Annotated in this window: 58 protein-coding genes, 20 tRNA genes, 2 rRNA genes, 1 riboswitch and 2 other annotated features (2 of these 83 running past the window's edge); of the genes, 64 read left to right on the top strand and 16 right to left on the bottom strand. The window is 37.3% G+C overall.

All coding sequences use genetic code 11. The annotated features are described in order from the left end of the window. From KD050_RS04140 to KD050_RS04035, 22 genes are all read left to right on the top strand, one after another. A 23S ribosomal RNA gene (locus KD050_RS04140) occupies positions 1 to 37 on the top strand; it begins 2,892 nt to the left of the window's first position. Positions 38 to 159: 122 nt separating this feature from the next. Beyond that, positions 160 to 275 (top strand): 5S ribosomal RNA (gene rrf / locus KD050_RS04135). A 25-nt stretch (positions 276 to 300) separates the two neighbouring features. Continuing rightward, positions 301 to 376, top strand: a tRNA-Val gene (locus KD050_RS04130). A gap of 15 nt (positions 377 to 391) precedes the next feature. Then, a tRNA-Thr gene (locus tag KD050_RS04125) sits at positions 392 to 467 on the top strand. Between the two features lie 6 nt (positions 468 to 473). Beyond that, positions 474 to 546, top strand: a tRNA-Lys gene (locus tag KD050_RS04120). 23 nt (positions 547 to 569) lie between these two features. Continuing rightward, positions 570 to 654 (top strand) — tRNA-Leu (locus tag KD050_RS04115). Positions 655 to 671: 17 nt separating this feature from the next. Beyond that, positions 672 to 746: transfer RNA gene (locus KD050_RS04110), tRNA-Gly, on the top strand. A gap of 15 nt (positions 747 to 761) precedes the next feature. Next, a tRNA-Leu gene (locus KD050_RS04105) sits at positions 762 to 850 on the top strand. Between the two features lie 16 nt (positions 851 to 866). Further along, positions 867 to 943 (top strand) — tRNA-Arg (locus KD050_RS04100). A 5-nt stretch (positions 944 to 948) separates the two neighbouring features. Beyond that, positions 949 to 1,025, top strand: a tRNA-Pro gene (locus KD050_RS04095). Positions 1,026 to 1,037: 12 nt separating this feature from the next. After that, a tRNA-Ala gene (locus KD050_RS04090) sits at positions 1,038 to 1,113 on the top strand. Positions 1,114 to 1,138: 25 nt separating this feature from the next. Next, positions 1,139 to 1,212, top strand: a tRNA-Met gene (locus KD050_RS04085). 6 nt (positions 1,213 to 1,218) lie between these two features. Continuing rightward, positions 1,219 to 1,295, top strand: a tRNA-Ile gene (locus tag KD050_RS04080). Between the two features lie 10 nt (positions 1,296 to 1,305). Next, positions 1,306 to 1,398, top strand: a tRNA-Ser gene (locus tag KD050_RS04075). Positions 1,399 to 1,466: 68 nt separating this feature from the next. Then, positions 1,467 to 1,541, top strand: a tRNA-Met gene (locus KD050_RS04070). Positions 1,542 to 1,544: 3 nt separating this feature from the next. Then, positions 1,545 to 1,620 (top strand) — tRNA-Asp (locus tag KD050_RS04065). A 79-nt stretch (positions 1,621 to 1,699) separates the two neighbouring features. Then, positions 1,700 to 1,775, top strand: a tRNA-Phe gene (locus KD050_RS04060). A gap of 7 nt (positions 1,776 to 1,782) precedes the next feature. Continuing rightward, a tRNA-Gly gene (locus tag KD050_RS04055) sits at positions 1,783 to 1,856 on the top strand. Positions 1,857 to 1,861: 5 nt separating this feature from the next. Next, positions 1,862 to 1,938, top strand: a tRNA-Ile gene (locus KD050_RS04050). A gap of 4 nt (positions 1,939 to 1,942) precedes the next feature. Continuing rightward, positions 1,943 to 2,017: transfer RNA gene (locus tag KD050_RS04045), tRNA-Asn, on the top strand. A gap of 7 nt (positions 2,018 to 2,024) precedes the next feature. Further along, positions 2,025 to 2,115 (top strand) — tRNA-Ser (locus KD050_RS04040). Between the two features lie 6 nt (positions 2,116 to 2,121). After that, a tRNA-Glu gene (locus KD050_RS04035) sits at positions 2,122 to 2,193 on the top strand. Positions 2,194 to 2,809: 616 nt separating this feature from the next. Here KD050_RS04035 and KD050_RS04030 read toward each other — a convergent pair. Beyond that, on the bottom strand, positions 2,810 to 3,721 hold the full coding sequence (locus KD050_RS04030; RefSeq protein WP_211894975.1) for a 1,4-dihydroxy-2-naphthoate polyprenyltransferase: 912 nt from the start codon (positions 3,719 to 3,721) through the stop codon (positions 2,810 to 2,812). Positions 3,722 to 3,873: 152 nt separating this feature from the next. On the opposite strand from KD050_RS04030, the gene KD050_RS04025 reads away from it, so the two are divergent. From KD050_RS04025 to KD050_RS03995, 7 genes are all read left to right on the top strand, one after another. Next, complete coding sequence (locus KD050_RS04025) at positions 3,874 to 5,235, top strand: isochorismate synthase (protein ID WP_211894974.1); 1,362 nt, start codon at positions 3,874 to 3,876, stop codon at positions 5,233 to 5,235. Further along, complete coding sequence (menD, locus tag KD050_RS04020) at positions 5,228 to 6,940, top strand: 2-succinyl-5-enolpyruvyl-6-hydroxy-3-cyclohexene-1-carboxylic-acid synthase (RefSeq protein ID WP_211894973.1); 1,713 nt, start codon at positions 5,228 to 5,230, stop codon at positions 6,938 to 6,940. Before KD050_RS04025 ends, menD begins: the two co-directional genes overlap by 8 nt. Further along, positions 6,928 to 7,752 carry a 2-succinyl-6-hydroxy-2,4-cyclohexadiene-1-carboxylate synthase gene (gene menH, locus KD050_RS04015; protein ID WP_235753913.1) on the top strand — a complete coding sequence of 275 codons (825 nt, stop codon included), beginning with the start codon at positions 6,928 to 6,930 and terminating at the stop codon, positions 7,750 to 7,752. Before menD ends, menH begins: the two co-directional genes overlap by 13 nt. Beyond that, positions 7,752 to 8,570 (top strand): 1,4-dihydroxy-2-naphthoyl-CoA synthase, encoded by an 819-nt coding sequence (menB, locus tag KD050_RS04010; protein ID WP_211894971.1) that lies wholly within the window; start codon positions 7,752 to 7,754, stop codon positions 8,568 to 8,570. The genes menH and menB overlap by 1 nt, the downstream gene beginning before the upstream one ends. A gap of 111 nt (positions 8,571 to 8,681) precedes the next feature. Then, a complete protein-coding gene (locus KD050_RS04005) occupies positions 8,682 to 10,103 on the top strand; it encodes an o-succinylbenzoate--CoA ligase (RefSeq protein WP_211894970.1) in 1,422 nt (473 codons plus the stop codon). A gap of 386 nt (positions 10,104 to 10,489) precedes the next feature. After that, positions 10,490 to 10,795, top strand: coding sequence for a PadR family transcriptional regulator (locus KD050_RS04000; protein WP_211894969.1), 306 nt, complete (start codon positions 10,490 to 10,492; stop codon positions 10,793 to 10,795). 13 nt (positions 10,796 to 10,808) lie between these two features. Then, complete coding sequence (locus tag KD050_RS03995) at positions 10,809 to 11,348, top strand: DUF2812 domain-containing protein (protein WP_211894968.1); 540 nt, start codon at positions 10,809 to 10,811, stop codon at positions 11,346 to 11,348. Positions 11,349 to 11,432: 84 nt separating this feature from the next. Here KD050_RS03995 and KD050_RS03990 read toward each other — a convergent pair whose 3' ends face one another. From KD050_RS03990 to KD050_RS21370, 3 genes are all read right to left on the bottom strand, one after another. Continuing rightward, entirely contained in the window at positions 11,433 to 12,470 is a 1,038-nt protein-coding gene (locus tag KD050_RS03990; protein WP_211894967.1) for a metal ABC transporter solute-binding protein, Zn/Mn family, read from the bottom strand. Between the two features lie 103 nt (positions 12,471 to 12,573). Further along, the gene (gene yidD, locus KD050_RS03985; RefSeq protein WP_211894966.1) at positions 12,574 to 12,807 is read right to left on the bottom strand and encodes a membrane protein insertion efficiency factor YidD; all 234 of its coding nucleotides are present in this window, start codon (positions 12,805 to 12,807) and stop codon (positions 12,574 to 12,576) included. A 3-nt stretch (positions 12,808 to 12,810) separates the two neighbouring features. Then, the gene (locus tag KD050_RS21370; protein WP_255553408.1) at positions 12,811 to 12,933 is read right to left on the bottom strand and encodes a hypothetical protein; all 123 of its coding nucleotides are present in this window, start codon (positions 12,931 to 12,933) and stop codon (positions 12,811 to 12,813) included. Between the two features lie 102 nt (positions 12,934 to 13,035). Between KD050_RS21370 and KD050_RS03980 the strand changes: the two genes are divergently transcribed. From KD050_RS03980 to KD050_RS03930, 11 genes are all read left to right on the top strand, one after another. Next, positions 13,036 to 13,500, top strand: a complete 465-nt coding sequence (locus KD050_RS03980) for a Dps family protein (protein ID WP_211894965.1) — start codon at positions 13,036 to 13,038, stop codon at positions 13,498 to 13,500. 61 nt (positions 13,501 to 13,561) lie between these two features. Next, positions 13,562 to 13,741 carry a putative motility protein gene (locus KD050_RS03975; protein WP_211894964.1) on the top strand — a complete coding sequence of 60 codons (180 nt, stop codon included), beginning with the start codon at positions 13,562 to 13,564 and terminating at the stop codon, positions 13,739 to 13,741. 67 nt (positions 13,742 to 13,808) lie between these two features. Beyond that, positions 13,809 to 14,144, top strand: a complete 336-nt coding sequence (locus tag KD050_RS03970) for a transposase (RefSeq protein WP_211894963.1) — start codon at positions 13,809 to 13,811, stop codon at positions 14,142 to 14,144. Further along, on the top strand, positions 14,141 to 14,302 hold the full coding sequence (locus KD050_RS03965) for a hypothetical protein (RefSeq protein WP_211894962.1): 162 nt from the start codon (positions 14,141 to 14,143) through the stop codon (positions 14,300 to 14,302). Before KD050_RS03970 ends, KD050_RS03965 begins: the two co-directional genes overlap by 4 nt. Before the next feature lie 260 nt (positions 14,303 to 14,562). After that, on the top strand, positions 14,563 to 15,036 hold the full coding sequence (locus tag KD050_RS03960; RefSeq protein ID WP_211894961.1) for an NUDIX domain-containing protein: 474 nt from the start codon (positions 14,563 to 14,565) through the stop codon (positions 15,034 to 15,036). Next, positions 15,014 to 15,802, top strand: a complete 789-nt coding sequence (locus KD050_RS03955) for an alpha/beta hydrolase family protein (protein ID WP_211894960.1) — start codon at positions 15,014 to 15,016, stop codon at positions 15,800 to 15,802. Before KD050_RS03960 ends, KD050_RS03955 begins: the two co-directional genes overlap by 23 nt. 2 nt (positions 15,803 to 15,804) lie before the next feature. Beyond that, positions 15,805 to 16,254 (top strand): hypothetical protein, encoded by a 450-nt coding sequence (locus tag KD050_RS03950; RefSeq protein ID WP_211894959.1) that lies wholly within the window; start codon positions 15,805 to 15,807, stop codon positions 16,252 to 16,254. A gap of 248 nt (positions 16,255 to 16,502) precedes the next feature. Continuing rightward, on the top strand, positions 16,503 to 17,486 hold the full coding sequence (locus KD050_RS03945) for an MBL fold metallo-hydrolase (protein ID WP_211894958.1): 984 nt from the start codon (positions 16,503 to 16,505) through the stop codon (positions 17,484 to 17,486). Between the two features lie 115 nt (positions 17,487 to 17,601). Further along, positions 17,602 to 18,177, top strand: a complete 576-nt coding sequence (locus KD050_RS03940; protein WP_211894957.1) for a LysE family translocator — start codon at positions 17,602 to 17,604, stop codon at positions 18,175 to 18,177. 25 nt (positions 18,178 to 18,202) lie between these two features. Next, complete coding sequence (locus tag KD050_RS03935; RefSeq protein WP_211894956.1) at positions 18,203 to 18,979, top strand: AraC family transcriptional regulator; 777 nt, start codon at positions 18,203 to 18,205, stop codon at positions 18,977 to 18,979. Between the two features lie 403 nt (positions 18,980 to 19,382). Then, positions 19,383 to 19,757: a MaoC family dehydratase gene (locus tag KD050_RS03930; RefSeq protein WP_211894955.1), complete on the top strand. Its 375-nt coding sequence runs from the start codon at positions 19,383 to 19,385 to the stop codon at positions 19,755 to 19,757. A 106-nt stretch (positions 19,758 to 19,863) separates the two neighbouring features. Here KD050_RS03930 and pckA read toward each other — a convergent pair whose 3' ends face one another. Further along, positions 19,864 to 21,450 carry a phosphoenolpyruvate carboxykinase (ATP) gene (pckA, locus tag KD050_RS03925; RefSeq protein WP_211894954.1) on the bottom strand — a complete coding sequence of 529 codons (1,587 nt, stop codon included), beginning with the start codon at positions 21,448 to 21,450 and terminating at the stop codon, positions 19,864 to 19,866. A 192-nt stretch (positions 21,451 to 21,642) separates the two neighbouring features. Next, positions 21,643 to 21,759, top strand: a riboswitch (SAM riboswitch). A 249-nt stretch (positions 21,760 to 22,008) separates the two neighbouring features. Between pckA and metK the strand changes: the two genes are divergently transcribed. Then, entirely contained in the window at positions 22,009 to 23,205 is a 1,197-nt protein-coding gene (gene metK, locus KD050_RS03920) for a methionine adenosyltransferase (protein WP_211894953.1), read from the top strand. A 129-nt stretch (positions 23,206 to 23,334) separates the two neighbouring features. Here the strand turns inward: metK and KD050_RS03915 are convergent, their stop codons facing one another. Next, positions 23,335 to 23,847 (bottom strand): gamma carbonic anhydrase, encoded by a 513-nt coding sequence (locus KD050_RS03915; protein WP_211894952.1) that lies wholly within the window; start codon positions 23,845 to 23,847, stop codon positions 23,335 to 23,337. Positions 23,848 to 23,956: 109 nt separating this feature from the next. Here KD050_RS03915 and KD050_RS03910 point away from each other — a divergent pair, with 109 nt between their 5' ends. The 9 genes from KD050_RS03910 (at position 23,957) to KD050_RS03870 (ending at position 30,872) form a co-directional block, all read left to right on the top strand. Beyond that, on the top strand, positions 23,957 to 24,748 hold the full coding sequence (locus tag KD050_RS03910; protein WP_211894951.1) for an alpha/beta hydrolase: 792 nt from the start codon (positions 23,957 to 23,959) through the stop codon (positions 24,746 to 24,748). A 149-nt stretch (positions 24,749 to 24,897) separates the two neighbouring features. Continuing rightward, complete coding sequence (locus KD050_RS03905) at positions 24,898 to 25,320, top strand: SRPBCC family protein (RefSeq protein ID WP_211894950.1); 423 nt, start codon at positions 24,898 to 24,900, stop codon at positions 25,318 to 25,320. Continuing rightward, on the top strand, positions 25,320 to 25,652 hold the full coding sequence (locus tag KD050_RS03900; RefSeq protein ID WP_211894949.1) for an ArsR/SmtB family transcription factor: 333 nt from the start codon (positions 25,320 to 25,322) through the stop codon (positions 25,650 to 25,652). The genes KD050_RS03905 and KD050_RS03900 overlap by 1 nt, the downstream gene beginning before the upstream one ends. Before the next feature lie 174 nt (positions 25,653 to 25,826). Continuing rightward, positions 25,827 to 26,594 carry a hypothetical protein gene (locus tag KD050_RS03895; RefSeq protein ID WP_211894948.1) on the top strand — a complete coding sequence of 256 codons (768 nt, stop codon included), beginning with the start codon at positions 25,827 to 25,829 and terminating at the stop codon, positions 26,592 to 26,594. Continuing rightward, positions 26,591 to 26,956 carry a GntR family transcriptional regulator gene (locus KD050_RS03890; protein ID WP_211894947.1) on the top strand — a complete coding sequence of 122 codons (366 nt, stop codon included), beginning with the start codon at positions 26,591 to 26,593 and terminating at the stop codon, positions 26,954 to 26,956. Before KD050_RS03895 ends, KD050_RS03890 begins: the two co-directional genes overlap by 4 nt. Beyond that, complete coding sequence (locus tag KD050_RS03885; protein WP_211894946.1) at positions 26,953 to 27,663, top strand: ATP-binding cassette domain-containing protein; 711 nt, start codon at positions 26,953 to 26,955, stop codon at positions 27,661 to 27,663. Before KD050_RS03890 ends, KD050_RS03885 begins: the two co-directional genes overlap by 4 nt. Then, a complete protein-coding gene (locus KD050_RS03880; protein WP_211894945.1) occupies positions 27,656 to 28,561 on the top strand; it encodes an ABC transporter ATP-binding protein in 906 nt (301 codons plus the stop codon). Before KD050_RS03885 ends, KD050_RS03880 begins: the two co-directional genes overlap by 8 nt. Next, positions 28,554 to 29,489, top strand: coding sequence for a DUF2705 family protein (locus tag KD050_RS03875; protein WP_211894944.1), 936 nt, complete (start codon positions 28,554 to 28,556; stop codon positions 29,487 to 29,489). Before KD050_RS03880 ends, KD050_RS03875 begins: the two co-directional genes overlap by 8 nt. A gap of 60 nt (positions 29,490 to 29,549) precedes the next feature. Beyond that, the gene (locus tag KD050_RS03870) at positions 29,550 to 30,872 is read left to right on the top strand and encodes an NAD-dependent malic enzyme (RefSeq protein WP_211894943.1); all 1,323 of its coding nucleotides are present in this window, start codon (positions 29,550 to 29,552) and stop codon (positions 30,870 to 30,872) included. 881 nt (positions 30,873 to 31,753) lie between these two features. Here KD050_RS03870 and KD050_RS03865 read toward each other — a convergent pair. The 4 genes from KD050_RS03865 to KD050_RS03850 are packed head-to-tail and all read right to left on the bottom strand — an operon-like array spanning position 31,754 to position 34,962. Further along, a complete protein-coding gene (locus KD050_RS03865) occupies positions 31,754 to 32,296 on the bottom strand; it encodes an isoprenylcysteine carboxyl methyltransferase family protein (protein WP_211894942.1) in 543 nt (180 codons plus the stop codon). 1 nt (position 32,297) lies between these two features. Further along, positions 32,298 to 33,380, bottom strand: coding sequence for a type III polyketide synthase (locus tag KD050_RS03860; RefSeq protein ID WP_211894941.1), 1,083 nt, complete (start codon positions 33,378 to 33,380; stop codon positions 32,298 to 32,300). A gap of 53 nt (positions 33,381 to 33,433) precedes the next feature. Then, the gene (locus tag KD050_RS03855; RefSeq protein WP_211894940.1) at positions 33,434 to 34,006 is read right to left on the bottom strand and encodes a tRNA 5-(aminomethyl)-2-thiouridylate-methyltransferase MnmM; all 573 of its coding nucleotides are present in this window, start codon (positions 34,004 to 34,006) and stop codon (positions 33,434 to 33,436) included. Beyond that, positions 34,003 to 34,962: a tRNA modification radical SAM protein MnmL/YtqA gene (locus tag KD050_RS03850; RefSeq protein WP_211894939.1), complete on the bottom strand. Its 960-nt coding sequence runs from the start codon at positions 34,960 to 34,962 to the stop codon at positions 34,003 to 34,005. Before KD050_RS03850 ends, KD050_RS03855 begins: the two co-directional genes overlap by 4 nt. Positions 34,963 to 35,083: 121 nt before the next feature. Here KD050_RS03850 and KD050_RS03845 point away from each other — a divergent pair, with 121 nt between their 5' ends. From KD050_RS03845 to leuS, 7 genes are all read left to right on the top strand, one after another. Then, complete coding sequence (locus KD050_RS03845) at positions 35,084 to 36,268, top strand: MDR family MFS transporter (RefSeq protein WP_211894938.1); 1,185 nt, start codon at positions 35,084 to 35,086, stop codon at positions 36,266 to 36,268. Position 36,269: 1 nt separating this feature from the next. Next, the gene (locus tag KD050_RS03840; RefSeq protein ID WP_211894937.1) at positions 36,270 to 37,613 is read left to right on the top strand and encodes a sigma-54 interaction domain-containing protein; all 1,344 of its coding nucleotides are present in this window, start codon (positions 36,270 to 36,272) and stop codon (positions 37,611 to 37,613) included. A gap of 438 nt (positions 37,614 to 38,051) precedes the next feature. Next, positions 38,052 to 39,380: a GntP family permease gene (locus KD050_RS03835; protein ID WP_211894936.1), complete on the top strand. Its 1,329-nt coding sequence runs from the start codon at positions 38,052 to 38,054 to the stop codon at positions 39,378 to 39,380. A 42-nt stretch (positions 39,381 to 39,422) separates the two neighbouring features. Continuing rightward, complete coding sequence (locus KD050_RS03830; RefSeq protein ID WP_211894935.1) at positions 39,423 to 40,190, top strand: 3-hydroxybutyrate dehydrogenase; 768 nt, start codon at positions 39,423 to 39,425, stop codon at positions 40,188 to 40,190. Between the two features lie 342 nt (positions 40,191 to 40,532). Next, positions 40,533 to 41,222: a CoA transferase subunit A gene (locus tag KD050_RS03825; protein ID WP_211894934.1), complete on the top strand. Its 690-nt coding sequence runs from the start codon at positions 40,533 to 40,535 to the stop codon at positions 41,220 to 41,222. 13 nt (positions 41,223 to 41,235) lie between these two features. After that, on the top strand, positions 41,236 to 41,889 hold the full coding sequence (locus KD050_RS03820) for a 3-oxoacid CoA-transferase subunit B (protein WP_211894933.1): 654 nt from the start codon (positions 41,236 to 41,238) through the stop codon (positions 41,887 to 41,889). A 47-nt stretch (positions 41,890 to 41,936) separates the two neighbouring features. Continuing rightward, positions 41,937 to 42,150: a binding site (T-box leader), on the top strand. 42 nt (positions 42,151 to 42,192) lie between these two features. Further along, entirely contained in the window at positions 42,193 to 44,604 is a 2,412-nt protein-coding gene (gene leuS / locus KD050_RS03815) for a leucine--tRNA ligase (protein WP_211894932.1), read from the top strand. A 115-nt stretch (positions 44,605 to 44,719) separates the two neighbouring features. Here leuS and KD050_RS03810 read toward each other — a convergent pair whose 3' ends face one another. Both KD050_RS03810 and KD050_RS03805 read right to left on the bottom strand, forming a co-directional pair. Continuing rightward, positions 44,720 to 45,379, bottom strand: coding sequence for a hypothetical protein (locus KD050_RS03810; protein ID WP_211894931.1), 660 nt, complete (start codon positions 45,377 to 45,379; stop codon positions 44,720 to 44,722). Next, positions 45,372 to 45,893, bottom strand: coding sequence for a sigma-70 family RNA polymerase sigma factor (locus tag KD050_RS03805; protein ID WP_235753912.1), 522 nt, complete (start codon positions 45,891 to 45,893; stop codon positions 45,372 to 45,374). Before KD050_RS03805 ends, KD050_RS03810 begins: the two co-directional genes overlap by 8 nt. A gap of 197 nt (positions 45,894 to 46,090) precedes the next feature. Between KD050_RS03805 and KD050_RS03800 the strand changes: the two genes are divergently transcribed. Both KD050_RS03800 and KD050_RS03795 read left to right on the top strand, forming a co-directional pair. Further along, entirely contained in the window at positions 46,091 to 46,495 is a 405-nt protein-coding gene (locus KD050_RS03800) for a VOC family protein (RefSeq protein ID WP_211894930.1), read from the top strand. A 73-nt stretch (positions 46,496 to 46,568) separates the two neighbouring features. Beyond that, positions 46,569 to 47,276 (top strand): DNA alkylation repair protein, encoded by a 708-nt coding sequence (locus tag KD050_RS03795; RefSeq protein WP_211894929.1) that lies wholly within the window; start codon positions 46,569 to 46,571, stop codon positions 47,274 to 47,276. A 147-nt stretch (positions 47,277 to 47,423) separates the two neighbouring features. Here KD050_RS03795 and KD050_RS03790 read toward each other — a convergent pair whose 3' ends face one another. The 3 genes from KD050_RS03790 to KD050_RS03780 all read right to left on the bottom strand — a co-directional run bounded on the left by KD050_RS03790 (position 47,424) and on the right by KD050_RS03780 (position 50,975). Then, positions 47,424 to 48,011, bottom strand: coding sequence for an anthranilate synthase component II (locus KD050_RS03790; RefSeq protein WP_211894928.1), 588 nt, complete (start codon positions 48,009 to 48,011; stop codon positions 47,424 to 47,426). Beyond that, positions 48,008 to 49,396 (bottom strand): anthranilate synthase component I, encoded by a 1,389-nt coding sequence (gene trpE / locus KD050_RS03785; RefSeq protein ID WP_211894927.1) that lies wholly within the window; start codon positions 49,394 to 49,396, stop codon positions 48,008 to 48,010. The genes KD050_RS03790 and trpE overlap by 4 nt, the downstream gene beginning before the upstream one ends. Before the next feature lie 61 nt (positions 49,397 to 49,457). After that, positions 49,458 to 49,688, bottom strand: a binding site (T-box leader). A gap of 24 nt (positions 49,689 to 49,712) precedes the next feature. Beyond that, positions 49,713 to 50,975: a BaiN/RdsA family NAD(P)/FAD-dependent oxidoreductase gene (locus KD050_RS03780; protein WP_211894926.1), complete on the bottom strand. Its 1,263-nt coding sequence runs from the start codon at positions 50,973 to 50,975 to the stop codon at positions 49,713 to 49,715. Between the two features lie 328 nt (positions 50,976 to 51,303). Between KD050_RS03780 and KD050_RS03775 the strand changes: the two genes are divergently transcribed. Together KD050_RS03775 and KD050_RS03770 are read left to right on the top strand one after the other, a co-directional pair. Continuing rightward, positions 51,304 to 52,920, top strand: coding sequence for a putative polysaccharide biosynthesis protein (locus KD050_RS03775; RefSeq protein ID WP_211894925.1), 1,617 nt, complete (start codon positions 51,304 to 51,306; stop codon positions 52,918 to 52,920). Positions 52,921 to 52,929: 9 nt separating this feature from the next. Further along, complete coding sequence (locus KD050_RS03770; protein ID WP_211894924.1) at positions 52,930 to 53,652, top strand: pseudouridine synthase; 723 nt, start codon at positions 52,930 to 52,932, stop codon at positions 53,650 to 53,652. 37 nt (positions 53,653 to 53,689) lie between these two features. Here KD050_RS03770 and KD050_RS03765 read toward each other — a convergent pair whose 3' ends face one another. After that, the gene (locus KD050_RS03765; protein ID WP_211894923.1) at positions 53,690 to 53,911 is read right to left on the bottom strand and encodes a DeoR family transcriptional regulator; all 222 of its coding nucleotides are present in this window, start codon (positions 53,909 to 53,911) and stop codon (positions 53,690 to 53,692) included. Between the two features lie 721 nt (positions 53,912 to 54,632). Here KD050_RS03765 and pepV point away from each other — a divergent pair. The 3 genes in view from pepV to thpR are tightly spaced (at most 2 nt apart) and all read left to right on the top strand, a layout consistent with a single transcriptional unit that may run on beyond the window. Next, positions 54,633 to 56,039, top strand: a complete 1,407-nt coding sequence (pepV, locus tag KD050_RS03760) for a dipeptidase PepV (RefSeq protein WP_211894922.1) — start codon at positions 54,633 to 54,635, stop codon at positions 56,037 to 56,039. Positions 56,040 to 56,041: 2 nt separating this feature from the next. Beyond that, positions 56,042 to 56,893: a D-amino-acid transaminase gene (gene dat / locus KD050_RS03755; protein WP_211894921.1), complete on the top strand. Its 852-nt coding sequence runs from the start codon at positions 56,042 to 56,044 to the stop codon at positions 56,891 to 56,893. Further along, positions 56,890 to 56,902 carry the start of an RNA 2',3'-cyclic phosphodiesterase gene (gene thpR, locus KD050_RS03750; RefSeq protein WP_211894920.1) on the top strand. Its footprint extends 551 nt past the window's final position, so the window shows 13 of its 564 coding nt (coding positions 1-13); it begins with the start codon at positions 56,890 to 56,892; its stop codon lies beyond the right edge, outside the window. The genes dat and thpR overlap by 4 nt, the downstream gene beginning before the upstream one ends.

Raw genomic sequence — 56,902 nt, 5'->3', positions numbered from 1 at the left:
CAGCTGACGAATACTAATCGATCGAGGACTTAACCAAATTTGTTTAACGTAACAATGTCGTTTATCCAGTTTTGAAAGAATAAAAATTTTTATTAAATAACTCTTGTAATATTCTACAGAGTTGTTATAATAAAACTTGTCTTTCATTAATTATTCAGGTCTAGTGATGATGGCAAAGAGGTCACACCCGTTCCCATACCGAACACGGAAGTTAAGCTCTTTTGCGCCGATGGTAGTTGGGGGTTTCCCCCTGTGAGAGTAGGACGTCGCTGGGCTTGCAATAAATACATAAATTACCCAGGAGGATTAGCTCAGCTGGGAGAGCATCTGCCTTACAAGCAGAGGGTCGGCGGTTCGAGCCCGTCATCCTCCACCATAATACTTTACTCCTGCCGGAGTAGCTCAACTGGTAGAGCAACTGACTTGTAATCAGTAGGTTGAGGGTTCAAGTCCTTTCTCCGGCACCATTTTCCGAGCCATTAGCTCAGTTGGTAGAGCATCTGACTTTTAATCAGAGGGTCGTAGGTTCGAATCCTACATGGCTCATCACTTTATAGTGAATTATGTAGGCGGGTGTGGCGGAACTGGCAGACGCACTAGACTTAGGATCTAGCGCCGCAAGGCGTGGGGGTTCGACTCCCTTCACCCGCACCATTTAATTTAATGACCGAGCGGAAGTAGTTCAGTGGTAGAACACCACCTTGCCAAGGTGGGGGTCGCGAGTTCGAACCTCGTCTTCCGCTCCAAAGATTCACTAAAGTGCCGGGGTGGCGGAACTGGCAGACGCACAGGACTTAAAATCCTGCGGTAGGTGACTACCGTACCGGTTCGATTCCGGTCCTCGGCACCACTTTTATGAAACATATGCGCTCGTAGCTCAATTGGATAGAGCACTTGACTACGAATCAAGAGGTTGCAGGTTCGAGTCCTGCCGAGCGCACCATATAACGGGAAGTAGCTCAGCTTGGTAGAGCACTTGGTTTGGGACCAAGGGGTCGCAGGTTCGAATCCTGTCTTCCCGACCAGTTATTATTTTTGGGGCCTTAGCTCAGCTGGGAGAGCGCCTGCCTTGCACGCAGGAGGTCAGCGGTTCGATCCCGCTAGGCTCCACCATTTATAAAAATTTTGAAATAATCTTGGCGGTGTAGCTCAGCTGGCTAGAGCACTCGGTTCATACCCGAAAGGTCGTGGGTTCGACTCCCTCTGCCGCCATCTTAAGGACCTTTAGCTCAGTTGGTTAGAGCAGACGGCTCATAACCGTCCGGTCGCAGGTTCGAGTCCTGCAAGGTCCACCAACAATATCTTGGAGGAATACCCAAGTCTGGCTGAAGGGATCGGTCTTGAAAACCGACAGGCGGGTCATACCGCGCGGGGGTTCGAATCCCTCTTCCTCCTCCATTTTCATCTTATTGTTTGTGGAAGTAATAATTTTTCCTTAAGTATATTAACAAAAAGTATTTTATTGTCGCGGGGTGGAGCAGTGGTAGCTCGTCGGGCTCATAACCCGAAGGTCGCAGGTTCAAATCCTGTCCCCGCAACCAAATGGTCCCGTGGTGTAGCGGTTAACATGCCTGCCTGTCACGCAGGAGATCGCCGGTTCGATCCCGGTCGGGACCGCCATTTATTTATATAAGATTTAAACCTTATACATATTAATTAGAGATTTAGAATAAGCCAAAAGCTTAGTATAAATCCAAGAGGCTCAGTAGCTCAGTCGGTAGAGCAAAGGACTGAAAATCCTTGTGTCGGCGGTTCGATTCCGTCCTGAGCCACCATAGTAATGCGGGTGTAGTTTAGTGGTAAAACCTCAGCCTTCCAAGCTGATGATGAGAGTTCGATTCTCTTCACCCGCTCCAATAATGGGCCTATAGCTCAGCTGGTTAGAGCGCACGCCTGATAAGCGTGAGGTCGATGGTTCGAGTCCATTTAGGCCCACCATTATTCCGAAGTAGCTCAGTGGTAGAGCAATCGACTGTTAATCGATTGGTCGTAGGTTCGAGTCCTACCTTCGGAGCCATATATATGGGGAAGTACTCAAGTGGCTGAAGAGGCGCCCCTGCTAAGGGTGTAGGTCGGGCAACCGGCGCGAGGGTTCAAATCCCTCCTTCTCCGCCATATATAGGCCCCTTGGTCAAGCGGTTAAGACACCGCCCTTTCACGGCGGTAACACGGGTTCGAATCCCGTAGGGGTCATACTCAAAAAAGGTAACCATTCATTGGTTACCTTTTTTTATATTTGCATTTCATTACTATTAACTTTTTCTGCTGTTATACATAGGCACTTACACTTTCCTAGAAAAATAAGAAAGTATATGGAATATCATGCTACTAACCGATTGTTGGTAATACTTTAAAGAATTAAACGATACCGTTGATTTCCGTTTAGGTAAAGGTGAGACCGAAATTGTATCATCGGAGGCCCGCACGATGCGGGTAAGGCAGTCGTAGCGATACGATGTCGCGTACTTAGACTGTCATCCTCATTAAAAGGTAGGAATGAGTTTTTCCCTTCTTCCCAAAAGCTGTACTAACCTAGTTCCTAAAGTTGAAGGAGGGCAACGGACAGATAAACGCTATAAAATTACCGAAAAAAGAAATGCTGGTTGTGACGGTAGCCACGACCAGCATCTCTAAAAAATCAGTCGGTATTAATATAGTAACAAGTCTGGCCAAGGCCCTCCGAAAACCAGGGCACTTCCACTTTCTAAGTAAAATATGTGATGTAGACAGAAAACTAGTTTTGCGTACATTGTATAAACAAAAACAGATGAGAAGGTAAATAACTTCTCATCTGTTTTTGTTTAAACTGTTATAGATAATAGCCAATCAGTAAACCAATGCCTAATAGAAATACAAAAATCGTATTTGTGAGTGCGGTGTCTTTCATAGCTGGTGCTACTTGAACTGGATTTTCTGTTTGTTTAAACAATTTTATAGCATGTATTGGTTTTTTCAGACTTAATAAAACCAATAAACTCCACGGAGTGATTACTTGCAAAACTACTAGACCAATAATCCAAAGATAAGATAAAACAAAATAAGAAGCTAAAATGGTAATGGCGTTTTTCCGACCTACTAATATAGCCATCGTTTTTCGGCCACCTGCAGTGTCTTCTACTAAATCGCGAATATTATTAGAAAGCATTATCGCAGCAACAAGAAGGGCACTTGGTACAGATAATAAAACTGCAAATAATGGTACTGAACCTACTTGAATATAAACAGCAATTAAAACAATAAGCATCCCCATGAACAATCCACTAAATAGTTCTCCAAAGGGAGTACTAGAAATAGGATAGGGACCACCTGTGTAGAAATATCCCACTGCCATAGAAACTGCACCGACTACTAACAATAGCCAAGAGCTTTCATAACAAATATAGATTCCTAATACGGCTGCTATTAAATATAGTAATAGAGCTAATTGCATAACAGTTTTGGGTTTTACACCATTACGGACAATTGCTCCACCGATTCCTACCGATTCCTCGCTATCGAGACCTCGTACAAAATCATAATATTCGTTAAACATATTTGTAGCAGCTTGTATCAATAGACAAGCTAATAACATAGCGATAAATAATAGCCAGTCAATCTTTGCCTCGTATAGGGCAATCATTGTGCCAAGAAAAACTGGTGCAAATGAGGCAGTTAGGGTATGTGGTCTTGTTAATTTCCACCAAACGCGCCACCCTTTGTCTGCTTGAAATTCGTGTGACATAATTTTTCTCTCCTTTAAAAGAATCCAATCTCAATTTTAGCATAAACTTATGACTAAATGTGTGCTGAAATGTGTAGAAAGTTGTATGATTAAGGGTAGAGTAAATTAATCAACCTAGATGTAAGAGTAGTTACTAAACGGAGGTCATATTTATGCCGAAAACCACCGGTGCCATTAATACAGAATACCGTTTTTATACGGAAACAATAGAAGTATCAAGATTATCCGCACAAGCCTTTTTTGAGGCAGGGGACGAATTATATAAAGGGAAACGTTATTTTTGGCAAAACAAAGAGAAAACGTTAACTTTAGTAGGATTGGGACATGCCTATACTATTACAAATAATTTAGAAGATGATAGATACAAGGATATTGATATGAAATGGAAGGAACTATGCCAGTCATCATTAAAGGAAAAAGCAGATGTATCTCCTATTCTTTTTGGTGGATTTGCGTTTGATCCGAAAAACAAGATCCCATCGGAATGGGATACATTTCCGTCTGCATTCTTTGTCGTATCTACTTTTCAGTTAGTTATTCGACATGATCAAGCATTTGTTAATATTCACTATATTACGGATGAAGCGAAGAGCATGGAAACTTTTGAACAGCTACGTATAGAAAGAGACACGTTAATACACACTGCTCAAGTAAAAGAGTTAAAGGTACATGCCAAACCGACCCTAATCAAACGAGAAGATCGCTTGAAGGATGAATATTTGCATGCAGTGGAGGATGTAACAAAAAGAATAAGAGAAGATGAAGTACAAAAGGTAGTAATTGCAAGATCACTAAAACTAACATTTGACGATACTTTCTCTCCAGCTACTGCAATATATAATGCTTCAATGGAGCAACCAGAAAGTTATTTGTTTGGTTTAGAGAATGATGAGAAAATCTTTTTTGGTGCAACACCAGAGCGATTAGTAAAAGTGGAAAATGATAAAGCACAATCTGCTGGACTAGCGGGTTCCATAAGACGAGGAAAAAATTCTCTCGAGGACAGAGAGCTAGGAGATTCGTTATTGTCAGATTCCAAAAATTTAGGTGAGCATAAATATGTAGTTGAAATGATTAAGAAAGTATTTATGCAATATTGTGAGGATATTAAAATACCCACTAGACCAAAGCTTATGAAAATCAGAGATATACAGCATCTATATTCTCCAATAGAAGGGAATCTTAAAAAGGATTCTTCGCTATTCGAGCTAGTACAGGCTTTACACCCAACTCCCGCATTAGGGGGAGAGCCTCGTCAGGATGCGATTAAGATTATTCGTGAGTCTGAACAGATGAACCGTGGATATTATGCTGCACCTATTGGCTGGATAAATGCTGAAGGAGACGGTGAGTTCGCTGTTGGGATACGTTCCGCTTTAGTTGAAAATGAACATGCCTATTTATATGCTGGTGGCGGAATTGTTGCCGAATCATCATCTTTAGATGAATTTGAAGAAACACGAGTGAAGTTCCGTCCAATGCTTAGAACGCTTGGAGGAAATATGAATGACTAACATCGAGTATTTAACATCTTATGTAAATCACTTTGTAGAAACGATTAAACAGGCAGGGGTTCAGGATATTGTTTTGTGTCCCGGTTCAAGGTCTACTCCGCTTGCGTATGCATTTGCCAAAAGTGAGGGTTTTCAATTTTATCGTCAAATAGATGAGCGTTCTGCTGGTTATTTTGCGCTAGGGATTGCAAAAGCAAAAAAAAATCCTGTTGTACTTTTATGTACTTCTGGGACTGCGGCGGCAAATTTCTTTCCCGCTATCGTTGAAGCATACTACGCTCGTGTACCTTTATTGGTCGTTACAGCTGATCGACCTCATGAACTAAGAGAAGTAGGAGCACCTCAAGCAATTGATCAACTTCATTTATACGGGAAGCACGTGAAGTGGACAGTTGACTTTCCCTTACCTGAAAAAGATGAAGCAAATTTGGCCTTCGTGGAGCGTCATATCCAACGTTCCGTGTCTATGTCGAGAGCTTTTCCGATGGGACCTGTTCATATTAATGTGCCATTCCGCGAACCTTTATTACTTGATATGGAACAAACCTTACCAACAGTGAATATGCAAGTACCGGAGATAGGAAAGCTAGTACCAAGTGAAGAATTTTTAGTATGGTATAAAGATATCCTTCAAAATGAAGTAAAGGGATTAATTATAGTTGGAGATTCCCTTCAAACTACTGATGGTTTTTGGGAATTTGCAAAAACTGTACAATGGCCAGTTCTAGTTGACCCATTATCGAATTTACGGACATCTATCCCTGCTGATTGCATGGATTTATGTATAGATCAATATGATGCTATTCTTAAAAATGAAGCTTTTCAAAAAGTCTCTGGTCCAAATGTAGTAATCCGTTTTGGAGCTCAACCAGTTTCTAAGCCCTTAATGTTGTTTTTAAAGTCTTGTAAGCCAGAAGTGTTTATTGTTGCAGATGAAAGCCCTCTTTTCCGTGATTCGCTTCATATCGCTACTCATCATGTACAGGTTGAGGCTGAATCATTATGGATCAAAGCACTGGAAAAGTCAGCTTCTACATATACGGATTCCTGGTCTCAAGCAAATAAAATAGCAACCAATCATGTGAATAGCTACATTAATAATGAAACAGATGAAGGTGCATTGGCAGGAATGTTGTTTGAAAAGTTGCCTGATATGTCTTATTTATTTGCTAGTAGCAGCATGCCAATACGAGATTTAGATACTTTTTTCAATAAAACAACAAAGAATATTAAGCTCTATGCGAATAGAGGAACTAATGGAATAGACGGAGTAGTTTCTTCAGCACTTGGAGCTCAAGTGGCATTAAATCGTCCGGGATATCTTTTAATTGGAGACTTAGCTTTCCTACATGATTTGAACGGTTTGATAGTGACTCGATTCCACTCAACTGATATGACAATAATCGTTATGAATAATGATGGTGGAGGAATTTTCTCTTATTTATCACAATCTACAGAAACCAATTATTTTGAACATTTATTTGGTACCCCGACAGGATTAGAGTTTTCACATATAGCAGCTATGTATAATGCTCAGTACACTGCAGTTCATTCGAAGGAAGATTTTAAAGAAGCATTAGTTGAAGAGAAGTCGAAGGATATTCGTATTATAGAAGTATTTACAAATAGACAAGTTAATACAGAAACACATCGCAAATTATGGGCAGATATTTCGAAGGAGCTGGACTCGGTTTGGAAAGTATAACGATAAATATCCGAGGGATTGATATCCATTTCAACAGATATAATAAAGGAGCGAAGGAAAGAATTGTTTTTTTGCATGGCTTTACGGGATCTACACATACATGGGATGAAGTGATTTCGTTTCTACCTAATACATTTGATATGTTAACCATTGATCTTATTGGGCACGGTGAAACTTCCAAGCCTAAGGATTCTGCGCGTTATGCTGTAGAGGAGCAGATAGCAGACTTACATTCATTGTTTCAGCAGCTTCAGTGGAGTAATTTTACGCTTGTTGGTTATTCAATGGGTGGTCGATTAGCTCTTTCTTATGCAAACCAATATCCAATAAAAGGACTAATTCTTGAAAGTAGTTCCCCTGGTCTTACCGATAAAAAAGAACGTTTAAATAGAAAACAATCAGATGAGCAGCTTGCGGACCGAATATTGAAGGAAGGACTCACATCCTTTGTAGATTTTTGGGAAGGAATTCCATTGTTTCATTCTCAGCGACAATTAACTTTGGAGAAACAGCAGCTCATACGACAAGAGCGACTTGCGGGGTCTGAAATAGGGTTAGCTAATAGCTTGCGTGGATTTGGTACCGGCGTGCAACCCTCCTATTGGAACAACCTCCAAGAAATCGTCACACCGACTTTTTTGATAACTGGAGAGCTAGATGAAAAATTTAGCAAGCTTGCAAAAAAGATGGAAAAATACCTCCCGAATGTTGCACATAAAGAAATTAGGGATGTAGGTCATGCAATTCATGTGGAAAATCCTGAATTGTTTGCTACAATAGTAGAGGATATAATTTTAAAGGAGGATGTATGATGACTCGCGAATGGACAACATTACATACATATGAAGACATTAAGTATGAGTTTTATAACGGAATTGCTAAAGTTACTATTAACCGTCCTGAGGTGCGTAACGCATTTCGCCCTAAAACAGTAATGGAAATGATTGATGCATTTTCTCGTGCTCGTGACGATAAAAATGTAGGTGTAATTATCTTAACTGGTGAAGGTGAACACGCATTCTGTTCAGGCGGAGACCAAAAAGTACGTGGACATGGCGGATATGTGGGAGAAGATGAAATTCCTCGCTTAAACGTACTAGACTTACAACGTCTAATCCGTGTGATACCAAAACCAGTTGTAGCAATGGTAGCTGGTTATGCGATTGGTGGCGGACATGTTCTACATGTTGTTTGTGATTTAACAATAGCTGCTGATAATGCGAGATTTGGACAAACTGGTCCTAAAGTAGGCTCATTTGATGCTGGTTATGGCTCTGGTTATTTAGCGCGTATTATTGGACATAAAAAAGCCCGTGAAATTTGGTATTTATGTCGTCAATACGACGCTCAACAAGCACTTGATATGGGCTTAGTCAACACGGTAGTTCCATATGCACAATTAGAGGATGAAACTGTTCAATGGTGTGAGGAAATGCTAGAAATGAGTCCAACTGCACTTCGCTTCCTAAAAGCTGCAATGAATGCAGATACGGATGGTTTAGCTGGACTTCAACAATTAGCAGGCGATGCGACACTGCTTTATTACACAACGGATGAAGCAAAAGAAGGTCGAGATGCATTTAAAGAAAAACGCAAACCAGATTTTGGTCAATTCCCGCGTTTCCCCTGATAAGTGACCACCTGCGAGTAAAAAGCTATCCTTTTATAGGATGGCTTTTTTACATAGGATTTATCAAATTAGGCAAAGGTACCAGATCATTGCATAAAGGAGGGTGATACAATGTTACCGAATTTACTTTTAAAACGTGCCCATTTAACACCCGATAGAATAGCATTATGCTATTTAGGAAAAGAATGGACATTTCAACAAATATATGATGAATCTACGGCATTTGCAGAAGGACTACATTCAACAGGCATCTTACCTGGGATGCGAATAGCTGTATTAGCTACCTCTAATTCTCAATTAGTGATCGCGCTATATGGTTGTATGCAGCTTGGTTGTGAGATAGTCATGTTAAATGAACGTTTGAGTGATGAAGAATTGAAATACCAGCTCTACGACAGCAAACCAGATGCATTGCTTGTAGATAGCCTAGAAAAGAGAAATTTAGGTTATAGACAAAAGTTTTCCTATGATGATATTTACTATAGAGAGCGAAAAGCATTTTACATCGAGGATGAGTGGTCTAAAGATCGCATTATTACTATTATGTATACATCGGGGACTACTGGTCGTCCAAAAGGAGTTCGCCAATCTCTAGAAAACCATGTAATGAATGCAACAGGTTCAGCTCTACATTTGGGTGTGCATCCGAACGATTGCTGGCTATGCACAGTTCCACTATTTCATATTAGTGGGTTTTCTATTCTCATGCGGTCGCTGTTCTATGGAATGACAGTAAGTCTCCATACTAAATTTGATGCGGAAAGTGTAGTAGATGAAATTGTGGGTGGAAAAGTTACAAGAATGTCTTTAGTTGCAGTTATGCTAGAACGAATTTTATCCGTCCTAGAAAATAGAAATCAGTTTGTTCCCAGCTCTTTTCAATCGATGTTAGTTGGAGGAGGACCTGTGCCTCTGTCTTATTTAGAAAGAGCAATTGAGCGTAACATCCCTGTACTGCAAACATACGGCATGACAGAAACATCCTCCCAAACGACTACGTTATCGAGTGAGGATGCTATTCGTAAACTTGGTTCAGCTGGAAAGCCACTTTTCTTTGCCGATGTTCGTATTGATGGAGAAGAGAAAATGGGAGAAATTTGTATTAAAGGCCCTCATGTGACAAAAGGATATATTGGAGCAGCTGAGACAAAAAAACCACTTATGGATGGTTGGCTGCATACTGGAGATATTGGTTATTTGGATGAGGAAGGATATTTGTTCGTTGTCGATCGGCGCTCGGATCTAATCATATCCGGTGGGGAAAATATATATCCAGCAGAATTGGAGCAAGCATTAGTAAAACATCCAGCAGTTGTTGAAGCAGGGGTTACAGGTCAACAAGATGATAAATGGGGACAAGTTCCAATAGCATTTGTTGTAGTAAAAGAACAAGTTACTATAGATGAGTTAAAGGCTTTTATGAAGACTCAGATGGCATCTTATAAGTTACCAAAGGAATATTACTTTATAGATGCGCTCCCTCGCAATGGTGCCAATAAATTGATGAGAAGAGAATTAATAAAGTTCATATGAATGAGTCAATTTCACTATTTTTTATTCGTTTTATAAAAAGTGGGTGTCGTTGATTGGAGCGTAGACGGCGACTCCAGCAGGAATAGCGCGAGCTGAATGCCCTGCTGGAACGTTTACAAAGAACAAAGGCTATGTGTGGAATTTCGTTTGGCAACGCCTTCGTGACCAACATCCTGTTGGACCAAGGAGATTTGAAGGCGTGCTAAGTGGAGAGCTTCTACCTGAAGCAGAAATTAAGGACGTTAGGAGTTCAATGTTAATTTACTTTTATGAATTACTTCGAATAGCTTTAAAAGCAACTTCTATTTAGGAGTTGCTTTTTTTATATCACTAAGTGATATAGTGTTTTTAGATATATCACTTAGTGATATAGTGGAGGTGAGAAATTGAAATCATTTGAGCAATTGACGGATTCAGTATTTTACATAATGGCAGCATTAGCGCAACCAAGACATGGATATGCAATAATGACCCTAATAGAAGAGACGACGAAAGGGAATTTTGTGATAGGTCCAGCTTCACTTTATACGATTATCAAAAAATTACTTGCTCAAGATTGGATTGTATTACACAATGATTCGGATTCGAGAAGAAAAGTATATGTTTTAACAGAAAAAGGACGTACTGTATTAATGGATGATATAGACCGTCGAAAAATAATGATTGAGTTAGCACAATCAGGCTTACAATGAGGAGAGATGTAACATGGCAAAAACAAAATTTATGATGTCAGAGGGGTTAGCTTTATCGGAAAAAAAAGACATGGAAAGGCTTAGAAAGTTTTCTTTAGAAGGATGGCAAGTGACTAAATTTAAATTGCTTGGTTATGGACTAGAACAAGGAAAGAGTGAAGATAATATTTATAGTATTGATTATCGTAAATTGGGATCGGGAGAAGAAGGCGACTATATTGAATTATTTTCTTTAGCAGGTTGGTCTCATGTTTGCACTAGCTCTGATATTCATTTATTTAAAGCAAAACCTGGAACTATTCCTCTTTATAGCGAAAGAGAAACAACAATCGATAAATACAATCGACAAGGTAAGCCTGTTTATTGGTTCACTATTATTTTAGTTGCTATTGCTATTCTCCTTTGGTTTGTAGAAACATTTTCTTCAGGTTTGTTGCAGCAATTAAGTAAATGGGCATTTATTTCTTCATTTATATTTATCCTTCCAGCAGTTATGACTTCTAGTGCGATATCTTATCATAAATGGAATGATACAAGAAATAGGATCAATTAGTATCTACTAATATCCCTTATGAGAAAATATAAAAAAAGAGGTCGTGAATATGTTTCACGATCCTCCGAATTTATCCAATTTTACTTAATTCAAAACTGTTCTTAATATCTCTAGGTTTTTGTTCATCAGTGTAAAATAAGTTTCTTTATTTTCGATATCTTCCTTTGATAATACCCCTAAGTTGTGCAGTACTAAGCTATCTGCACCAATTTCTCGTTGAATCACTTCGGTTAGTTTTGATGAAACATTTTGCTCAAATAAAATATAGCTTATATTTTTTTCTTCAGCTAAATCAATGAGTTTAGTCAACTCTTTTTGAGATGGCTCATCCTGTGAATTTAATCCAGCTACTGCTAATTGTTCTAAGTCATAGGTGTTTGCTATATAACCGAATGCTGCATGTGAGACAAAGAATGTTTTGTTCTTTGCACTTTGGGCCATTTCTTCAAAATCTGCATCTAGTGTCTGAAGTTCGTTAACAAGTTCCTCATAGTTTTTTTCAAAAGTCTCTTGTTGCTCAGGTGAAATCTCCACTAAAGAGTCCTTAATAGAAAGGGCAAGACTTTGACTAATTTTAGGTGACATCCAAATATGTGGATCTATATCCCCATGATCATGTCCTTCATGACTGTCATGCCCTTCAGCCGATTCAACCTCATGCTCGTGATCGTGTGATTCCTCTGTAGAAGCTTCTTCATGGTCGTGATCATGTGATTCCTCTGTAGTAGCTTCTTCATGCACGTGAACTGATTCTTCTAATTGTTCTTCAGAAACTGCATCCACCGTAGCTACCATCTTCACATGTTCCTCTGCTAATGTCTTCTTAGCATTCTCGACAAAGCCCTCTAAGCCGAGTCCTATGTAAAAAAACAAATCAGCATCTGCAAGTGACATCATATCTTTTTGTGTTGGCTCAAAAGTATGTTCATTTGCTCCGGCAGGGTAGATAGAAGAGACGTCTACAGATTCTCCTCCAATACGTTCAGCAAAATATTGTAATGGATATACAGTTGTATAAACTTGTACTTGTTGTTTTTCGTTTTCTACCTTCTCTTCACTGTTTCCACAAGCAGCTAGGAATAATAATAGAAAAAGAACACTTCCTATAATTATACGTTTCAATAAACTCACCCTCCTAAATAGTAATGATTACGCTTTGAAAAAAGATAACTTCATTAGATTACAGTACTATCAAAAAAAAAGCAAGAAAAAAATAGCCTTTGAATTATTTTTTTTTCAAAGGCCATTCATCGGGAACGGGATCAACGCCACCTTCATGAAAAGGATGACACTTGGATATTCTTTTTATCGTTAAAACGCTTCCTTTTATTGCCCCATGTTTTTGAACTGCTTCTACTCCGTAATGGGAGCAGGTTGGATAGAATCGGCAACTAGGAGGAGATAGTGGAGAGATAAACTTTTGATAAAAACGAAATATAGATATAATAATGTGTTTCATGGATTATTCCGCGTCCTTAGGTTTAGGATCGATTTTCGAGGGTTTATCATTCATTGCTAGCTTGTACAAAAAGGTAAAGCCAAAAATACTTAGTATTATTGCTGCACCTAATATCCAAAATACCATAATTACTCACTCCAATTAAACTTATCGTTATGTTTATTGTATGAAAGTTAGAGGTATATTAAAAGAGAAAGCAACTATAATTAAAGGGAGAGTGACAATTTTATGTCAGCGGCATTAAATAAAGAACTAAATAAACAAGTAGCAACATGGTCGGTTATGTATACTAAATTACATAATTTTCATTGGTATGTAAAGGGACCGTCATTTTTTACTTTACACGCCAAATTCGAAGAGTTATATAACGAAGCTACGCTTAATATGGATGAAATTGCAGAGCGTCTATTAACTCTAGGTGGACAACCAGTTGCAACATTAAAAGAACATTTGGAGCTTTCAGAAGTAAAAGAAGCTTCGAGTAAAGAGTCAGCTGACCAGATGGTAGAAACTGTTGTTGACGATTTTGATAAAATCATGAAATCTCTTAAAAAAGGGATGGAAGAAGCAGCAAAAGATGAAGATGATATGACAGAAGATGTTTTAAACGCAATTTACCAAAAAACAGAAAAACATCAATGGATGTTAAATGCATTTTTAGGAGATACTAATTCTAATACTGCCAAAAAATAATATTCACTTCATAATAATCTAAGGTAACCGATATAAAGCTTGTTATGAAGGAGAGATTTCTATGGACATAAACTCCATTATGTCATCTAATTTACTTCAGTTGCAACAAACCGTGCAAATGAGCGTATTACAAAATGCTATGAACATGGAAACTGTTGCAGCGATAGAAATGTTGGAAGACATGCCTCAAGCAGCTGCTCCACATCCTTATAAAGGATCAGCTGTAGATATTCAAGGATAAAAAACATGCGCTATTGGTGCATGTTTTTTTGTTTTTTGCACAAACTTCTATAAAAGGATGTGTGAAAATGACCTTATACAAAGCGTATATCTCCGTAAAAAGTCAGCAAGTATATGCATACCCCGATGAATCTCAGTGGGAGTTTGAAGTAACTGCTACTAGAAATGAAATAAAAGTTTTTGAAAGACTTTTTTATCAAATGAAAAATGTACAAAGCAGAAATTTTTTACGGGCACATGAACCAATGTCTGTGAAGCCATATCATGTGGATGGAGAAAATGATCAATACGATAGAAGGCTAAAGAAAGTGTATGCATGGATTCATGAATTCACTTCGGAAGATTCTAAACGATTTATTGAGCAACTACCTTATTTTCAAAGAAGAATGGAGGTTCAATTGTGAGTAAGAATTTAAACAGAAAAGGCAATGAAAATCCTGTAACCTATCGAAATGTTAGTTCCCTTCTAAATCAGTCTCCACAGAATAAATCCAAACAAAATATTGCACAAAACAGAGAAGAAGGTAATGAGCACTATAAAATGGATTCAACTAAAGAATAGGTATTTTAAGACTTAGCGCATTTGGCTAAGTCTTTTTATATACATGAATTAATTTCATAAAAGCATTATTAATAGTGATTTCCGTAGTATGTTTATTTCCTAACGCTATCCCACTGGAGTCGCTGCCTTACACTCCAATCAACAAATCAACTTCTTAAAAAAGGATAAAAAGTTTTGAGACTACTTAAATATATAATTGAAAATAAATATGAAATTGCCTCATATGTTAAAATTTAAAGAAAACAAAGGGGAGTCAGGACTTGATTTCTTTCCAAGATTTAAATGGCTATAATGTAAAGCTATCCTTTGAGCAAGGGAGCTTTTCAATACCTTCTAAACATGTACTTGTCATAGCAAAGCATAAAGGCGAATGGTTGTTGACGAAGCATCCACAAAGAGGATTGGAGTTTCCAGGTGGTAAGTTAGAGAAAGGGGAAACTTTAGTAGAAGCAGCAATTAGAGAAACAAAAGAAGAAACAAATGTAGATATCGTTGAATTAGAATGGCTTGCAGAGTATAAAGTACTGGATAATATCCCTTTTTGTAAAACTGTTTATATAGCAGAAGTTGGGTATATTAATAAAGAGCGGACAAGCTTTGAGACTGAAGGTGCTTTCTGGTTATCCTCAGAGGAACTTACACATAATGATTATTTAAGCTTCCATATGAAAGATGATGGAATGAAAGCCATTTTAAAGAAGGTGAATGAAGTTGAAAACAAATGGAACGATTGAAAAGGTTCGAACTTATCCATCTCCAAACCCTCATATTGTTTTGAAAGAAATTACATACTGGTCATGTGGTCTTCGAGTTAAAGGAATGTTAGCTTCTCCAAAAGATGCAGGAAGCTATGAAGGTATTTTATATTGTCGAGGCGGCATGCAAAGTATTGGTATGGTTCGGCCAGCACGAATTGCACAAATTGCCTCTGAGGGCTTTATCGTATTTGCTCCCTATTATCGCGGTAATCGTGGTGGGGAAGGCAGAGATGAATTTGCTGGAGAGGATCGCTGGGATGCTATCTGCGGAGTAGATGTACTTAAGCAATATTGCATTCCGGAACGGATTCATCTATTTGCATTTTCTCGTGGTGGAATCATGGGATTATGGATTGCTATTTTACGTAATGATATTACATCCTTAGTTACATGGGCGGGAGTTTCCGATATTTACTTAACTTATGAAGAAAGATTAGATATGAGAAAGATGATGAAACGAGTTATTGGTGGTACTCCAACTAAATATCCATTGGGGTATGAACAGCGAGATGTATTATCTCGTATAGGGGATTTGAAGGTATCCACGCTAATAATACATGGGGAACAAGATACAAATGTTTCTTTTGAGCACGCAAAGGTTTTAGAGCAGTCATTAATAGGGAATAGTATACCAGTTGAAACCTGGTACTATCCAGAATTCACACATTTTTTTCCGAGCAAAATAAATAGACGTGTAGTTAAAGATGCATGTCACTGGATGAAAAATCAGAGAGGGGTTTAATAATGGGCAATGTTGTAGTAACAACGGAGGCAATGAGTGTAGAAGGGAAATCTTCGTTTCCTATAGATACTAGTTTTTGGGAGGATTTGTGGGATCAATATACAACTGAATTCCAAGAAGTAGTGATTCATTCTTGGGTAGAGGAAGCAGACGTATTAGAAGAGTTAAACTCTCGAGCAGTTTCTGTTCAAACAGAGGGATTGATGAAAGTAGTTACTATTAATCTAACGGATGAAAATAGGCTCTATTTTAGAAATTATTCTGTTGATCCCAAGGGTGGTTTAAAGTGGTTTACGATGTTCTTTCAAGAGGATGGGGTTGAACAGATGGAAATAGGTCATTATGGTTCAGAAATTATTCTATTTAAGGTTAATGAAGAGGAAGCAGAAAAGTTTATAGAAATATTTCCGAAAATAGCTGATAGTGTATATCATGAGACAAATGGTGATTAATGATAATTGGCTGGCGTAAATTAAATATCTTAGAGTAAAGAGACGAATTTTTCCAGTAGTTAATATAAGTATATGTATGAAAAAATCAGAAACTATATGGTTTCTGATTTTTTGGTTATAAACAAAAACTATAATAAGTATTTTACTTTTTGAAATTTTATTTCTATTATTCAGAAAAGTGTATATAATAGATTTGATTGAACGCTCATTCATAATTGTTATGTCACTGAATATTGGGAGGTTAAATTATGAAAAAATCTAGCATTATTTTCTTTGAAAGGAAATTTCCAAGTGCTAACATGATTCTTATTAAGGATAGGCTGCCCGTACTTATTGATACCGGTTTTGGGAGTGATACAAAAGAGACAGAGCGATTAATAAGAGAGGTAGGCGTTTCACCTGAAGATTTATCCCTCATTGTGAATACGCACTATCATAGCGATCATGTGGGAGGCAATTTCCATTTTCAAAGTAACTATGGAGTTAATATTGCCGCACATAAATGGGAAGCAGATTTGATCAATAATAGCGATTCTGAATCTTGTAGTGCGGAATGGCTAGATCAACCTGTGGAACCTTATAGGGTTGATAGAAAACTTTCGGATAATGATGAAATAGAGACAGGAAATAGAACTTTGCAAGTCTTGCATACACCCGGTCATACCCTAGGGCATATTTCTCTATATGAACCCGAGGAGGAGATATTGATTTGCGGGGATCTATTTCACAGGGATGATATCGGATGGTTGAATATCTATCGGGAGGGGGTCGCTTCCATCCATCGATCGATGGAAAGTTTGGATAGGCTGTCTAAGTTTCGGATCAGCCGAGCCTATTCGGGACATGGACCACAAATAGAGAATCCTCAAGCTGCTATCGACGTAGCGAGGGAGCGTTTTGAAAAATGGCTCGGAAATCCAGAAAAAGTTTCATGGCATGCTTGTAAGAGAATCTTTTCATTCACTTTAATCATGAAAGACGGATTGGCAAAAGAAGAAGTGGATAACTACCTACTAAATTGTGGTTGGTTCCAAGATTTTGCACACTACTCATTTCAACTTCAACCAGAAGAGTTTATTCAAGTTCTGATTGATGAAATGATTCGCTCCGGTGCAGCAAGCTGGCAAAATGATTATTTAGTCGCTACGGCACCATACCAGTCACCAGATAAGAAATGGATGAACAAGAAAATAAAGCCGAGAGATTGGAAACTTCAGGCTCGTCTTACATAACTATAAGGGGAGAGGTTGTAAGGGAACTATAGGATTTCTGCAATAATATACTATATGCTATTAAATATGGGGATGTATATTTACATGACAATACCTTAGAAAGGGAGTTTGTCTCATGAATATTACATCTTTTTTACTATACTGTTTTATTGTTACTTTTACACCTGGACCTACTAATATAGTGATATTATCTACAGTACATAATAGGGGTACAAAAAGGGCGATGGAGTATACCTACGGAGCAACTGTTGCTTTTGGATTATTGCTTATTATTTCTGCTATATTGAATACTATGCTTATAACGTTTATACCAAAAGTTTTAATTATTATGCAGCTCATCGGAAGCATTTATATGCTCTATCTCGCTTATCAAATTTACAAAATGAATACCACTGATTCAACTGCAAACCAAACTGGTACATTTATGTCAGGATTTCTTATGCAGTTTTTAAATCCAAAAGTGGTATTATTTACAATGACTGTAATACCAAGCTTTATTTTGCCTTACTATTCCGCAATGTCTACGTTGTCAATAAGTGTTATAGTAATCACCATCATTGGATTTTTAGCATTTATTACATGGGTTCTTTTCGGTACAATCTTCAAGAAGTTTTTACAGATTCATAAAAAAACTGTTAATGTTATAATGGCACTATTTTTAGTTTATGCTTCCATCATGATATGGCTATAGGAAAACTAATTAAGAGGTGTATTAGATGGACAAATTTATCTATAAAAAATCTGCTGGTATTACAGCTTTAGCAGCTAGTATTACAGATTTTACATATAAAAAGCACTCGCACATGGAGTATGCAATAGGTGTGACATTGCGTGGTATTCAACATTATAATTTGGATGGCAGTTTACAGCTATCCTATCCAAATGGTGTAATGCTCTTTAATCCCGAACAGGCACATGACGGAATGGCACATGATATGACTGGCCTGGATTATGTGATGTTATATATTGAGCCACAATTGCTGTTGGAGGTTATTGAGAAAAAGGATTTAGTACATTTTTCAACCCCAATTGTTTATGATTTTAGACTTAAACAAAGAATATTAAGTCTTTCTAATGCAATTTTGAATGAAAAAGATGAGGCTCTATGCAGTGAATTGCTTTTGTCTCTTACAGATAGCCTTATTCAAACTGAATTCACCAAAGTCTATAAGAAAGATAACGCACTTATTGGAAAAGCAAAAGATTTGTTGCATGCCAACCTAGAAAATATACTTAAACTTGACGAGGTATGTAAAGAACTTGGTTTATCGAAATTTCAATTTATCAGATTCTTTAAGGCACATACAGGAATATCCCCATACCAATATTATCTTAACTGCAAAATAGAACATGCAAAGCATTTAATAGAAACTAAAAAAGATGTATATTCAGCTGTAGCAGAATGTGGGTTTGTTGATTTAACTCATTTAAATAAACACTTTAAAAGTGTATATGGAACAACAGCATTTGAATATATGTCCCATATAAAGTGAAACCTCAATCAGTGGGGATTTTCTTCATGCCCACTGATTGAAATAAGAGCTTAGACAAACTATGCAGCGGCCAGCGCCAATGCCTAAGTGACCATCATCCTGTTGGCACGAGGCTAGCAGAAAGGGAGTCACCTAAAATAAGCCACGTGACATGGCGACTTTCGTCTAGGATTTTCGTCGTGCTTTTACGGGCAGTTTTCTCCCATTATGCTTTGTTGCTTTGGCCGAGCCTTGAAGTGGGAGTCAAACTGCCCGTTAATGCGGGATAAATGAAATATAAAACAATTGACATAGATTGATATTGAGCTGATAGGAAAGAGAAAAATCATGCAATAGGTAAACGAGGGTTTTGTCCAAATAGTTATATTAGAGAAATGGATTTAAATTAAAGGGAGGAATTCAATTGTCGTTAAAAGTGGGAGAAATTATTACATTCGAGCGGACTTTCACAACAGAAGATGTTGAATTATTTACGAAGATTTCAGGTGATGAAGGGATTCATCATCTAACCCCAGATGAGCAGGGAAGACTTGTCGTTCAAGGGTTGCTTACGGCAACTCTGCCAACAAAAGTAGGTGGTGATCATAACGTACTGGCTCGTACTATGAATTTTGAGTTTATCAGACCAGTATTTATTGACGATACAATAACTTGTGAGGTAACAATTGAGCAATTCGAAAAGCAGGATAATAGAACACGTATAACTGCTTCTTTTATATGCTTCAATCAACAGGAGAAAGAAGTATTGAGAGGAAGCTTTACAGGAGTAATATTATAAGGTTTTCTATACTAGGAAGGAAAGTATGAAAGTTAAATGTTTCTTTTTTATACGTTAATATAAAAGAGCCCAATTCTGAATTTGGGCTCTTTTATATTTAAAATTATTAAGATAGTGGTCCGCCTTTATAGGAAATGTCCTCAGAGACTGTACCAAACTTTTTGAAGTTTTCACGGAATGACTGAGCTAGTTCAGCAGCTTTTTGGTCATATGCTGCTTTATCTTCCCAAGCATTTCGAGGTATAAGTACCTCCGAAGGTACGCCTTCCACTTGCTTAGGTATAGCTAAGCCGAATACTGTATCTGTTTCTGTATCAGCATTGTTTAGTTTGCCATCAATTGCAGCGCGAACCATAGTACGAGTGTATGAAAGCTTCATGCGGTTACCAACACCGTATTCTCCACCAGTCCAACCAGTGTTTACTAAGAATACTTGTGCGCCATGTTCGTCAATTTTCTTACCAAGCATTTCTGCGTATACTGTTGCATGTAATGGTAAGAATGGTGAGCCGAAGCAAGTAGAGAATACTGGTTGTGGGGATGTAACTCCACGTTCAGTTCCAGCAAGTTTAGAAGTAAAACCACTTAAGAAATGGTACATTGCTTGTTCTTTTGTTAGTTTACTGATTGGAGGCAATACTCCAAAAGCATCAGCAGTTAAGAAAATAATCGTATTTGGGTGACCTGCTACAGATGGGTCTACAATATTTTCGATATATTGAATTGGGTAAGCAGCACGAGTATTTTCTGTTAATGAGTTGTCAGTGTAGTCAGCAACGCGAGTTTCCGCATCTACTACTACGTTTTCTAATACAGTTCCGAATGATATCGCATCCCAAATTTGCGGTTCATTTTCTCGAGTTAGGTCGATACATTTTGCATAACAACCACCCTCGATATTGAACACACCGTTATCTGACCAGCCATGCTCGTCATCACCGATTAGTTTACGACCAGCATCTGCAGAAAGGGTAGTTTTACCTGTTCCAGATAAGCCGAAAAATAATGCAACGTCTCCAGCATCCCCAACGTTTGCGGAACAGTGCATTGGCAAAATGTCTTGTTCTGGAAGTAAGTAGTTCATAATAGAGAAAATCGATTTTTTCATCTCTCCTGCATATTCAGTCCCACCGATTAAAACCGTACGTTTTTCCATAGATACAATGATAAACGTTTCTGAACGTGTACCATCTACAGCAGGAACTGCCTTGAAATTAGGAGCCGAAAGAATAGTAAAATCTGTTGTATGTGTTGCAAGATCTTCTTGTGTTGGACGGATAAATAGCTGATGAGCGAAGAGATTATGCCAAGCATATTCGTTAATTACTTGAATGCCTAGACGTGATTCTTTATCAGCTCCTGCATATCCTTTAAATTCGAAGATTTCATCTTGCTTGTTTAAGAAGTTAATCATTTTTATATATAGTGCATCAAAAACGTCAGAAGAAATTGGTTGGTTTACTGAGCCCCAATCGATTTTGTCTTTTGAAATAGCTTCATCTACTATATACTTATCTTGTGGAGAGCGGCCAGTATATTTCCCTGTTTCAGCTTTTACTGCACCAGTAGAAGTTAGAACAGCTTCTCCTCTTGTTGTAGCTTTTTCCACAAGTTGTGGCACTGACAATTGGCTGCTAACGTTATTTCCTGCTAACAATTCTTTCAGTTCACTCACAGTATCGATTGAATTCATCTTGAATATACCATCCTTTTTTTATATTTCCCCTAATAAAGAGGAAGTTTTCTAGATATGTGAAATAGTATAACACATTAAAGCAATTAGTCTATACTAATCAAATTAAATTTTTTCTTTTGTGTATAAAATACAAACAAAAATAGTTGACTTCTATTACATACTTACGTATGATGATAAATTGAACGGATACTCTTATCCCGAGCTGGTGGAGGGGTCAGGCCCTATGAAACCCGGCAACCTGTAATTTTTTCATTATTACAAAGGTGCCAAACCTGAGACAAGGTGAAATTCCTTGATTGATAAGAGTGAAAGGTGCTTATGATACTAATACCTTTCCTCATGTATAAATACGTGAGCGAGAGGTTTTTTTATTGAACATCGCCCTTTATCCTTGTGTGCCAAGTCCGAAACGGCTTCAAGTTAACTTCAATGCATTCAAGTTACATTTACTATTATGTGATGTAAATGCATGGAACATTTTGAATGGCTTGACATGGGAATGAGTACCGTATCAATTCTTGAGAGAAATCTCGCGGGATATAGGAGGAATAATCTATGACACAACGTCGATTATTTACATCAGAATCAGTAACAGAGGGACATCCAGATAAAATTTGTGATCAAATCTCTGATGCAATTCTAGATGCAATTTTAGCAGAAGACCCAAATGCTCGTGTAGCATGCGAAACGAGTGTAACGACAGGACTAGTATTAGTTGCTGGAGAAATTACTACATCTACTTACGTAGATATCCCTAAAGTAGTTCGTTCTACTATTAAAGAAATTGGCTATACACGTGCAAAGTATGGCTTTGATGCAGAAACTTCTGCTGTGCTTACTTCAATTGATGAACAATCACCTGATATCGCACAAGGTGTGGACCAAGCTTTAGAAGCAAGAGAAGGCTCTATGAGTGATTCTGACATTGATGCAATTGGAGCAGGAGACCAAGGTTTGATGTTCGGTTATGCTTGTAATGAAACACCAGAGCTTATGCCACTCCCAATTAGTTTAGCGCATAAACTATCGCATCGATTGGCACAAGTTCGTAAAGAAGAAACTTTAGACTATCTTCGTCCGGACGGAAAAACTCAAGTAACAGTAGAGTATGATGAAAATAATAATCCAGTTCGTATCGATACAATTGTTATTTCGACACAACATCATCCAGAAATTACTTTAGAGCAAATTCAAAAAGATATTAAAGAAGTAGTGATCAACCCGATTGTTCCTACAAATTTAATAGATGAAAATACAAAATATTTTATCAATCCAACTGGACGCTTCGTAATTGGTGGACCACAAGGAGATGCTGGCCTAACAGGTCGTAAAATTATTGTAGACACATACGGTGGTTATGCTCGTCATGGCGGAGGAGCATTCTCTGGTAAAGATCCTACAAAAGTGGATCGTTCCGCTGCATACGCTGCACGTTATGTTGCTAAAAACATTGTTGCTGCTGGCCTTGCAGATCGTTGTGAAGTACAACTTGCTTATGCAATTGGTGTAGCTAGACCTGTTTCAATTGCTGTTGAAACTTTTGGTACTGGAAAGGTAGAAGAAGTTGAATTAGTTTCATATATTCGCGAATTATTCGACCTTCGTCCAGCAGGAATTATTAAAATGCTAGATCTTCGCCGTCCAATTTACAAACAAACAGCTGCTTATGGTCATTTTGGTCGAACAGACATTGATGTGCCATGGGAACAAACAGATAAAGCTGCAGCATTAAAAGAAAAAGCTGGATTATAAGTATGAACCAAAAGAGGCTTTCCTATAATAGGAAGCCTCTTTTCTTTGGTAGAAAATAAAATAAAAAAACGTGGAATGATCAAACATTGCGAAGATCGATCAATCTACACAAACTATCGTTATCCCTATTTATTTTTGCAGGGATTTATAATATTGCCCTTTTTCTACATATTCTCGGATAATTCTTTGTACATCAGCTTTATCCTCATCATTTAGTTCGCGTACAACTTTTGCTGGGCTGCCTAGTGCTAATGAATTTGGAGGTATTTTCTTGCCAGGTGGTACGAGGCTTCCAGCTCCGATAAATGCACCTTCACCAATTTCAGCACCATCTAAAATAATGGACCCCATTCCTATTAAGGCACCTTTACGTACGGTACAGCTATGTAAAGTCACTTGATGTCCGATAGTCACTTCATCTTCTATTAAAAGTGGTTTATTTGGACTTTGATGTAGACAGCTTAAATCTTGAATACTGACTCTACTTCCAATAATAGTAGGAGCAACATCCCCTCTAATTACCGTATTAAACCAAATTGTAGTCTCTGGACCGATTGTCACATCCCCTGTTATTGTGACATAATCAGCTATAAAAGCGGAGTCGTCAATAGTAGGGGTTTTATCTTTATATGGATAAATCATTTTGCATACGCTCCTTTTGAAATTAGAATATAATTAATCGTATCAGACATACAGATTGAAAGAAACCAATTACCATGAAATTGCAAGGAAAGAAAAGAGGTTTGTTTATATGTGGAAATGGGAAACAGAAGGAAAGCCTAAAGCCGTAATAGTTATTGTTCACAGTGCTTATGAGCATCATAGAAGATATGCTTGGTTAATTGAAAAATTGAGAAGTTCCAACTATCATATCGTTATGGGGGACTTGCCAGGCCATGGAGAATTAAAAAAATCAAAAACTATTCACGACGAATCCTTCGAACTATATAAGGACTACATTAAACAAGCGATGCAAGTTGCAGTTACGTATGACCTACCAATATTTTTAATGGGTCATGGTCTTGGAGCTACCCTTCTTATAAAAGTTTTGCGTAAACTAGATATTGAATATGCGGGAGTAATACTTACATCACCGTGGTTCCAGCTTGAAAAGCTTCCTTCGAAATGGACGAACACATTAGCAAAATTATCAATACCGCAGAAAATCAACCATGATATTCACTTAAATGATTTAACGAGAAATTATGAAGTGTTTCAACAATTCGTATCAGATCCCACGTATAGAACCTTCATTTCAACAGAGTGGTACAAGGAACTTCAAGCACTTTTAAAATCTGTGAACCAATCGACTATCTCAATACCAAATAAACCTATTCTTGTTATGACTGGAGAGAGGGATAAGATTACCGATACAAATGCTGCAGCTAGCTGGCTAAGGAAGCAGGAGCTTTCTGAATATCAATATAAAGAATGGAAAAATTGTTTTCATGATCTCTATCAAGAACCGGAGCGGGAAGAAATTTTTACTTATTCACAGTCATTTATAAATAATGTACTAACGGACATCGGCTATATTGTTTGAGTTTTAAATCCCATCTACATTACAGTAGATGGGATTTTTGTGGAGAAGCAGAAGAGATATAATTTCTATAAGTTGACGTAACACCTTTTGGTTATATATAATATAACACCTGAGGGTTACATATCTATATTGAAAAGGAGCTATTAATGATGAAAGAAAATTTACCTGATATAACACAGACTGTTTTAGTAGAGGCACCAATTCAAAAGGTATGGAATTATGTTTCAACTGCCGAGGGAATCTCTGCTTGGTTTATGCCGAATGATTTTCAAGCACGGGAAGGACACGAATTTACTATCCAGTCACCATTTGGGCCGTCTCCTTGTAAGGTGCTTGAGATTGACGAACCACATAAACTTTCGTTTCAATGGGACACAGATGGTTGGTTTGTTACATTTCTTTTGAAAGAAAACGGTACTAAAACTGAATTCACACTGATTCATGGTGGCTGGAAAGACGGAGAATCCATTGTTCCGAAAGCTAAAAAGTCGGGTGCAGATGTCCGTGGCATAATGAATCAAGGCTGGGTTGGAATTGTACAAAACAAATTTAAGCAAGTTGTCGAAGCTTAATGAATGATCCCATCAAAAAGGTAGATGTTTTTCAAGCGATTGCTGATCCAACAAGGCGTGATGTCCTTCGACTATTAGCGAACGGAGATAGATCTATTGCAGAAATTTCTTCCCATTATGATATGAGTAGAACAGCAATTGTTAAGCATCTTATTGTTTTAACTGAAGCAGGTTTAGTCAATGGTAAAAAGTTAGGCAGAGAAAAAGTGTATCATTTGCAGCCGGAGCCATTGACGGAAGTAAAGCAATGGCTCGACTATTATGAAAAGTTCTGGAATAACAAACTATCTAGATTAAAGTTCTTAGTTGAAAATGAAGACATAGAAAAATAATAGCTAAAATAACCTCGTCAGTGTTAATGGCGGGGTTATTTTATTTTTGTTTTATATGTACATTTTAACTAAATAATACTTGAAAATAAAAATAATTTATAATACAGTATTAGTGTAATATATAAATAGTACACGAATACACTATGACGATGATAACAAAAAGGAGAGAGAAAATTGAAAGGATTGCTGTTAAAGGAATGGGCTCTTTATAAGTCGTGGCTATTTGTTTCAACATTAATGGGTATTGGGGCTGTCTTAATACTTCCATTAATATTAGAAAGATATCTTTTGACATCTGTATCAATATACGAAATGCGTATAATTCTTTTGTTCTTTATGCTTGGCATTAGCATGATTAATTGTGTCACCCAGTTTCGTACATCTTTGCATGCAGATTATTTGAAAAAAGATATGTGGCTTCATAATTCTCATAAAATGTATACATTAATCGGTGTGAAATTTTTATTTAGTATTGTTATTTATCTTGTAGGAAATGTCATCATTACAACTGCTGGAATATATTTCTTGTCTGAAATACTTGTAGGGAGTTTATTACAACTGTTTGTTTTACAATTGTTATTTTTAATTTTCCTGCTTTTTGCAGGTGTTTTAGTGAATATAGGGTGGCTTTTTGTCTGGACTCTTTATTTAGAAGGTAAGTATTGGATTGGTAAGTTTTCACTCATTACAACGGTAGCTATTTCCTTTTTACTCGTTAGTTTATTATCGAAATTACTAAGTTTCCTGCCGCTTGAAAAAGTTCTGTATCAAGGTGAAATATCCTTAAACTTCATAGAAGAGCATTTGCCCACTTTTACAACAAGTGATTTTAACTTAGATTTAGGTTCCGTATATATTATAGAGGAATTGTTAAGCTGGATAATCTTTGTTTTGTTATTTTGGGGAATTTGTAAATGGTTGGAGAGGGTGGTTACGAGATGACACAGGATTTCACTCGTGATAAACCTATTTATAGCCAGCTAGTTGATTTAATTTGTGGGGATATTTTAAAAGGAAACCTACAGCCCGGAGATAAAATGCAATCCGTTCGAGAATATTCATTGGAGGTTGGTGTTAATGTCAACACCGTACAACGTGTATATAAGGAGCTTGAATCGATGGAGCTAACAGAGACGAAACGTGGGCAAGGTACATTCATCACAACAGACGAAGAGCGTATTTTGCATTTACGTGAGGATATGAAAGTGAAATTGGTCAATCAGTTTCTACAGTCTATTGCAGTTTTTGGTTTTTCGAAAGAAGAGATTGTTCAAACTTTGCAAAGAAAGGAAGGGGCTCAATGATACAACTTCAACATGTTTCGTTTAATTACCCAAGACGGGAAGTACTTACGGATATATCACTGTCGTTTCCATTAGGGAAGACAATAGGTATAGCGGGGGAAAATGGTAGTGGCAAATCGACGTTATTGAAAATAATTGCTGGTATACAAAGACCTCGAAAGGGAACTATTTCTCTTCATAACAAGTCCTTATCTAGAATACATGCAACTGATATTGCATATTTACCTGATACGGATTTGTTTTATAGCTTTTATACAACAAAGGAGCTTTTCGCGTTTTACGCATCTCAATTTGAGGATTTTTCTATGCAGAAGGCATTAGAGGTGGCCAACTTTTTGGAAGTAGATGTTGATGTGAAGCTGAAAAAGCTTTCTAAAGGGAATCGTGGAAGAGCGAAAATGGCAGCGACTCTTGGTAGAAATACATCCTATTATGTGATGGATGAACCGTTTTCTGGGTTAGATCCAATCGTGCGTGAATCTCTTATAAAGGGACTCATTCGATATAATAATATTGAGGAACAATCTATTATTTTATCGACTCATGAATTACATGAAGTCGAACCAATATTAGACCAACTTATAATTTTAAAGGATGGCAAAGTAATAGCCCAGGATGAATTAGAAACAATCCGCTTTAACACAAATCAGGATGCAGTAAGCTGGATGAAAAATGTAACGAAAGAGAAGGTGAAATTAAATGACTAAGCCAATCGTTCAATTAAAGAATATTACCAAAATTATTAGAGGGAAAACACTTATCGATAATGTGTCTCTAGAGTTATTTCCCGGTCAAATCACTGGATTTTTAGGTCCAAATGGTGCTGGTAAAACAACGACTATCCGTTTAATGACAGGTCTTATGCATCTAACTAGTGGGACTATTACTATTGAAGGTGCATCTATTGCAGATGATTATGAAAAGGCAATTGCAAATGTAGGGGTTATAGTAGAAAATCCGGAGATGTATAAGTATATGTCTGGCTATAAAAACTTACTTCATTTTTCCAGAATGCATAATGGTGTAACAAAGGCACGGATAGATGAGGTGGTTAACCAGGTAGGGCTAACTAAGCGAATCCATGAAAAGGTGTCGACGTATTCTTTAGGTATGCGTCAACGTTTAGGATTAGCACAAGCCTTACTGCATGATCCGAAATTCTTAATATTAGATGAACCAACGAATGGTTTAGATCCTGCTGGAATTCGTGAGTTCCGTACGTATCTTCGCAAAATAGCCGAGGAAAATAATGTATCCATTTTTGTATCTAGTCATTTGTTATCAGAAATAGAATTAATGTGTGACCGTGTGGCTGTTATTCAAAATGGGAAGCTGATTGATGAACGGATGATTCAAAATGCTGAAAAGACACGTATGCAACTTAAGGCAGAGCCAACTGAAGTAGTAGAAAACTATCTGAGTTCAAATGGCTATGTATTTACATTGCATGAAGGGGTATTTTTACTTGATTTGAAAGAAGAGAAGGTACCAAGTCTTATCAATGAACTTGTTGCCCAGCAGGTGCAAATTTTTGCTATTTCAGCAGTGCATGAAACGCTTGAAGAGCAGTTCCTTCAAATGACAGGAGGCGGTCAAATTGTTTAGTTTGATACAAAATGAATGGATGAAATTATGGCATAAAAAAGGTACATGGGCTATTTTAGGTATTCTATTATTGGTGATTATTGGTGTTGGTGTGTTGGATAAGGTAACTATGGAAGAAGTGAATACCTCCAATTGGAAACAGGAACAACAAGTTCTGATCGATGATGCTAATGCACAGCTAAAAACACCTGATCTAGATGAATGGTCCATCCAAATGTTTGAGGAGCAAAAGGCGATGGCACAGTATCGCTTAGATAATAATGCAGCACCTCAAGTGAATCAAAGTATGGAAGGGAATATGGCATTTGGTGCGTCCATCATGATGCTTATTACATTGTTAACTGTTATTCCCGGAGCATCGATTGTATCGCAAGAATTTACAGATGGTACGATTAAAATGCTTTTAACACGACCTGTTTCCCGATTCAAAATATTAGCGTCCAAACTAATTACGATTTTCTTGTTTGGTATTTCATTAATTGTAGTAACGATTATTCTCACTACGGTAATTGGATTTATCTTATTTGGAACTGCAACTGGAGTAGACCTGACTATTGTTGATGGTGTTGTGCAGCAAACAAACACGATGAAAGATATTTTCTTAACATATGTGTACTCCTTAGGTGATTTCACCATGTCTATACTATTTGCATTCTTTATCGGAACGGTATTTAGTTCACCTTCCATTGCTATCGCATTATCTATGCTGTTTTTAATGATGGGACCAATGATCATAATGCTCCTACAAAAGTATATACCTGTGGAATATATTTGGTTAACACATTCCGATTTAACACAGCATCTCAGAAAAGAATTTTTTATCCAAGAAACTACTCTCACCATGTCTTTAACTGTCCTCGGAATTTATGCCATACTATTTTTGGCATTAAGCTTTATGACGTTTATTAAACGAGATGTGAAGGCATAAGTAGACATTTTATGTTATAATTTGTTGGTTAAAATAGAGAATAGAGTAAGGGGATTTGACATGCAAAACCAACATATAATTCGTAACATCATCGTGGAAACACCTTCAAAGCCTGGTAACTTTGCTAAAGTTGCAACTGCTATAGGTATGGCAGAGGGAGACATTGGGGACATTACCACGCTTAAAAGTGGCGCGTTAACAACTGTTCGAGACATTACAATCACTTGTAAATCGAAAAATCAATTAGATCAAGTGATTTCCAATATTGAGGCGATTGATAATGGTGTTAAAATTCATGCCGTTACAGATGATGTATTAAAAGCGCATGAAGGCGGTAAAATTGCTATGAAGAGCAGACTAGATGTTCGTTCTTTGCGCGATCTTCAACGTATTTATACACCGGGCGTTGCATCTGTTTGTATGGATATTTTACATAATCCAGAAAAAGCTAACTATTTTACTTCTATCGGTACATCTGTAGCCATCGTGACTGATGGTACTGCTATTTTAGGACTTGGTAATATCGGACCTGTTGCAGGGATGCCTGTTATGGAAGGTAAAGCAGTGTTGCTGGACCAGTTTGTTGGATTAAGTGGAATTCCAATTTTATTGAATACAAGCGATCCAGATGAAATTGTTGAGACAGTCAAACATATTCATAAAGGATTTGGAGCGATATTACTAGAGGATATTGGATCTCCACATTGCTTCGAAATTGAGGAAAGATTGAAAGCAGAATTACCAATTCCGGTTATGCATGATGACCAACATGGTACTGCAGTAGTAGCATTGGCTGCTATATTATCTGCTTGCAAAGCTACAAATGTAGATATTAAAAAAGCGAAAATTGGTCAAATTGGATTGGGTGCAGCAGGTTTAGCTATTTGCCGTATGTTAATGGCATATGGTGTGGAGGAAGTTTATGGTTTAGATCGTCAAGAGGCTGCTCAAGAGCGTTTGCTAAAATTTGGCGGTCAAACTCTAGAATCATTAGAAGCTGTAATGGAAAAATGTGATATTATTGTTGCTACAACTGGGGTTTCTGGTCTTATTAAGCCAGAAATGGTTCGTAAAGGGCAAATAATATTAGCATTATCTAACCCAAACCCAGAGATTTTACCATCTGACGCAATTGCGGCAGGAGCAGCTTTTGCAGCTGATGGACGTTCTGTAAATAATGTTATTGGGTTCCCAGGTATTTTCAAGGGTGCTTTGGATGCTGGTGCAAAAGAGATTACATATCCAATGTTAATCGCTGCCTCTCTAGCAATTGTTAATCACACTAAACCGGGCGAACTTATTCCTAACCCATTGGATCCAACATTACATCATTTAGTTGCAAGAGCAGTAGAAGAAGCTGCCAATCAAGAAATGAGAAATTAATAAAAGAACAAGCTTCCTCTAGGATAAAAACCTGTTTGTATAGTTTCGAAGGGCTTTGGACAGATGTGTTGCTATATTATTACCGAGTAAATTTTTAGGGATGCTGGTTGGTTGTGACGTCTGTCACAACCAACCAGCATCCCTTTTTTTCGGTAATCTTATGGCGTTTGTCCCGCATTAACGGGCAGTAGATAACTGCCAGATAACTGCCCGTAAAAGCCCAAATGGTTCAACTAACAATCAGTGGGGAATGAAGCCCCAATGATTGAAGTTTCACTTTATCTATCCGTCGCCCTCCTATAACTCTTAGAAACTGGTAAGTACGTTTTTGGATAACTAGAGAGAAAAGATACAATCCTATGCATAGTAGAAGCTATCGAAGATGCAATTTCGTTCGCTATTTTGCTTCTTTATTTAGTGAATACTTACTATTTCATTGTACTTCCACTAGCATAAAAGAAAATTTACTTTCTTTATCCTTCATTACAAAATAGTCTCCCTAATTCTACAAGCGTTTTTATCACTATATTAACTTTGACTACTATTATCATCTAAGCGGTAGACTATGCTATATCCTATAGCCAGCGTACTACACCCTATTTTGATTGGAGTGAAAGGTGGCGACTCCGGCGGGATACGCGAGAAAGTCGAGACCCCGCAGGTAGGTTTATTAGGGACGAAGGACAGGAACTCCACATCATGTGTCGACAATTCTTAACCAGCATTTTACTAATCCTAGGAGGCTCAGCCTCGCCCGCGGAATTCGTCCACCTGAAACGGAAATCAGTAGTATTATTAAATAGATCTTATTTATTTAAATACCTACTACACTGGATTTATAGCAGAATTATATACTTTCGTGAATTAAAAGAAGATTTCGGTCAGGATACCGAAATCTTCTTTTTAAATTTGTCTTCGTAATTAGTAGCATCTCTCAATGCTTTTTCTTCCATAGGAATTCGTACGGAAAGCATAACAAGATTTAAAAGTGTAAAGGCAACAGCTGTAAAATAGGCTTGAAACATAAATGGTAATAATAGGATTTCTAAACAAACAACTACATAGTTCGGATGTCGCAAATAGATATAAGGACCGCTTTTAACGACATTTGCATTTGGTAAAATGATGATTTTAGTATTCCAAAAGGAACCTAAAGAAGTTAAGCACCAAACACGCAATAATTGAACAAATATAAAGAGTAAGAGAAATAATGGGAACAAAGCTGATATCGAACGATTAAAAACTATTACTTCTACAATAAGACTTATAAAAAAACATACATGCATCGTTACCATATAAGGATAATGAGATGCGCCAACTTCATAAGCTCCTTGCGCAAGCATCCTTTTTTCGTTGCGTTTTGCGATTGCTACTTCGATAAGTCTCTGAATAATCACTAGTGAGATAAGGATGAAGAATAACAAACTAATCCCTCCAATTTAGTAATACAGCTTCTCCACAAAATCCAGGGCCAAGTGCAACTAGTAAACCTAACTCTTCCTCATTATTTTGTTTCGTCATAAATTGCTCCAATACATAAAGAACAGTAGGGGAAGACATATTCCCATGACTTTTTAACACTTCTCGCGAGATGTGCGTATGCTCTTCTGTTAGTTCCAACGTTTCTTCGTATGCCTTTAATACTTTCTTTCCTCCTGGATGTGCAACGAAGTTAACTAGGTCAGACTTAGTCACATGCTGTTCACCTAGGAAATCATCTATAAATGGTCCCAACCAAGTGGCAATAATAGAAGGAATACTTTTTGAGAAAACTACATGTAATCCATTATTTTTAATATCCCAACCCATGACATCTTCTGAATCTGGCATCCATTTAGAAGCTGTTGCGATTATGTGAGGCGTCAGCTTTTTGGTAGCCAACTTCGCCTCATCTCCACAAACTAGTGCACAGGCGGCTCCATCAGCAAATAACGATGCTCCTATTAAATTACTTTTCGAGAAGTCATTTGGTTGAAAGGTCAAACTACAGAGTTCTACACAAACTACTAATACTTTTGAGTTCGGATGCGCCTTACAATAATCGAAGGCCCTACTAATCCCAGAAGCACCTCCGGCACAGCCTAAACCCCATAAAGGAATGCGTTTCGTGCGATCAGAAAAAGGTAAATGATTCATCACCCGCGCATCAATACTTGGAGTAGAAATACCAGTACTACTAACAAACACTATTGCATCAATTTCACTAGGATGCAGGGAAGTTCCTAAAAAATCGAGATTATTTAAACAACGCTCGATAACTTCAAGACTATATTGAGTAGCTAACTCTATATACAAATTATTACGTTCTTCAAAGCTATGTTCACTTTGGTGCCATTCTAAAGGAACACAAAAATGGCGAGTTTGTATATCTCCATTTTCAAACACTTTTAATAGTCTATTTAGTTGAGGTATTTTATCTTGAAATAGTTCTTTTGTGAGATTCTCAATGTTTGATTGCTCTAATGTATATGGAGGGTTATATGTACTTATCGAAGCAATTTTCGGCATAGGGTCACTCCTTTTTATTCCTTATAATTCCCTTGCTCACGCTAAATATACAGTTATTTTTGATCTTTCATCTTTTCAATTGCGATGATAAAGGGAGGATCATTTTGTTGGTTAAGGAATTGATAGCTTAATACATGGAAGAAGGATTGTGATAAACTCTGTACGTAACGGAGAATGGAATCCTTTTCTTGTTTACCACCCTGATGACCATGGTAAACAACTAGGACAACTATTCCTCCTACTTTAAGTAATTGTAGTAATGATTCAATTGCCTGCTTAGTAGAAGCTCCTGTTGTAATAATTTCATGATTACTTCCAGGCAAGTAGCCCAAATTGAATATTCCCGCTGAAACTTCTTGCTGAATATAAAGGTGCAGGTTTTCATGTCCATCTTGAATTAATGTAGTTATTTCTAATTTGTTTGCTTCTTCTAATCTTTTGGTAGTTGCTTGGATGGCTTCTGCTTGAACATCAAAAGCATACACATGTCCATGCTCACCAACAAGTTCTGTTAAAAACAAAGTGTCATGTCCATTTCCTGCTGTTGCATCCACAACTATATCTCCCGGTTCGACTGTAGACATTAGCAATTCTCTTGCAAAGGGTAAAATTCGTTTTAATTTCATTTGCTTACACCACTTTTTACGTAATATTTTCCTTGGTAACTCTCTCTTGAAGCAAGCTCTGCATCTATTCCATTTAATACATCCCATTTATTTACACTCCACATTGGTCCGATCATTAAGTCAATTGGACCATCTCCAGTTATACGTTGTACGACCATCTCAGGAGGTAGAATTTCAAGCTGATCTGCAACAAGCTGGATATAGGAATCTCGATCCATGAAATCAAGCATGCCTTTTTCGTATTGTTTAACCATTGGTGTTCCTTTTAATAAATGAAGTAAATGAATTTTAATCCCTTGAACGTCTAGCTTGGCCACTTCTCGTGCAGTTTCCATCATCATTTCCCGATTTTCTAGTGGTAGACCATTTATAATATGCGTACATATAGGGATTTCATGCTTCCTTAATTTGTTCACACCTTCTATATAGGAAGGATAATCGTGAGCCCTATTTACCAAATTAGCTGTGCGCTCATGCACTGTTTGAAGACCAAGCTCTATCCATAAAAAAGTACGTTTGTTAAGTTCAGCTAAATATTCGACCACATCATCGGGCAAACAATCAGGTCTGGTCGCAATGGAAAGTCCTATAACACCTTCTAATGCTAGTGCCGCTTCAAATTTCTCCTTTAAAACAGGGAGGGGGGCGTGTGTATTCGTATAAGCCTGAAAATAGGCAATGTATTTTCCGTTTTTCCATTTTTCATGCATATTCGTCTTGATTTTTTCAAATTGAACTGGAATAGGATCTACCTTATCCCCAGCAAAATCACCACTTCCGGCTACACTACAAAAAGTACAACCTCCAAATGCTACTGTTCCATCTCTATTAGGACAATCAAAACCAGCATCTAATGCTACTTTAAAAATTTTTATACCAAATATATCTCTTAAATAGCGATTCCATGTATAGTACCGTTTCCCATCAGATGGGAATGGAAAATTATTTTCATTCATATTCTTCACTCCTTAACAGGATTATTTTAACATGACTTTGATAAGTTTGTTTTAATCTTCTTGAAGTGCTATTTGAAAAGGAATACAATATTCTGAGTGCAATAGAAATGAGGGGTTTAAATTGCCTAAAGCAGTATGGTTTTTAATAATTGGAATGTTTATCAATACAATGGGAAATTCTTTTTTATGGCCATTACATACAATATATATGCATGACCATCTAGGACAAACGCTAACGATGGCAGGTTTCGTGCTAATGATTAATGCTGGAACCGGAGTTATTGGTAATCTACTTGGTGGTTATTTATTTGACAAAATAGGTGGATATAAATCTATTATGTTCGGAATTATATTGTCAATGATTTCACTATTGCTCTTAACGTTTTGGCATGGATGGCCAGAATATATATGGTTTGTTGCTATTCTTGGTTTTAGTGGTGGAATAATTTTTCCGAGCATGTATGCGTTAGTTGGAAGTGTTTGGCCGGAGGGTGGAAGAAAAGCTTTTAATGCAATTTATTTGGCTCAAAACTTAGGAGTGGCTATTGGTCCCGCTGTTGCAGGCTTAGTTGCTGATCATAATATTAATAATATTTTTCTAGCAAATTTGTTGACTTATATATTATTTCTATTGGTTGCAGGAATCTATTACCGCAAAATGTCAGTGACTCCTAATATAAATGTATCTATCATGAAAAATTCTAAAAAAATAAAACAGAAAGCACCATTTTATGCAATGATGATTGTCTCTATTGGATACATGCTTACTTGGGTTGCTTATGTACAGTGGACTTCCACCATCTCTACACATGTGCTGGATTTAGGAATAACATTAAAACAATATAGCTTACTATGGACGATAAACGGTGCTCTAATATTAGTCGCGCAACCGCTTATCAAACCAATTATTAATAGGCTGGAGCACAGGATAAAAACGCAGATGATTATAGGTATTGTCATATTTATGGGATCTTTTGTTGTCGTTTCTTATGCGGAAGATTATACAATGTTTATTGTTGCAATGGTTGTCCTGACACTTGGAGAAATATTCATTTGGCCAGCGGTACCTACATTAGCTAACCAGTTGGCACCAAAAGGGAGAGAAGGATTTTATCAGGGGATTGTGAACAGCATGGCTACTATTGGAAGAATGATTGGTCCGTTTGCCGGTGGAATCTTGGTTGATGTTTATGGTATACAAGCAATGTTCTATGTTTTCACATTGCTTATAGCATTAGCAATAGTTCCTACCCTTTTATACGATCGACCACTTAAGAAAGTAGCACCTGAGAAGGATGTGATTTGATTTGGAGAATTTTCAAAAAAACTTATCAACCTCTGTTCTTGCCGAAATTTTAGAAAATGCTTTTCAATGGTTTGTTGTAGTAGATGCAGATGCGAAAATTCTTTATATTAATGAGGATTATTGTAGATTTCTTGAAGTAAAGCGTGAGGAAGCGATAGGAAGGCCTGTTGCAGAAATAATTGAAAATACCAAAATGCATGAAGTTATTAAGTCAGGGGTACCCGATAATGCTTCTCCCCATTATATAAAAGGCACTTATATGCTTGCGAATCGTGTACCTCTTTTTGTTGATGGTAAGATTGTTGGTGCTTTTGGTAGTGTCATTTTTCGCGATATGTCTGATTGGAAAAAGTTAAGTTCTCATGTTCGAAACACAATGGAAAGAATTCAGTTAAATGTAGAAGATAATAGTTACATCGAGTACAGATTAGGAGATATAAAAGGTACTTCTCCAGCTATTCGAAAAATAAAAGAAACAATTGAAATAATTGCACCAAGTGACCTTCCAGTATTAATTGAAGGAGAAAGTGGAACAGGAAAAGATATGTTCGCTCATAGTATTCATCAGCTTTCAGAACGCTCTGATTACCCTTTTGTCAAAGTAAATTGTGCTGCAATACCACCAGAGTTGCTTGAGAAAGAAATATTTGGAGTACTAGATCATAATAACGGAACCTTACGAAACGGCCGATATAAACAAGCAGATAAAGGAACTCTCTATATAGATGAAATTAGTGCACTTCCTCTTACACTTCAAGCAAAGCTTTTAAGAGCGATGCAGGAAGAAGAAATTACTCCACTGAATTCGGAGAGCAGTGACAAAGTAAATGTTCGAATTGTTGTTTCATCAAATGTTGCTCTTTCACAGCTAATTGAGGAGAAGAAATTCCGTGCGGATTTATATTACCGTTTACAAGCAATAACTCTATCCATTCCACCTTTAAGAGAACGAATGGAAGATCTTGTAGATTTACTCAACTATTTTCTCCAAAAATTTATACTCCAGGCTGGTCGCAGACATGTCACTTTAGCAACTAAAACGAGGGAAATACTTCAGTCCTATCACTGGCCAGGAAATGTAAGGGAATTACAAAATATTTTGCAAGCAGCTGTTTTCTTAGCTGAAAACGATATTATTTTGCCATCAGCCCTTCCTTCACAGATAAAACTAAGTAATGTACCTTCTTTCCAAACTACTGGTACACTGGAGGACATATTAGCAGAAGTAGAAAAGAAAGTGCTCCAATCTTGCTTAGAGGAAGAATCAGATAAAATAAGGATTGCAAAGCAACTTGGCCTTAGTAGATCGACATTGTACGAAAAAATTAAAAAATACAACTTATGACCTAAATCCGAATTTCTGGACACCAATCCAAAAATTCGGATTTTTTTATTTTGAATAAATCCTTTATATTATTTAATTTAATGGTATATAAATCCGAAAAATCGGATTTATGATGAATGTGTAGTTTACAATTTCGTCACAATTACTGTTGATTGAAAATTTTGATTATGTTTTAATAACTTATGAAAGCGCTTTTATCTGTCTGGGTAATCAAATTAAAGAAATCTATTTCTTCTGCAGAGAATTAGATTATTGGATATTTTAATACTAAAAAACTTAAAGTGGTAACTAAAATTTATTAAAGAGGATGGTTTCTGCCCTAACTATATTAATTTATTACTAGCTTCTGTTATATATTTCTATCACTTTGATAAACTGTTGCCACAAAAAGATAGCTTGGTATTCTAATACGATTTTAAATAATAGGGGGATTTGTAAATGGAAGTATTAAGTATGATCGGTCTTATAGGCGGCTTAGCCTTATTAATTGTTTTGACCATGAAAGGGGTAAATATACTAATAGCTGGTCCTATATCGGCACTTTTAGTAGCTGTGACTAGTGGAATGCCATTATTCTCTCAGCTTGCGGGTAAAGATGAAGCTGACTTTGTGACTAGTTATATGTCAGGGTTTACTGGGTTTATCGCTTCTTGGTATTTGATGTTCTTACTGGGAGCTGTATTCGGTAAAGTTATGGAGGATAGCGGAGCCGCAGATTCAGTGTCCAAATGGATTGTTGATAAATTGGGAATGAAGTTTGCAGTGCTTGCTATTGTACTTGCATGTGCGGTTCTTACGTATGGTGGAGTAAGTCTTTTCGTTGTTGCGTTCTCTGTTTATCCAATGGCCATCTCACTATTCAAACAAGCGGACTTACCACGTCGTTTTATACCAGCAACATTAGCACTAGGATCTGTTACGTTTACAATGACATCTGCGGGGTCACCTGAAATTCAAAACTGGATCCCAATTCAATTCTTAGGCACGAATGCATACGCAGGTTGGGAAGTAAGTATTATCGTAGCAGTGTTCATGGCAACATTTGGTTACTGGTGGCTAAAGCGTATAATCCAGAAAGCTGTAAATAAAGGGGAAAGATTTGTAGATCGTGAAACGGATCCAACATTCGATACGACAAGAAATTTACCAAATCCTTTCTTAGCAATGGTCCCATTACTAGTGGTATTAGTAATTTCATACATTTTCCACGATAAACTTGCTCAATCAGCTCTAATAATCGCTTTACTTGGTGGTGTAATTGCTACTTACATTGTTGGAAGGAAATATTCTAAAAATTTCTGGGAAGCATTTTCAGCAGGTACAGTCGGTGCAATAATTGCAATTGGTAATACAGCAGCAGTAGTAGGTTTTGGTGGAGTTGCAAAAAATGTACCAGCATTTACAACTGCAGTAGAAGCAATGACGAATATCCCTGGTTCCCCATTAATCGGAGCTGCTATTGCAGTTTCAGTAATTGCTGGGATGACTGGGTCTTCATCAGGTGGGCAGACAATCGCTTTACCTTTGTTAGCACCACATTATATGGATATGGGTGTAAATCCTGAGGCACTACACAGGGTGGTTTCAATTTCTTCTGGTGCTCTCGATTCATTGCCACATAATGGGTACGTCGTAACTACTATTCAATCAATCTGCGGTGAAAAACATAGTGCAGCATATTGGCCAGTTGCAGCGACAACAGTGGTAGTACCAGCACTAGGTGTAATACTAGCAATTATTCTCTTTTCATTTAATTTAGGAATTTAGTATTCCTGTGAATAGCTAGATACTTTTTTTGGAGGTAAATTAATGGTTAAAGATAGAGTACTTCTTATTACTGGAGCAGCCGGGGGCATAGGCTTTGAGATTGCTAAGGAATTTTATAAAGCTGGCGCGAAGGTAGTTTTGACAGATATTGATGAAGAGAAGGTAAAGAATGCTGCAACAACGTTAGGTAATGATGTACTTGGTATTAGATGTGATGTAACAAATGAAGAAGATATTATTAACTCCATTAATTTAACCGTAAAAGAGTACGGAAGGATTGATGTACTGATTAATAATGCTGGAATGCAGCATGTTGCAATGCTAGAAGATTTTCCAACTGAACGCTTTGAACTATTGATAAAAATAATGCTAACAGCTCCGTTTGTAGCAACCAAACACGTTCTTCCGCATATGCGGAAGAATGGATTTGGTAGAATTATTAATATGGCTTCTATAAATGGTTTAGTTGGTTTTGCAGGAAAAGCCGCATACAATTCAGCAAAACATGGTGTAATAGGTCTAACAAAAGTAGCAGCACTGGAGACCGCAGCTGAAGGGATTACAGTGAATGCTGTGTGTCCAGGATATGTGGACACTCCACTAGTTCGAAACCAGTTTAAGGATTTAGCAAAAGTACGTAATGTTCCAGTTGAATCAGTCTTAGAAGAAGTTTTATATCCTTTAGTTCCACAGAAAAGATTATTAGATGTAAAGGAAATTGCGGATTTGACTTTGTTTTTAGCGAGTGATGCAGCTAAAGGGATGACAGGGCAAGCAGTTGTCTTGGACGGTGGTTACACGACTCAATAAAGTGAAACTTCAATCATGGAGGGTTATCTTCATCCCTCACTGATTGTTAGTTGAAGCAATCGGGCTTTTACGGGCAGTTATCTCTGGCAGACGCTTTGGTGCTTGGGTAATGCATTTAAGTGCGAGTCTTACTGCCCGTTAATGCGGGATAAATTTCATTACTTATTTTAAGAGATTGTCTTTTAAACGCCCGATTTAATAATCGGTGCGTTTTATTAAATATCACTGGATAGAGAGTAAGAATTCATCTATTTAATGATCTATGAAAATAGTTTGCTAAGTTATCGGATATTTGAGAAAATAATAATGTACCGAGCTTACAAATGGAAGGGGATTGGGAGCATGAAACCTATTTACAATTCAGCAAAAGAAGCTGTTGCAGGAGTGCAAGATGGAATGACATTAATGGTTGGAGGCTTTGGACTTGTTGGAATTCCAGAGCAGCTAATATTAGCATTAGTCGATAAAGGTGTGAAGGACTTAACGGTTATCTCCAACAATTGTGGTGTGGATGAATGGGGTCTAGGACTTCTACTTAAAAATAAACAAATAAAGAAAATGATAGGTTCATATGTTGGGGAAAATAAAGAATTTGAAAGACAAGTAATATCTGGTGAGATAGAGGTGGAATTGACACCACAAGGAACACTAGCAGAAAAAATCCGCGCAGGTGGTGCAGGAATTCCAGCTTTCTTTACTCCCGCTGGTGTAGGTACCATAGTGGCAGAAGGTAAAGAAGTACGTGTTTACGATGGTAAGGAATATGTGCTGGAAGAGGAATTGCGAGCTGATTATTCTTTCATACGCGCAGCTAAGGCGGACAAATTTGGGAATCTAATTTATAATATGACGGCGCAAAACTTCAATCCAATGATGGCGGCAGCAGGTAAAATTACAATTGCGGAAGTGGAAGAAATTGTGGAAACAGGCGATCTAAATCCAGCACAAATACATACACCGAGCATTTATGTTCAAGGGCTATTCCAAGCGCAACAGGAAAAAAGAATCGAACGTTTAACGACACGTTCTTAAGGAGGAGTTTCGATTGAATACACGTGAAAAAATTGCAAGAAGAGCAGAAAAAGAAATCGAAAATGGAAACTACGTAAACCTAGGAATTGGAATTCCAACTTTAGTAGCGAATTTCATCTCTCCAGATAAAACGGTCGTTTTACAATCTGAAAATGGTTTGCTTGGTATTGGACCATATCCGACCGAGCAAGAGGTAGACCCTGATCTTATTAATGCGGGTAAGGAAACGGTGACTACTATTCCGGGTTCTGCTTTTTTCAATAGTGCCGAGTCATTTGCCATGATTCGTGGAGGACATGTCGACGTAGCCATTTTAGGTGCGATGGAAGTATCCGAAAAAGGTGATCTTGCTAACTGGATGATCCCTGGAAAGATGATTAAGGGAATGGGTGGAGCCATGGACCTAGTGCATGGTGCTAAGAAAATTATTGTCATTATGGATCATTGTGCAAAGGACGGTTCTCCCAAGATTAAAAAACAATGTGAATTACCTTTAACAGGTAAAGCTGTTGTGAATAAAATAATTACAGAACGGGCAATGATAGAAGTAACAGAAAATGGACTTGAATTAAAAGAGGTATTCGAGGGTTATTCTATACAAGATATTATCAATGCTACGGAAGCTGAACTTATTATTGAAGATGTTCGAGAAAATGTAGCAATTTAACATCAACTTGTATTTTATTCCGGAATCCATTATTATAAAACTAATAGAAGTCGACTGAGATAAGGATCAGTAGATAAACCTCGTTTCCAAAGAGAGCTAACGGTTGGTGGAAGTTAGCGTAACGAATTATTGAACTCACCTTTGAGTCTGAATAAGTGAACGATTATAGTAGCTTATTCCGTTTTCCGCGTTAAGGAATCAAGTTGAGTGAGTTTTCACTAATTTGGGTGGTACCGCGTGAGTATATCTCTCGTCCCTTAGTTTTTTAAGGGGCGAGTTTTTTTATTTTGAGGAGGAGTTACGATGAGCTTTAATCATGAAGCAATTGAAAAAAAGTGGCAAAAGTATTGGCAGGAAAACAAGACTTATAAAATGACAGATGATCCATCCAAACCAAAATTTTATGCGTTGGATATGTTCCCTTATCCTTCAGGAGTAGGTTTACACGTAGGGCATCCACTAGGGTATATCGCAACGGATATTTTAAGTGCATTTAAACGTAAACAAGGCTACAACGTACTTCATCCAATGGGATGGGATGCATTTGGACTTCCAGCGGAGCAATATGCAATCGATACAGGAAATGATCCAGCAGAATTTACTGCGAAAAATATTGCTACATTTAAACGTCAAATGACGGATTTAGGATTTTCATTTGACTGGGATAGAGAAGTTAACACAACAGATCCTTCTTATTATAAATGGACACAATGGATTTTCATCCAACTGTACAAAAAAGGTCTTGCATACGTAGATGAAGTGCCAGTAAACTGGTGCCCTGCATTAGGTACTGTATTGGCTAATGAAGAAGTAATCGATGGTGTGTCAGAGCGTGGGGGACATCCAGTAGAACGTCGTCCAATGCGTCAATGGGTGCTTCGTATAACTGCCTATGCAGATAGACTTTTAGAAGATTTAGATGATCTTGACTGGCCAGATAGCTTAAAAGAAATGCAACGTAACTGGATTGGACGTTCAGAAGGTGCAGAGATTACTTTTGATGTAGACGGTACAAATGAATCATTCCGTGCATTTACAACACGCCCAGACACTATTTTTGGTGCAACTTATGCGGTATTAGCACCTGAGCATAAGCTTGTGGATACAATTACAACTGCTGAACAAGCGGAAGCAGTGCAAGCTTATAAAGATCAAGTAATATTAAAAAGTGACCTAGAACGTACAGATCTTGCAAAACACAAAACAGGTGTATTTACAGGTGCTTATGCGGTTAACCCTGTAAGTGGTGAAAAAATGCCGATTTGGATTGCAGATTATGTGTTAGCTTCATACGGTACAGGAGCAATTATGGCAGTTCCTGCGCATGATGAGCGTGACTATGAGTTCGCAAAACAATTTGATTTGCCAATCGTGGAAGTAGTAGCTGGTGGGGATATCGCAAAAGAAGCTTACACAGCAGACGGTACGCTTGTTAACTCTGAATTTTTGAATGGCTTAAATAAACAAGAAGCCATTTCAAAAGCGATTGAATGGTTTGAAGCAAACGGTAAAGGTGAGAAGAAAATTACGTATCGTCTACGTGATTGGTTGTTCAGTCGTCAACGTTATTGGGGCGAGCCAATTCCGATTATCCATTGGGAAGACGGCACTTCTACACCTGTAGAAGAATCTGAGTTACCATTAATGCTTCCAGTAACTACGGATATTAAACCGAGTGGAACAGGTGAATCACCACTAGCAAATATTACAGAGTGGGTAAATGTTGTAGATCCAGTTACGGGTAAAAAAGGTCGTCGTGAAACAAATACAATGCCTCAGTGGGCAGGTAGTTGCTGGTATTACCTTCGTTATATTGATCCAAATAATGACGAGGCGCTTGTTGATCCAGAACTAGCAAAACGTTGGCTTCCAGTTGACATTTATGTAGGTGGAGCAGAGCATGCAGTACTTCATTTATTGTACGCACGCTTCTGGCATAAATTCCTTTATGATATTGGTGTTGTTACAACGAAAGAGCCATTCCAAAAGTTATTTAACCAAGGAATGATTCTAGGTGAAGGTAACGAGAAAATGTCTAAATCGAAAGGGAATGTAGTAAACCCTGATGATATCGTAAAAAGTCATGGTGCCGATTCACTTCGACTTTATGAAATGTTCATGGGACCACTTGACTCTTCGAAACCGTGGTCAACGAATGGGTTAGATGGCTCAAGACGATTCCTAGATCGTATTTGGCGTTTACTTGTTGACGAAGACGGTAAATTGAGCCCTAAAGTAACAAACAATTCATCTGATAATATGGAAAAAGCGTATCACCAAACGGTTAAAAAAGTAACGGAAGACTTTGAAGCAATGCATTATAATACTGCCATTTCTCAAATGATGGTATTTATCAATGAAGGTTATAAAGCAGAGCAAATTTCAAAAGAATATGTAGAAGGATTTGTGAAGCTGATTTCTCCAATCGTACCGCATATTGCAGAAGAACTATGGAGTATTCTTGGACATGACAATACAATCGTGTATGAAGCATGGCCAACTTTCGACGAGTCTAAGTTAGTAGACAATGAAGTAGAAATTCCTGTTCAAATTAAAGGAAAAGTTCGTGCAAAATTACATGTTGCAAAAGATGCAACAAAAGAAGAACTTGAAGCATTAGCTCTTGCTTCTGAACAAGTACAACAATGGTTGGAAGGGCAAGAAGTGAAGAAAATTATTGCGATTCCAGGTAAAATGGTCAATATCGTAATTTAATGTAGCTTTGAAAAGAAGTTTTAGAAATAAGATTAATTAAAAAATCATCTCGCCTCTATCTTTTCTTAGGGGGAGATGATTTTTTGTTGGATGTTTAGTGAAAGTATGATTAAAACTAATCTAAAATCTGTTCTATTTTTGGGAAGTCCGGATTTTCTAAGAGGTCCTTGCCACCATTCATTAGATATAAGTAAAGATCTCCGTTAGGAATGATTGTAGCTTTTAGTAGCTGGCCAGTCTCTGTCGAGTAAATATAACGATCGTTGTCCGTCGTCGAAGTAAGAAATTTAAAACCATCATATGCTTTAAATAATTTATCAAAGTAAATTTTATCTACTTTCATGAATATTATTGTTTCTAATTTGTCTTGATAAAAATAGAATCTTGCGATACCATCATAATCCAATATGAAGTCTGCCACACTGCCATCCTCGTGATCATCTATTGTATAATTTTCACCTAAGCGTTCTATTACTTTAGATTGTGAGTCACCTAACGTTACACCATGAAGATGTAATAATCCTTGTTCTTCAGAGAATGTAGGTTTGGTAAAATCCAATTGTATTTCGGTTGCAGACTGTTGTTCATTTTCCAATAATATTTCGTTGAAGACAAAGAGTATTGCACTTATTGTTAAAACAGCGGAGATCACTACAAATCGCCATTTATGTTTTGATCTTCTTGAAGTATTTTCTAACTCTTTTACTACGTTTTGCATAACACGTTGTTTACTAGCTGTTAAATCTTTCACTTCATTAGGTATATAATTATTCATTTAAAAGCGCCTCCCATTCTATTCCTTTCAGTCGATTTCTTAAAAGTTCTTTACTACGCCTTAATCGAGTTTTTACTGTACTTTCTGGAATGGATAAAATATGTGCAATTTCAGAAATGGTCATTTCGTTGAAATAGAAATAAATCAGAACTTCTCTCTGTTTTAAGGATAATTCAAGTATTGCTTCTCCAATAATTGCTTGCTCGTCTTTTCTAACTAATTCGTCTGTATTTCTTTTTCCAGCAGGTGAAAAGAGTTTGTTTTGTAGTTGGACTTTTCTATATGCCCAGCTTTTTAAATAATCTTTGCTTTTATTAATAGTCATCTTTGTTAAAAAAGCTTTTAACTCACCACGTTCTTCATAATTATTCTGATTATGATAAAATTTGATGAATACTTCCTGGACAATGTCTTCGGCCGCTTGGAGGTCCTTCACGTAGTATGCCAAACGTATTAAGTGTTCTGTATATTGAAACATTAATTCTTTTAAGTCATGAATATTTAACAAAACCACAACTCCTTTCGATATATATTAAACGATTCCCGAACCAGCAAAGTTTGGATTTTTCTGAAATTATTTAATGGTTTAAGAAAGGACCTTATCCTTTCGTATTTTGAATCGTGTCTTGTAAGTTTGAAAAATGATATTATGGAAATAGATGGGGAATTGTAACCTTCTAAGAGAATTATAAAACGGGAGGAGTTTAAGCAATGAGTGCATTTATTAAAAGAGTGGGGACTACATACATACCTGTTGTAGATCCTGAGAAATCTTCAATATGGTATCAGGAAATACTTGGGGCTATTGAAAACTTTAGCAATACGGATAAAGCAATTCTAGAATTTGCTGACCAAAGCTTTTTTCTTGTCAAGGCTAAAATAGGGGAGCAAACTGGATTTTTGGATAGCTATGAACAGGAACATTTTTCAATGACTTTTGAAGTTGATGGTATAGAACAATTAATAGAGTTTCATGACTTTCTTAAGGAAAAGGGAGTACGTGTTGGGGTAATTGAAGATCGTGGGCATCCAGGCAACAATTTTGTTTTCCACGATTTAGATGGAAATGTGTTTGATGTATGGAGTGAATTGAGTCCTACTTTCAAGGGTAAATAGTATTAAAATGATATAGTACTGTTTGAATGGGCAAAAAATCTAGGAAAATCGAAAAAGAAGGAAGTGCTAAGAGATGAATTTAGAGGTGGTTATGCAAGAGCTTGAAGCCCTTGGTAAGGAACGAACTAAAAAAATATACATATCTAATGGTGCTCATGAGCCGCTTTTTGGCGTGGCAACAGGTGCTATGAAGCCAATCGTAAAGAAAATAAAAATAAATCAGCATTTAGCTGATGAGTTATATGCCACAGGGAACTACGATGCAATGTACTTTGCTGGCATTATTGCAGACCCGATAGCAATGACGGAGTCGGATTATGACCGTTGGATGGATTCTGCGTATTTTTATATGCTATCCGATTATGTAGTCGCTGTAACATTATCAGAGTCAAATATTGCTCAAGAAGTTGCTGATAAATGGATTGCAAGTGGTGAAGAGCTGAGAATATCAGCGGGTTGGAGTTGTTACTGTTGGCTTTTGGGAAATCGAAAAGATATTGAATTTTCGGAAACCAAGATCTCTAATATGCTTGATATGGTAAAAAATAATATTCATGAATCGCCAGAACGAGCAAAATCCGCTATGAATAATTTTCTATACACAGTGGGAACTTCCTATTTGCCACTACATGAAAAGGTAGTCGAGACCGCAATGGAAATAGGAATAGTTGAAGTCAAACGAGACAATAAAAAAAGCAGTTTCCTAAATGCTTACGAAAGTATTCAAAAAGAAGTAGATAAAGGAAAAATTGGTTTTAAGCGCAAGCATGTAAGATGTTAAAATTAGCCTAGTATCCCTTTTTAAAAGGTTACATTTAAAGAGGGAAGTAAAGCTGCTTTTCCTTACATGGGGATAAGCAGCTTTTTCCTGTTTTTGGTTATTCCACCTAAAAAGCTCCTAGACAGATACTAGGAGCTCCGGTTTATCTTATTTTACATAATTTCTTTCAAGGGTTTCGATAAATGACTGCATCAAACGATTACCTTGCTCTGTCCCAATAGATTCTGGATGAAATTGAAGACCATAAAGAGGGTAGTTAACATGTTTGATAGCCATTATTTCATTGTCATCCTCCGCTCTAGCAAGAATCTCCAGTTGATCTATTAATGATTCTTCTTCTATTACAAGCGAATGGTATCGCATGACGGAAATTGGTGCATCAAAAGATTCGAATAAGGCTTGACTACGATAGGATAAGGTTGATATTTTGCCGTGCATAATCGTTTTTGCCTGCACAATTTTTGCCCCAAAAGCTGCTCCGATTGATTGATGACCAAGACAGATTCCTAATATCGGATATTTTTTAAATAACTTCTGAATGATATCAATAGAAATACCTGCATCAGCAGGAGTGCCTGGTCCAGGAGAAATAATAATCGCTTCTGGATTCAAATCTTCTATTTCACTTATAGTAATAGCATCATTACGAACAACTTTTACTTCTTTGCCAAGAATGCTTATTTGCTGATATAAATTATACGTAAAGGAATCGTAGTTATCGATTAATAAAATCATCGTTGCACCTCCAAAAGGGCCTTAGCTTTATGGATCGTTTCCTCATATTCACTTATTGGAATAGAATCATGTACAATACCGGCTCCAGCTTGAACATGGGAATGATGATCCTTTACAACCATTGTTCGAATTGCAAGTGCTAAATCCATATTACCAGTAACGGAAATATAGCCAACCGCCCCCGCGTAAACCCCTCGTTTCATAGGCTCTAAGTTATTGACAATCTGCATTGCTCTAATTTTCGGTGCTCCAGAAACAGTTCCCGCTGGTAGACAAGTAGTTAACACATCCAGGACATGTGCATCTTTTTTCAATTGGCCAGTAACTTCTGACACGATATGCATGACATATTTGTAGTACTCAACTTTCATATATTTCTCGACTTGAACAGTTCCGATTTTTGCAATTCGACCAATGTCATTGCGTCCTAAATCAACAAGCATCCGATGCTCTGCGATTTCTTTTTCATCTTTCAATAGCTCATTTGCAATTCGAGCATCCTCCTCAGCATTTTTTCCACGGGGCTTTGTTCCTGCTATAGGGTTCGTTGTCACTAATCCATTTTTCACCTTTACTAAGCTTTCGGGAGATGTTCCTAAAATAGTATAGGCTTCAAAGTCCATATAGAACATATAAGGAGATGGATTGGAAGTACGAAGCTGTCGATACAATGAGAAAGGGTCTCCGCTAAAGGGAGAGGTAAAACGCTGAGATAGTACAACCTGAAATATGTCGCCTCTTAAAATATGTTCCTTTGCTTTTTCCACCATATCCGTAAAGTCTTTTTCTTGAATTTGCGGTTGAAAAGCGAGCTTAGGCTCCGTACTGTCAGGAATTCTCGGTCCTTGCTGAAGCTCGGAGAAAATTTTTTCAATCGAGTTAGTCATCGCATTTTCAGAACGTCCATTTTGAAATAAATCGATAGCGGCAATGGAAACAGTTTGTTTAAGATGATCGAAAATAATAAAGGTATCGTAAAACATGACGTGTACATCTGGCATTTCTAATTCGTCGTTTAATGGAACTCCTATTTCTTCATTATAAAAGGCAGTTTCATAGCCAAAATAACCAATAGCTCCTCCAAAGAACGAAAATGGATACGGATCCCGATGAATGGGCATCATCTTTTTAAGTTTTTCTATTACTGATATTTTCTCTTGTTCGTTTACTCCGTTTTCAAACGACAACGAATATCCATGCTGGTCACCAGTTAGTTCAGCGATGGGATCCACCGCGATAAAGGAATATCTTCCGCTTTCCTCATGCTTTGCAGAGGATTCAAATAACATTTTTTTCTTGCCTTTTAATGAATGATAAATGGAAATAGGGGTCATCATATCTCCTTGAATCACTTTCATTTGATATCTTCTCGTCTCAACTGTCATTACTCAGCTCTCCTTCTCTCAACTAATCTCAACTCGACTAAACACAAAAAGGCCCTCCATCGAAAAGGACGGAGAGCCGTGGTGCCACCTTTATTGATTACTATTGTAATCCACTTATTGCAACCAAACAGTTGCGAGTCCTATAACGTAGACGAACGCCAAAACCTACTAACACTAAATGTTCGGTCTTGGAGCTAAGAAGCCCATTCACTTTATTCCTGCACTGACTTGCACCCGCCGTCAGCTCTCTAGAGCAATTCATAAAGCTACTATTCTTCCTTATCGCTTGTTATAGTTTATTGTATTATAAATTATTTTAAAATTCAATCGATTTAGCGGCACTCATCCCAGCAATTTTTCCTGTTACAAGGGCAGAGGTGATATTGTAGCCACCTGTGTAGCCATGGATATCCAATATTTCTCCACAAAAATATAGTCCTGCCTTTTTCTTCGAAGCCATAGTTTTAGGTTCTATTTCCTTGATGGATACGCCCCCACCAGTAACAAAAGCTTTTTCTAAAGGTTGTGTACCATAAACAAAGACATTAAATTGCTTGAACTCATGTGCAAGTGCTCGAATCTTTTCATGTGCCAGATTTTGGCCATCTTCACTTTCTTGAATGCCAGTACGTTGAAGTAAAAATAATAGCCATCTTTCAGGTACAATCCCTTTCCACACATTTTTTACTGCTTTTTTAGGATCTTCTTTTATAGAAGATAGTAGCATTTGGAAAGTTTGTTCTTCATTTTGTTCTGGAAGACTGTCAATTCGAACAGCAACAGGTTGTCCGCCATTTTTCTTTTGTTCCTTTACAACGAATTGACTGCATCTTAAGACGGCAGGGCCACTTAAGCCGAAGTGGGTAAACAACATATCCATTTCATGCGTAATAATTGGCTTTCCTTTTTTATTTAACACAGAAACACCAGCACCACGAAGTGCAAGTCCTTGAAGCTCTTTCGATTTGATAAATGCCTCATTGGACAATAAAGGTACCTCTGTTGGATATAAGTCTGTTACAGTATGTCCAGCTTTTTCAGCCCATGGATAACCGTCCCCAGTTGAGCCGGTTTGAGGAACTGCTTTACCACCGACCGCTACGACGATAGCACCTGAAATAATTTCTTCACCGGAAGCTAGTCTAACACCAATTACTTTTTCATCATTCATCAATAATTTGGAAACGACTGAATTTAACTTAATTTCTACTTTTAATCTTTTTAATTCATCTAGTAGGGCATTTACTACATCCATAGCCTTATTTGATACTGGGAACATTCTTCCATGATCTTCTTCTTTTAAAGGAACGCCAAGATTTTCAAAAAACTCGATTATATCTTCATTATTAAAAACAGAAAATGGGCTAAATAAAAATCGTCCATTTCCAGGGATATTTTTTACGATTTCTTCTTGAGGTAGCCTATTAGTAACATTACAACGCCCGCCACCTGATATAGCGAGCTTTTTCCCTAGCTTGTTGCCTTTTTCGATAAGTAGTACTCTCTTGTTTTCTGCACCAGCAGCTGCAGCGGCCATTAATCCCGAGGGACCCCCACCAATTACAATAACGTCATACATAATAAATTCACACTTTCAGTTTTTTCTTTATTATACATGATTGTGGTTTTGTTTAGACAGTTGTAAACTGTAAGATAGACATTTTAACTTCATTAAGCAAATGTTTTATTGCGACGAGCTTGCGCAGGAGCAGAATTATCCCGCTTTTATAAGTGGTGAGGTGAATGCAAGATATGTATTCAACTAAGTGGTGTCTACAAACCCCTGCTTAATAAAGTTAAGGCCTCTGGCGGATGCCACAGATTTTTAGATGAATTTCTCAAGCAAGTTCGAGAAAAATCTGGGCACTTATTCACCGAGGCGAATATGATAAGAATGGACGGGTTAGATGGCATCGAATTTATTGAAAGGGACAATGATCCTAACGGTCGGTCTCTTATTATCAAGAATACTAGGTGTTCTTTATGTAATACCTTTTTACCAAATAGTGGGGGAAGAGTATATTGCCCTTTATCAATACGCTTATACTCCTTATTCCATTATGCTAGCAATTGCAGTTTCTGGAGTCCCAGTTGCCGTTTCGAAGTTTGTATCTAAATATAATTCGCTAGGAGATTATGCAACTGGCAGAAAGCTAGTGAAGTCGAGTATGCTACTCATGACAGTGACAGGATTCTTAGGCTTTTTAATCCTTTTTTTCCTTGCTGATCCTATTGCTCATCTAATTATTAAAGATGATGAAGCAGTATTTTCAGTAAATGATGTAGCGTCTGTGATAAAATTTGTGAGCTTTGCTGTAATTGTTGTTCCAATAATGAGCTTAGTAAGAGGATTTTTCCAAGGCTATCAACATATGACACCTACGGCAGTTTCTCAATTGTGGGAACAGATTGTTCGAATTCTTTTTGTACTAGTCGGTGGTTTCTTTGTTGTATACATATTTAACGGTACAGAGAAGACTGCAGTTTCCTTTGCTGTATTTGCAGCGTTTTTAGGGGCAATTGCGGGATTGGTAGTTTTACTTTGGTATTGGAGAAAACTGAAGCCGGAGTTTAACAATTTGTTAACTACTTCAGGTAAAGTTAGTTCAGATGTGTCGTTAACAAACATTTATAAAGAAATGTTAATTTATACGGTACCTTTTGCGCTTGTAGGGGTTATTAATCCCTTGTTCCAATTTATCGATATGATTACGTTTAATAGTGCGATGTCTATAATTGGGATAAGTGGGGATATATCTAACACATTATTAGGTATGTTGAATTACAGTACCCATAAGCTTGTGATGATTCCGGTTATGTTAGCAACTGGATTCAGTATGACGTTGATCCCTTTGATCACTAGTTATTATGCAAAACAAGACTTTGTGCAGGTTCGTAAAGCATTGGACCAATCTTTCCAAATATTGTTATTTTTAACGGTACCTGCAGCCATGGGGATTTCTGTGTTAGCTGATGAGTTTTACTTAGTGTTTTATGAAGCGAGTGAAACAGGCGCAACAGTGCTTGCACATTACGCTCCAGTTGCAATTTTATTTGCGTTGTATCCTGTAACTACTTCTATATTGCAAGGAATTGATCGACAAAAGTTAATAATACTAAACTTATTGCTTGGAATACTGACGAAGCTAGTTCTAAATACGCCGCTTATTAAAGCGTTCGAAACAGATGGTGCAATTATAGCTACAGCCTGCGGTTATATAGTGGCAATTGGATTGAATATGTTTGCTATACACAAAACGCTACATTATAAATCGAATATGGTCATTCGTAGAATTATGCTTATATTAATAGTGAATGCAGCAATGCTAATACTTGTGTTTATAGTGAAATTAGGATTTGGACAGTTAATGTCCATTGATACCAAGCTAGAAGGGTTACTTGCAATAATCGTTTGTGCAGGTATTGGAGCAGTATTTTATGCTTTTGTTACTTTGCGATTGGGCCTTGCTCAAAAACTATTTGGGGATAGACTTACCCGTTTTACGAAAAAAATTGGTTTTTAGGAGAATAAAATGCGATTAGATAAATTTCTATCTCATATGGGATATGGTACAAGGAAAGAAGTAAAAATATTGGTCAAATCTAAAGCTATTCAAGTAAATGAGGCTGTTGTAAAAGACAGCTCCATGCACGTGAATGAGTTAAAGGATAGAGTGACGGTTTACGGTGAATTAGTTAAATATAAAGAGTTCATCTATTTAATGATGAATAAACCACCTGGAGTAATTTCTGCGACCGAGGATTCTAGGGATCAAACAGTTATAGATTTATTAGAGGATGATGTTCGCCATTTTGAACCATATCCAGTAGGAAGATTAGATAAGGATACAGTTGGACTTCTTTTATTGACAAATGACGGTGCATTAACACATCGACTTCTTTCACCGAATAAGGATGTACCAAAAGTGTATTATGCTAAAGTGGAAGGTGCAGTAGATGAATCGGATATTGCAGCCTTTTCCGAAGGTGTGGTTTTGGAAGATGGCTATCATACAAAGCCTGGCCTACTAAAAATTTTAAAAAGTGGTCCTATTTCTGAAATAGAATTATCCATTACAGAAGGTAAATTTCATCAAGTAAAAAGAATGTTTGAATCGGTGGGGAAAAAAGTAGTTTATTTAAAAAGGCTTTCAATGGGAACGTTATTGTTAGACAGTTCTCTTGTAGAAGGCGCATACAGAGAATTAACTGAAGTAGAGTTAGAACAAATACAGCAAAAGAATGACCTCGCTTAAATCCTGAGCATGGTCATTCTTTTCATATTGTTCGTATCTAAGATGTCAATTTAACTCGTTTGTTCGTCGTGGTCCATTTGCCTCTTGTAGGACTAATGACTAGGTCATTAAAAGCAAGCACATTCAAATCTCGTTGAATCGTGCGAGGAGTGATGCCGAATTCATTGACTAAGTCTTGTGTTGTAACTGTTCCATTATCCCGGATGAACATATACATGTCTTTTATTCGAGTTAGCATCCGATCAGTAGTTGGTTTCATAAGTAACCACTCCTTCATCATGATATCTCTTGGCTAGACTAGCGGACGACTTGGGTGAAAAGCAACTGAGTAATTGCAATTTACAGCCCCTTTACAAAATGATTGTCAAAATATTTACTTTCTGACAATTCCATTATAGTAGATTTCTATTGAAATTTCTATAGATATTATGATATTTACAAATAATTCACATTTCTCTTAAGTTTGGTAACATGCAAAAAAAATACAATAAATGCAGGATAATTAGTTTCATAATTGAGTATATATTAGTGAGATCCGGACAAAATTGTTTTCCAATCTAGGCGGAGTCGGATGGTCCGTGAGCCTCCGGACAAATGTGAAAATAGAGACCTATAGCGTATTTACAAAGGAACGATGGCTAAATGCGCCACCTCGTGTCAACGTCTTCGTGACAAACTTCCTGTTGGCCTCCACTGGAGTCCCCGCTTGCCGCTCCAATAAATAATATCCACTTTGTGTCAGCGAATGTAAAATAAAGAGAAAAATTTACCAGTTTGAAAGTAAATAACCTTTGAGAGCAAGTAAGTTATTAGGATAAGCAAGTAAATTACTCGTGAACGCAAGTAACAGACATGTCAAAGCTAGTAAATGGTCTTCATGAGAAAATATCTAAGAAGGATATAAAATGCCTTCTTTTTTTGTGTCTTTTTCTATAAAAAGTGTAAAATGGAGTATAAGCATTATTTAGGAGGAAACAAATTTGAACTGGTTAGAACTAGCAGAATCTAAAAAAGCAGATATCGTAGCAGAATTACAAAGATTAATACAAATTCCAAGTGTGATGGATGAAAAAGCAGGTAATGATGAAATGCCTTTTGGTCCTAAACCATTAGAAGCTCTTTTACACATGTTAAATGAAGGTGAGCAAGAAGGATTTATAACAAAGAACGTGGATAATGTAGCTGGACATATTGAAATGGGTGAAGGGGAAGATATTTTAGGAATTCTTTGTCATGTGGATGTTGTACCAGAAGGTAAGAATTGGACATATCCACCCTTTGAAGGTGTTGTAGCTGATGATAAAATCTATGGCCGCGGTGCTATTGACGACAAGGGACCAACTATAGCTGCCTGGATGGCGATGAAATTAGTGAAAGAGGCAGGAATTGAGCTTTCGAAAAAAGTCCGTCTTATCATTGGAACAGACGAAGAAAGTGGATTCCGTTGTATGGATCGATATTTTGAAAAAGAAGCAATGCCCCAAATGGGATTTGCCCCTGATGCAGATTTTCCGATTATTAATGCAGAAAAAGGAATTGCAAATCTAATCTTTACTCAAACTGGTTCAGCTGATACAGAAACGATTCAATTTTTCCAAGCAGGTAAACGTACAAATATGGTGCCGGACGAAGCTTTTGCAGTATTGTTTGGTGGTCTACATATGATCAAAGAAAAGTTCCAAGCGTTTGCAGCAGAACATAATATAAATGGGGAAGTCTCGCAAGAAGGTCCGATGGTTAAAGTATTTGTACATGGGAAATCAGCACATGCTATGGAACCAGATGATGGTGTTAATGCGGGAATTTTATTGGCGAAATTCTTACAAAATATTAATTTGACTCCTCATTCAAAAGCATTTGTTAACTTTTTAGTAAATTCCTTTGGAGAAAATAGCAGAGGGCATGCACTGGGACTTAATTTTACAGATGAAATTTCGGGGGAAACGACTTTAAATCCAGGGGTCATTCATTATGCACCTGCACAGGGATCTTGCACACAGGTGAGTATGCGTTATTCTGTAAGCTATCCTTTCGACGAAGCATTAAGTGCGTGTAGAGATGTGCTTAGTGGTACAGGTATCACATTGGACTTGGGTACTAATTCTAAGCCGCATCATGTCGATAAAGAAGATATACTTATTAAAACATTACAAAAAGTATACGAAAAACATACTGGAGAGAAAGCAGAGCTATTATCTATCGGTGGTGGCACGTATGCTAGGGTATTAGAAAAAGGGGTAGCATTCGGTATGCTTTTCCCAGGTAGAAAAGATGTAGCACATCAAGTAGATGAGTATGTAGATATTGAGGATTTAGTTAAAGCAACGGCTATTTATGCAGATGCTATAGTGGAGCTTGCTGGAAGTTCAAAATTGGAGGAGGAATAAGTATGGTAAAAGTATTATGGAATGATCAATTTGTACAAGAAGAAGATGTGAAAATTGGTTACGAAGATCGTGGCTATCAATTTGGTGATGGAATTTATGAGGTGATTAAAATATATAACGGAGATATGTTCACTGCAACAGAACATATTGATCGATTGTATGCGAGTGCTGACAAAATTCAATTAGTCATTCCATATACAAAAGACGTTATGCATAAAATGCTACACGATCTTATAGAAATGAACGAGCTTCATAATGGGCAAGTGTATCTTCAAGTTACACGTGGCACTAGCATGCGTCAACATAATTTCCCAGTTCCTGCGGTGGAATCTGTCTTAACAGCATATACAAAAGAAACGACACGTCCTCTAACACAGTTAGAAAATGGAGTAAAAGCTTGCTTTGTAGAAGATATCCGCTGGCTTCGTTGTGATATCAAATCGTTAAATTTATTAGGGAATGTTCTTGCGAAACAGGAAGCGATAAGTAAAGAATGCTATGAGGCGGTATTACATCGTGGAGAAACGATTACAGAAGGTTCATCTTCTAATATGTACGGTATTAAAGATGGTGTTTTATACACTCATCCGGTTTGCAATTTAATACTTAATGGAATTACTCGCCAAGTTATTTTAAGCTGCTGTGAAGAAGTAGGGCTGCCAGTAGTTGAGGAGGCATTTACAAAAGCACAGGCACTTGAGATGGATGAAATGTTAATGTCTTCTACAAATGCGGAAGTAATGCCAATAATTTCGATTGACGGTAAATTAATTGGCAACGGAAAACGTGGCGAATGGGCTGAAAAGCTTCAAGTAGCATTTGAAAAAAGAATTCCTTCGTCCGTAGAAGTATGACGAAGCATT

Origin of the sequence: Psychrobacillus sp. INOP01 (genome assembly GCF_018140925.1) — a bacterium.
Lineage (GTDB): Bacteria > Bacillota > Bacilli > Bacillales_A > Planococcaceae > Psychrobacillus.
Note: the sequence above shows the minus strand (reverse complement) of the source record. Positions and strands in the feature narration are given on the sequence as shown.

Excerpts from the sequence above, each read along its gene's own strand:
- KD050_RS04030 (WP_211894975.1), bottom strand. The coding sequence starts at position 3,721 with ATGTCACACGAATTTCAAGCAGACAAAGGGTGGCGCGTTTGGTGGAAA.
- KD050_RS04025 (WP_211894974.1), top strand. The coding sequence starts at position 3,874 with ATGCCGAAAACCACCGGTGCCATTAATACAGAATACCGTTTTTATACG.
- menD (WP_211894973.1), top strand. The coding sequence starts at position 5,228 with ATGACTAACATCGAGTATTTAACATCTTATGTAAATCACTTTGTAGAA.
- menB (WP_211894971.1), top strand. The coding sequence starts at position 7,752 with ATGACTCGCGAATGGACAACATTACATACATATGAAGACATTAAGTAT.
- KD050_RS04005 (WP_211894970.1), top strand. The coding sequence starts at position 8,682 with ATGTTACCGAATTTACTTTTAAAACGTGCCCATTTAACACCCGATAGA.
- KD050_RS03995 (WP_211894968.1), top strand. The coding sequence starts at position 10,809 with ATGGCAAAAACAAAATTTATGATGTCAGAGGGGTTAGCTTTATCGGAA.
- yidD (WP_211894966.1), bottom strand. The coding sequence starts at position 12,807 with ATGAAACACATTATTATATCTATATTTCGTTTTTATCAAAAGTTTATC.
- KD050_RS21370 (WP_255553408.1), bottom strand. The coding sequence starts at position 12,933 with ATGGTATTTTGGATATTAGGTGCAGCAATAATACTAAGTATTTTTGGC.
- KD050_RS03980 (WP_211894965.1), top strand. The coding sequence starts at position 13,036 with ATGTCAGCGGCATTAAATAAAGAACTAAATAAACAAGTAGCAACATGG.
- KD050_RS03975 (WP_211894964.1), top strand. The coding sequence starts at position 13,562 with ATGGACATAAACTCCATTATGTCATCTAATTTACTTCAGTTGCAACAA.
- KD050_RS03970 (WP_211894963.1), top strand. The coding sequence starts at position 13,809 with ATGACCTTATACAAAGCGTATATCTCCGTAAAAAGTCAGCAAGTATAT.
- KD050_RS03950 (WP_211894959.1), top strand. The coding sequence starts at position 15,805 with ATGGGCAATGTTGTAGTAACAACGGAGGCAATGAGTGTAGAAGGGAAA.
- KD050_RS03945 (WP_211894958.1), top strand. The coding sequence starts at position 16,503 with ATGAAAAAATCTAGCATTATTTTCTTTGAAAGGAAATTTCCAAGTGCT.
- KD050_RS03940 (WP_211894957.1), top strand. The coding sequence starts at position 17,602 with ATGAATATTACATCTTTTTTACTATACTGTTTTATTGTTACTTTTACA.
- KD050_RS03935 (WP_211894956.1), top strand. The coding sequence starts at position 18,203 with ATGGACAAATTTATCTATAAAAAATCTGCTGGTATTACAGCTTTAGCA.
- pckA (WP_211894954.1), bottom strand. The coding sequence starts at position 21,450 with ATGAATTCAATCGATACTGTGAGTGAACTGAAAGAATTGTTAGCAGGA.
- metK (WP_211894953.1), top strand. The coding sequence starts at position 22,009 with ATGACACAACGTCGATTATTTACATCAGAATCAGTAACAGAGGGACAT.
- KD050_RS03915 (WP_211894952.1), bottom strand. The coding sequence starts at position 23,847 with ATGATTTATCCATATAAAGATAAAACCCCTACTATTGACGACTCCGCT.
- KD050_RS03910 (WP_211894951.1), top strand. The coding sequence starts at position 23,957 with ATGTGGAAATGGGAAACAGAAGGAAAGCCTAAAGCCGTAATAGTTATT.
- KD050_RS03905 (WP_211894950.1), top strand. The coding sequence starts at position 24,898 with ATGAAAGAAAATTTACCTGATATAACACAGACTGTTTTAGTAGAGGCA.
- KD050_RS03900 (WP_211894949.1), top strand. The coding sequence starts at position 25,320 with ATGAATGATCCCATCAAAAAGGTAGATGTTTTTCAAGCGATTGCTGAT.
- KD050_RS03890 (WP_211894947.1), top strand. The coding sequence starts at position 26,591 with ATGACACAGGATTTCACTCGTGATAAACCTATTTATAGCCAGCTAGTT.
- KD050_RS03885 (WP_211894946.1), top strand. The coding sequence starts at position 26,953 with ATGATACAACTTCAACATGTTTCGTTTAATTACCCAAGACGGGAAGTA.
- KD050_RS03880 (WP_211894945.1), top strand. The coding sequence starts at position 27,656 with ATGACTAAGCCAATCGTTCAATTAAAGAATATTACCAAAATTATTAGA.
- KD050_RS03870 (WP_211894943.1), top strand. The coding sequence starts at position 29,550 with ATGCAAAACCAACATATAATTCGTAACATCATCGTGGAAACACCTTCA.
- KD050_RS03860 (WP_211894941.1), bottom strand. The coding sequence starts at position 33,380 with ATGCCGAAAATTGCTTCGATAAGTACATATAACCCTCCATATACATTA.
- KD050_RS03855 (WP_211894940.1), bottom strand. The coding sequence starts at position 34,006 with ATGAAATTAAAACGAATTTTACCCTTTGCAAGAGAATTGCTAATGTCT.
- KD050_RS03850 (WP_211894939.1), bottom strand. The coding sequence starts at position 34,962 with ATGAATGAAAATAATTTTCCATTCCCATCTGATGGGAAACGGTACTAT.
- KD050_RS03835 (WP_211894936.1), top strand. The coding sequence starts at position 38,052 with ATGGAAGTATTAAGTATGATCGGTCTTATAGGCGGCTTAGCCTTATTA.
- KD050_RS03830 (WP_211894935.1), top strand. The coding sequence starts at position 39,423 with ATGGTTAAAGATAGAGTACTTCTTATTACTGGAGCAGCCGGGGGCATA.
- KD050_RS03825 (WP_211894934.1), top strand. The coding sequence starts at position 40,533 with ATGAAACCTATTTACAATTCAGCAAAAGAAGCTGTTGCAGGAGTGCAA.
- leuS (WP_211894932.1), top strand. The coding sequence starts at position 42,193 with ATGAGCTTTAATCATGAAGCAATTGAAAAAAAGTGGCAAAAGTATTGG.
- KD050_RS03810 (WP_211894931.1), bottom strand. The coding sequence starts at position 45,379 with ATGAATAATTATATACCTAATGAAGTGAAAGATTTAACAGCTAGTAAA.
- KD050_RS03800 (WP_211894930.1), top strand. The coding sequence starts at position 46,091 with ATGAGTGCATTTATTAAAAGAGTGGGGACTACATACATACCTGTTGTA.
- KD050_RS03795 (WP_211894929.1), top strand. The coding sequence starts at position 46,569 with ATGAATTTAGAGGTGGTTATGCAAGAGCTTGAAGCCCTTGGTAAGGAA.
- KD050_RS03790 (WP_211894928.1), bottom strand. The coding sequence starts at position 48,011 with ATGATTTTATTAATCGATAACTACGATTCCTTTACGTATAATTTATAT.
- trpE (WP_211894927.1), bottom strand. The coding sequence starts at position 49,396 with ATGACAGTTGAGACGAGAAGATATCAAATGAAAGTGATTCAAGGAGAT.
- KD050_RS03780 (WP_211894926.1), bottom strand. The coding sequence starts at position 50,975 with ATGTATGACGTTATTGTAATTGGTGGGGGTCCCTCGGGATTAATGGCC.
- KD050_RS03775 (WP_211894925.1), top strand. The coding sequence starts at position 51,304 with ATGGCATCGAATTTATTGAAAGGGACAATGATCCTAACGGTCGGTCTC.
- KD050_RS03770 (WP_211894924.1), top strand. The coding sequence starts at position 52,930 with ATGCGATTAGATAAATTTCTATCTCATATGGGATATGGTACAAGGAAA.
- KD050_RS03765 (WP_211894923.1), bottom strand. The coding sequence starts at position 53,911 with ATGAAACCAACTACTGATCGGATGCTAACTCGAATAAAAGACATGTAT.
- dat (WP_211894921.1), top strand. The coding sequence starts at position 56,042 with ATGGTAAAAGTATTATGGAATGATCAATTTGTACAAGAAGAAGATGTG.